The sequence below is a fragment of the Brevibacillus sp. IT-7CA2 genome (assembly GCF_949767855.1).
In the GTDB taxonomy this organism is placed as follows: Bacteria; Bacillota; Bacilli; order Brevibacillales; family Brevibacillaceae; genus Brevibacillus.
In genome coordinates this window covers 57672-114816 of the sequence record NZ_CATKQT010000022.1, presented here as the reverse complement: position 1 = coordinate 114816, position 57145 = coordinate 57672, and the positions used below count along the sequence as shown (strand labels likewise).

Genomic DNA, 57145 nt, shown 5'->3' with positions numbered 1-57145 from the left:
TTTTCAACTGTCATGAATGCTCCCTCCCCAAATGACTCAGTCTGGGATCATAGGGGCTAAAAAGTGCCGGCCATAACGTACCTAATTTCAACGCTTCCATCGGGCTGTATTGTGGTAAGTTCTCCGGCTGAAATGTCATGAACAGCTGAGGGGGCACCTGGTACGTCTTCACCCGAATCGGCGGACAAGGATCATAAGGACCTACATACGGATAGTAATCGCGTGTTTGCGAATGCAATGCCAATATCCTCCTCCAACTTGTATTGTCTATTCCTTCATGACTACACTATGCAGCCCACCCAGTAGGCGTGATTGATCCCCCAAAACGAAGAAACCGCTCTCCTCTGGAAAAGGAAAGCGGCTAACAACTACGATTCTACCTGTCCAGTCCATTTCGCCATGCCACCGTCCAGATTTGCAACATCTTTGTATCCATTTTCAAGCAAGAGGTTTCCGCTCTCCACTCCCATCCTTCCGGTATGACAGACGAAGACGACTTTCTTATCTGTGGGTATACTCCTGTATTTCTCATTGATCTCTGCAAAAGGAATATTAATGGCATGGGGGACTCTCCCCTCTTCAAACAATTCAGGCTCGCGCAAATCCACAATCACCATATCTTTTTCATCCGTCATCCATTGCGCCAACTGTTCTGAATCAATGATTTGCAATGTTTGTTTGGTATTCCAAAATACTAGCGCTACCATAGCGAGTACGACCACCAGAGCGCTCGTTATCCATATCTTTTTCATCCGATCCACCTTTTCGTATTTTATTTTGTCGCAGCCTTACCAAAATGCCATGAGGTCCGAAATACCGAGCAGGACAAACACGATTCCAGCCAACTTTTGCGTTACTGCCCCCCATTTCCTTGTGTTCTTCATGAGAGAAGGGCTATCACTCGCAACGGCAAGTAGCAGTAAAACGATGAGTAGCGGCAGCGCCGTGCCAAGTGCAAATACAGTGGGAATGATCGGGCCGAGCGAGCTCGTGAACATCAAAGGCATCGTCAGTCCAAAATAGAGCCAAAACATCGTCGGACAAAACCCGAGGGAAAAGGCAACGCCAAGCCAAAAGGATTGTGTCTTTCCCTCAAATCGCTCCGAAAAACGCTTTATTTTTTCTTCAAATGATTGCGTATGTAGAAATGGCAGTCGAATCCATCCGATTAAGAACAATCCAATCAGAATAAACATCGGTGCTAGTAATTTTCTTGCCCACTGAAACAAAGGAATCGCTTGTGTAGAGAGTTGTTCGCCGAACGCAAATACGATTGCTCCCAAAGTGGAATACACGACTGCTTTGCCAAGGATGAACATCCATACATGACTACGAAAGCCACCTTTGATGACGACATTCTTTCCGAACACTGTAAAAGCAGCCACATTCCCTGATAACTGGCACGGTGCAAACGCCCCAACGATCCCGAGCAACAACGCTCCAATCAACGGTGCTTGTTCGCCCATTCCGTAATACAAATCAGAAAAGGGCTTACTGATCCATGCTCCAAATTGATACAAGTACGAATACCAATCCATGCTTCTCCTCCGAGCGGGGCTTCCTTTTCTTTTATTTTACAAAAAGGTTGTGAGGAAACTATGAAGAAAAAAAGAAAGGCATGATTCGCCTCTCCTTTGCTTCATCCCGTCACTTGCAAGCGTCCAATCATGCCGCTTTCTTTGTGTCCAGGGATCGTACAATAAAATTCATAGATTCCTTCCTCCAATGCCTTCCATACTGTTTCAATAGACTCTCCCGGTTTGGCGTGCAAATGAACCACGCCCTCAGCCATTGCTCCATGATGATGTTCCGTGCTTGATTCTGAAATCGTTACGATTTTTCCATGCGACACAACCTCGATATCGTGCTCTACATTGCCATCATTTTGAAAGACGACTTTGATCTCTGTATTTTTTTTCACGGTAAATTGGTTCGGTTTATAGGAAAAGTCGACGGCTGTGAGGGTGATTTCTGTCGCGCGATCGCCTGCATAAAGAGCCGGAGATGGAAACGGTAATGATTGAAACCAGAAGAAGACGGCAAGCAGCAACACAGCTGGAGCGGCAGGATGATGAAAAATGGAGGACCACTTCGTTTCTTTTTTATTAAAATCAATCAGCTTGGCTACGAGCAGCATACATACGGTATAGAGCATGACGAAAACAAACAGGAGAGGCTCTACTTTTTCACTGGGAACCATCTCTCCCAGCATGGCGCCCATCATCCCGCCCATGACGCCCGATAAGATTCCTTCTACAATACTCAGGATCGACAATGGAGCTCCTAGCAGAAAACCAGACAGTCCACCTGCCAGCATCCCCCACATGGTGGATACATAAAGGTCTCCCCTGTAAACATCGCCGAGGATCAACCCTCCGATCAAGCCAATCATCATACTGACGGACATCGTGCTCATCATGCCTTGCATATGATCGATTCCCTGCTTTCGTCGCCAAATAAACCAAGTGAAGCAAACGTAAGCGAAACCGACGTAGATCAGGACCTGATACACCGCGCTCAAGATACCACCCCCGAGTATATTCTCCTCAATGTAAAGTATGTCCTACGCCAACAAAATAGGACAAAACGAACAAGAAAACCCTCTGACTGCTGTCGAGAGGGCTCACACATTTTCTAGTTCGCATGCCTGTTGGCAGCCTTTGCGCTCTCATATTCCCCCGGGTGATGGATACATGAAACATAGTGGTCGGATGAGATTCGCTCTAGCATAGGTACCATATTCCGGCAGTGGTCAACCTGATGGGGGCAGCGGACAAGAAAAGGACACCCTCTTTGGATTCCTTCATTCTGCACTTCCCCATCTACTATCAGCTCTTGCCTGTGTTTGAGAAAATGATTAAGATCGGATACCACGGCTACGAGTGCGCGTGTGTAAGGGTGAGAGGGATGATACAGAATCTCATGGGTCGGTCCGATCTCGACGATATTCCCTTGATACATAACAGCTATCCGATCACACATGTAGGCAGCCGTCGACAGGTCATGGGTAATAAACAGCATCGTCAGACCCATTTCGTTCTTCAATGATTTTAATAGCTGCAAAACGCCCATTCTGACCGACACATCCAACATGGAGGTCGGCTCATCAGCCGCAACGAACTTTGGTTTTAAAATGAGCGCTCGAGCGATTGCAATTCTTTGCCGCTGTCCCCCGCTTAGCTGATGCGGATATCGTTGCAAATAGCTTTCGGCAGGTCTCAGCTCAATATGATTGAGAATTTGAAGTACTTGCTCCCTCTTCTCTTCATAGGTACTCGCTTTTTGATGGGCATGAAGCGGCTCCATTAAGATTTCAAGAATAGTCATTCCCGGATTCAATGAATCGTACGGGTCTTGAAATATCATTTGCATCTCTTGCCGAATTCCCCTCACTGCCCGTTCGCCTAATCGACACAAATCTTGCCCATCAAAAAGAATTTGACCGGATGATTCTTTTGTAAGCCGCATAATCATTCGAGCAGTCGTTGTTTTCCCGCACCCGCTCTCCCCGATGATCCCGAGAATTTCCCCCTTTTTAATAGAGAAATTCACATTGTTTACTGCATAGACCGTCGTCTTTTTGCTGCGAAAAAACGCTCCCTGCTTCTTTTCAAAGCGTTTGACCAAATTTTGCACCGTCACCAAATCATCGTTGGATTGCGACTTTTGTGTGATTGCCATGTCTTACCCTCCTACAAAACAGGATACAAAATGCCCTTCATGCACTTCTCTTATTGGAGGTGACTCTACCTTGCATTTGTCTTGCACATGCTGGCATCTCGTATGAAATCTGCACCCTTTTGGCGGGTTTATGAGCAGCGGCACTGTCCCCGGAATCGAACGGCATTCTTTCTCGGGGTCATTAATATCGGGAGTGGCAGCGAGCAAACCTTGTGAGTACGGGTGTCTTGGGTTCGTAATCAATTGTTCCGTTGTCCCACATTCCACAATCTTGCCCGCATACATAATGGCAATCCTTTCACAGATGGCTGTCACCATCGGCAGGTCGTGAGAAATAAGAATAATAGACAAGTCCATAGAACGTTGCAGATCTTTCAAAATCGCGATGACTTGCGCTTGAGTCAAAACATCCAGTCCTGTCGTCGATTCATCTGAGATGACGACCTGCGGATTACAGGCTAGCGCCATTGCTATGGCTACACGCTGTTTCATTCCTCCGCTGAATTCATGTGGGTACGACTTGCGCCTTTGCTTGGGAATCCCGACCATTTCCAATAGCTGCTCTGTTCGTCGAATCGCTTCGTCCATCGTTATTTTTTCGTGTAACAAAATCGCTTCCATAATTTGTTCCCCGACCGTAAATACAGGATTTAAGGCATTCATCGCGCTTTGGGGAATAACAGAAATCGATTTCCAGCGAAGCTTCTCGATCTGCTCTGCTGGCGCCTGCAACAAGTCGACTCCACCCAGCATGGCCTTCCCGCTCATGACCTTCCCCGGGTATTCGAGCAATCGCAGAATGGACTGAATCACGGTGGACTTCCCGCAGCCAGACTCCCCGATCAGCCCGAGCATTTCCCCCTTTTCCAGGTGAAAACTGACATCCTCAACCGCTTCTACTACACCATTTGCCGTAAAAAAGTGAGTGTGCAAATTTTCGACGACGAGAACTTTATTCATGGCTAGTCACCCTTTCCGCAGCCGAGGATTAAAGATTTGTTCCAGCGAGTAGCCAGCAAAAGCAAACCCGATAACCAGCGCCGTAATTAACACACCTGGTGGCAAGATCCACCATAGCCATGCATCCGTCAGGAAAGCACTTCTGGCCTGTGCATAATACAGGGTCGTTCCCCAGCTTTTATTCAAAGGGTCGCCCAGCCCTAGAAAACTGAGGGAAGCCTCCAACAGGATGGCATTGCTTGCCGCCATAATGAATTGCGATAAAGCGATCGGTACGACACCCGGCAAAATATGACGGAACATCACGGTAGGAACGCTGCTGCCAATTGAGCGCGCGGCCTCCACGAACCCTTTCGTTTTTATCGTAAGGACCTGTGAGCGAACCACCCTAGCAGGAGATGCCCAGGTCAATACGGTAATGACGAAAATGAGATTCCAAAAGCTCGGACCGATAAACGCGGCGAGCAAAATCATCAAAGGCAAAAAAGGCACAACGAGTACCAAATCTACCAGTCTCATTAAAGCAGAATCGATTTTTCCCCCGAAGTATCCGGCAACGATCCCCACAAGAGAACCAAGCAAGATAGAAAATAACGCAGCTAAAATACCGATCGTCAACGAAATGCGCGAACCGTATAGGAGCTCGCTAAAGATGTCTTGTCCAACGTCATTGGTCCCGAGTACATAATCTCCGCCTGGCGGAAGAAATGGCGCTGCTACACGTTCGTCCGGGTCAAAAGGTGCTAGGAGTGGTGCCGCTAGCGCAACAATTACAAACAAAAGAAGGATGATGGTACCAATCGCCCCGAGTCGGCTAGATTGAAAAATGGTCCAGTACTGCAGCCATTTGCCTTTATCCATTGTTCCTTCCCACCTTTGGATCGAGAATCGGGTATAAGATGTCTGCTAGGAAGTTGGCAATGACTACGCTCAACGTAATGATAAGAAAAGCAGCCTGTATCACCGGATAGTCCCTGCTTAAGACGGCCTCAAACATCAGCCTGCCGATTCCTGGGTAGGCAAACACGGTTTCAATCACCGTTGCCCCTCCAAAAATATTACCGAGACTGAGCATAAAAACCGTAGCTACCGGGAGTAACGCATTCCGCATCGCATGACGGTATTTGATCATTTTTTCTTTTACGCCTTTGGCTCTGGCCATCATAATGTAGTCCTCGCCTAGCACGTTCAGCATCGAATAGCGCATCGTCATATAGGTTGTCGTAACGGTGATTAATACGAGTGTCACCAGAGGTAACACGAGATGATGGGCAATGTCGGTAACGCGACCTAAGCCAGTCAGATTGCTCCATGCCGTCTGCGCCCCAAAGATGGGAAACAGCCCCCATTGCGCTGCAAAAATCGCTACCAGAATCATGCCCAGCCAGAAGGACGGCATCGCGCTTAAAAACATAAAAATTGTCAAGAGACTAACATCGCTTCTTTTCCCCCACTTCCAGGCAGATATCGTCCCAAAAATGACGCCTAACAAGGTAGAAATCACTAAGTTCAATCCAGTTAACAGCAGCGTCCACGGCAACCGCTCCGAAATCAACTCCGTTATCGGCATCTTTTGTTGGTAGGAATAGCCAAAATCCATCGTCGCCATATTCCCCAAATAGATGACGTATTGCTCCAAGAGTGATTTATTCAATCCGTGTGCCTCTAATATGGCCTCCTTCTCTTCCGTCGTCATGAGCATGATGTCTTCTCCCGCTATATACGCGAGGGGACTGCCTGGCATCAAACGAGGGAGGAGGAAGTTCAATGTCAGCATAATAAAAATAACGAAAATATATTGAGTGACCTTGCCTGTTAGAAATCGGGTCATGAGTACACCTCTTCTTTCGATAATCAACAGGAACAAATGGTTCCCCCGCAATAACCTTGAGGAGCATTACTGCAGGAGAAGCTGTCAACATGCTTACCGTTCGCTCTTCGTTTTTCTTCTGCTGAGCAAATACCATCCACCCGCTACGACGACGATAAGGATGAGAATGGTCACGATCGAGGTCGTGCCTTTTCCCGTATTCGCATTCGCCTGTTCTTGTGTGGATGCAGATGTAGCACTTTCTGTAGCAGCGGCAGGCGTTGTGCTTGCAGGTGTTGCTGCTGGCTGTTCCGTTGTCACAGCGGCTTTTTCGCCATTGGAAACAAAGGAGAGCTTGTTGATGATGCCTTTCCCATCCTGGAATACCCACCCGTCGTATTTAGCGGGATTGTACGCACTAATTTCCTCTGCATAGTACAAGGGGACGATTGGATAATCTTTGGCTACCTGCTCTTGCATCTGATTGATAATCTGTTGGCGTTTTTCCGGTTCCAATGTGGCCTCGAGCTGCTCAGCCAGCTTGTCAAACTCTGCACTTTTGAATCCGCCAATATTGGTTCCCCCTTTGCCAGCTAGATCGGAGTGGAACAAATCAATTAGTCTGGCAGGGAACAGCTGCATCGTAGTCGACCAGCCAAACATCGTCATGTCATAATTCCGGCCCTTGGTGACATCATATTCGGGCCAGACAAGACTAATCACGGTATCGGGGTCCATCGGTCGAACTTTCATATCAATCCCGATCGTTTTCATCCATCCGGCAATGATTTCGGCAGAGCGTATGCTAGAAGGGTTGTTTGATTGGACCAGATTGACGAGTTCGAGCTTTTTGCCATCTGGCGCCTCTCGCAAGCCATCATTGTTCGTGTCTTTATAGCCTGCTTGTTCAAGAATGGATTTGGCTTGTTCAACATCGGTCTTATGTACGACTGCCTTGTTGTAAGAAGAAGTAGCTGGATGAATAAAGCCGGGACTTCCTTTTGTGCCAAAACCGAGCAAAACCGTATCTACCAAGTATTGCGGGTCGATAGCATGACTAATCGCTTGGCGAAATTTTTGATCGGACATCGGGAACTTTTCGGCATTGAATTGAAGAAACGTTGTAGCAAAACCGGGGCCTCTTTCCACTTTAATAGATGGATTGCTTTCAAACTCTTTGACGAGTTCCGGCTGGACCCTACGACTGATAACATCCAGTTGCCCTGCCGTGAGCGCTGTAAACATGGCATTAGCTTCTGCGATGATGGGGATGACTAACGTATCGATTTCCGGTTTTCCTTTAAAGTACTGCGGGTTCGCTTTCAGCTTATAAAATTGATCCTTTTTGTAATCCTCTAAAATGAAAGGACCGCTCCCCAAAGAATTGTTGAAGTTATCAGGATCCGTCACAGAGCTCCAAATATGTTTCGGAAGAATCGGCAAATCAGCGAGAGGCTGAATGAAGAAATCTGGCTCAGGCTTATCAAGCTCCATGATTACGGTGGTTGGGTCGGGTGTTTGAATGCTTTTCACGAGTGCAGCTGGGGTTGTAAAGCGGGATTTTTTATATTTCAACAAGTATTCGTAGGTGAACTTCACATCCTCTGAGGTCAAAGGCTTTCCGTCCTGCCACAAGATTTGGTCATGCAAGATCATTTTGTATTGCTTGCCGTCGTCGGATACCGTGAATTCTTTGACCAGCCAAGGAATGGGGTTGTTGCTTTTATCAAGGATAAATAGCGGGTCGTAAAGAAGGTTGACCAGCTCGAGTCCAGGAAAGCCGGTATTGTATGTGTACAGATTCAAGGAACGTTCATCCTGTGTGATCCCAAGCTTCACCTCCCTGTGATTATCGGCACCTGCCGGAATAGCGAACAACGTGGAAAACAGAGCGATGAGCAGCCATATGATCCCGATTCGATTATGCTTCATCCGACATCTCTCTCCTATTAGTTGATCAGTTCTTTCAAATGGAAGTTCCCATCGCGTTTATATGCTTCTGCTAATGCAAAATGACCATGTGTTGCCAAACCGTGATAGACGTGAATGGCTTGATCGAGTACCTTGTGCATTGCTCTTCCCTTTTCGTAGTCAGAGGGCAACGCGGAAAACCCAGGGACGATAGCCTCCATTGCCTTCGCATCTACCGCTTCTTCAAAATGTCGGCCACTGAACTCCATTTGACTGTGCAAGACATCCATCGCTCGATTTTTTTGTTCCCACACCGACGAAATATCAACGACACAGTTGGGATGATGCGGAGTCATGTAATAGATCGCCGGGATCGGGTGTGCTTCCAAGCCAGGCATTTCATCTAAAGCAAACTCCCGGCTTGCCAATGCGATACTTTCTAAGATTAAAATCATGGCCTGTCTACGGTCTGGGTCTAAGTCGTGAAAAGAATGTTCCGGGTCCTGCGTAATGATAATATCTGGCTTCACTTCCCGGATAATCTGTACGAGCTTTTTCTTGGACTCCGGACTGACATCTACATAACCGGATTGAAAGCCGGGAAAATACATCTGAACCCCCAATACCGCTGCCGCCTCTGTAACTTGCGGGCGTGATTTTTCGCTAGACAGCATGATCGAGGCGTACGATTCCCCTCCATTGTTCACGTTAATGGCAAGAGCACCGCCACACTCCACCACTTCCATGCCATACACACCTAACAGCAACATTTTCTTGCCCATTTTTTCATCTCCCTTGTCATCCTGTTTGATTGATATTTTCTGTATTGTGAAAATATTCTGACTTGAAAATACTATACCCCACTAACCTATATTTCGCAATAATAAAAAAAGCTTCATTTCTGAAGCTTTTTATTTCATCAGCTTATTCATCGTGGTTAACAGCTCGTCAATAACTGCGCTGTCCCCTTCTTGGATGCGTTCAATCACACAGGATTTCATATGTCCTTCCAAAAGGATACGTCCCACTGAATTTAAGGCAGATTGTACCGCAGCAATTTGATTCAAGACATCATCACAATAAGCATCCTTCTCCACCATGCCTTTAATCCCGCGAATTTGTCCCTCAATCCGATTGAGACGGGCCTGCAAGTTTTGCTTGGTTTTTTCTGAATGATGACTGTTTCGATCAGATGTATGACAAGACTGTACAACGTTCAATTCTGCACTTGACAATGAGATTCCTCCTCTATTCATCCTAGCAAACATACGATTCGATTATAATCCAAATTTTCAAAATGCAGCAAGTTCCATATTCACATTTCGATCAGGAAGACAGCCCCAATTCTTTTCGGACATTTTCCAATCCATATCGCTCGACAAACTTGAAAAACTTCTCTCTCTTTTTCCCTTGCGTCTGATACAACGTAATGATGCTTTGGACGATGGAGGATAATTGTTCTTCCTTCACCTGCTCGACCAGAAGCTCGGCTGTTTTGGCCTCCATTGTTTTCGATTGGCCTCCGACGTAGATTTCAAAGGTTTCTTTTCGCTTGACGATCCCGATATCTTTTACCAACGGCTCTCCACAAGCATTTGGGCAGCCCGTATAACCGACTCTCATCGTAAAAGGAATGGCCATCCCTGCTATCGTATCATTCAAATTTCTCGCTGCCTCTAGCCCTTCAATCTCTGCTCCTTTGCAAAAAGAACAGACAGACAAATTCTTCACAACAGAGCCGGTTTCGTACACACACAAGCCTTTTTCACGCAGCGCTTTTTTCGCATCCTCAGCCTTCTCTTCATTCATCTCGACAATAAGCTGCTGAAAGGTCGAAAGTTCAATTTGTGCATCCTCGCCAACGATTTGACCGATCGCCACCATATCTGTTGGAGTAAACACGGAACCGCCGACACGAATTTCTGGACTTACGGCAAACTGTACACGCTTCAAAAGGCATTCCTCCTGCACTATTTGGATTTGTAATTTTCGGTCAACTACAAGCTATAAGAAAGACTGCAATTCTACAATCACAGCCTTTCCCGCAACCTTTACTTAAACGACATCGTATCCTTGATCTTCAATGGTCTCTTTCACATTGTCCAGCGAAACAACGGATTCATCAAAAGTCACGCTTACCTGATTGTCAGCAAGGCTTACCGTTGCTTTGCTAACCCCGTCTAGTTTTTGAAGAGCACCTTCTATGGAGATAACGCAGTGATTGCAGGACATTCCTTGTACGTTCAAAGTGACATTCATTTTACATCCTCCTTTGTTTTTGGGAAGCTTTACTTGATTACATTTTACGATACCCCTGTAGGGTATGCAATACCCAATTTTACATTTTCCTGCTGTGTACATACAAAAAAGCTCCCCATCTATAAAAGAAAGGGAGTTTTCCTTACGCTTCTTGGCTGAGATGATTTCTGATGGGAGCAAAAAACACGTGCTCCACCTCATTTGCGGATAACGGGCGACTATAATAGTACCCTTGAATTTCCTTGCAATGATTTTCTGTCAAAATATCTAACTGATCCTTCGTTTCAATACCTTCTGCAATCACATCCAATTTCAGATGCTTCGCCATCGAAATAATGGTGGCCACAATGGCTTTATCGTTATCATTTCGAGACAGGTCTGTTATGAAGGAGCGGTCAATCTTTAATTTGTGGATCGGGAATTTTTTCAAATAGCTCAATGAGCTGTAACCGGTTCCAAAATCATCCAGACTGATTCTCGTTCCGATTTTGTTTAACTCATGTAGGATACTGATCGATACGGCCGGGTCCATCATCATGCTCTCCGTGATTTCCAGTTCCAAAAAGTGTGGGGCAAGCTTGGTTTCCTCAAGGATATTTTTGATGTACTGGACGAGGTTCCGTTGGTGAAATTGATGGGAGGACAAGTTGACGGAGACGGGGATCAACGGTCCCCCTTCATCATGCCAATGCTTCATTTGCCTGCACGCTTCGCGAAGCACCCATGTACCAATCTCATAGATCAACCCTGTCTCTTCAGCAATAGGGATAAACACTCCTGGTGAAAGCATCCCTTTGGTCGGATGATTCCACCTAACGAGCGCTTCCACTCCGATCATGCGATTACTTTCCGCATGAAATTGAGGTTGGTAATACACTACCAGCTCGTTACGTTCAATTGCTTTTCTGAGATCACTTTCTATTTCAATATTTTCTAGCAATTGGACATCAAAATCGGGTGTATAGAACAGGTGACCATTTTTCCCCTGTTTTTTCACCTCGTACATGGCCGTATCCGCTTTTTTGAGCAGCGCGACAGCATCCGTTCCGTGGTCTGGGAATATCGCCGTTCCAATACTTGCTGATATGTAAAATTCACTGTCTTTTAGCGAGAATGGCTGTTTCAATGCTTCAATGATCTTATCCGCTAAACTCGCCGCTTCCCTGCGGTCCGCTCCTGTTTCGCAGAGGATGGTAAATTCATCTCCACCCATCCGGGCAATTGTTGCGTGGTACCCTTCCGCACTCTTTACGATTCTGTCGCTGACCCCCTGCAAAAAGATATCGCCGTAGGAGTGTCCCAAGGAATCATTGATCATTTTGAACCGATCGATGTCGATAACCATGACGGCAAAGCTCGATGAATCTTGGCTACTTTTTTCAATAGATTGATGAAGGACTTGATTAAACTTTCTTCGGTTCGGTAAGTCGGTCAGCTCATCGTGATAAGCCAAATACCTGATTTTTTCTTTCGCGCGATTCTCTTCGGTAATATCCTTCACAATGATGTGATTCCCCACCACTTCTCCCTCAATCTCAACCGGGACATTGAGTACACTCAGCTCTACGCGATTTCCGTTCGGATGAAGGATGGTCGTCTCAAAATTATTACGAATGGGCTGAAACGACTGGGCAAAAGAATCTTTGGTGATGTCCCTTTTTTCCTCAACAATATGCATGCCAATTTTGGATACATGTTGATTGATGAATTCTTCCTCACTCAGACCACCAATCTTCGTGACAGCTGGGTTCATTTTGATAATACATCCACCTGTATCTAAGGAGATAATGCCGTATTCATTATTTTTATAAAGGGAACGATACCAGCTTTCATTTTCCTGAATAACCGTATCTTTTTGCGAGAGTCGTTTGTTAATAAACAAGCCAAACAATGTAATGCCGATCAGTAAAAAGGTGGCCAAGACTATGATATAGGCCAAAGTCTCCGGTTCGATCTGCGTTTCCACCTCGGTTTTCGGCAGTTCCGTTACGTAGAAATGCGCTGCAACCATCCCGGTGTAGTGCATACCCGCTATTGCAGCTCCCATAATGAGTGAACTTCCCAATTTGTATAAATACGCGTATTTCGACTGATCACGGCGAAAGTAAAACAAGAGCCAAAGTGCCGCTGCCGAAGCAGTCGCTGCGATGATAATAGATAAAATGACGATCCACATATTGTATGTAATTTCGATAATCATCGCGGCCATTCCAACGTAGTGCATCCCAGATATTCCAGCGGCCATAAGAATTCCCGCGATACCTAACTGTCTTGCATTGAGATTGCTTTTCGTGACGGTAAACAAGGCTATGCTTGAGACAAAAATGGCAAGAATGACAGATAGGATGACATACTCCATGTCATACAGAACCTTAATAGGGAGGGTAAGTGCCAGCATTCCGACAAAATGCATGGACCATATTCCAAGCCCCATCGTTGTGGCACCAAAAATCAACCAAAGTAGCTGATGCTTCCCCTTACTTTTACTCACTCTGGCTGCCAGGTTGAGAGCAGAAAAAGAAGCTGCAACCGCGATTAAATAAGATAGTATCACAAGGAAATTGTCGTACGTCCCATGTATCTGGTGATCCAAGCTCCTTCACCGCTTTCCTTTTGTTAATCTGGATGGTCTCACTTAAACCATGCTGCCTGATTCACCATAACGATTTACCTGCAAGTAGGAATCGATTTCTTTCGTGGGCAGCGGTTTACTGTAGAAGTACCCTTGGACTTCATTACACATTTGTTCCTTTAGAAAATCAACATGTTCTTGTGTTTCTACACCCTCTGCAATAACAGCAATTTTCATGTTGTGTGCCATATCGATGATCGTTTTAATAATCGCTTGATTCCGTGGATTCAAATTCCGGACAAAGGATTGGTCGATTTTGAGCCGATCGATCGGAAATTGACTTAGATAGCTCAAAGAACTGTAGCCCGTCCCGAAATCATCGATACTGATGCTAATCCCAAGACCTTTCAAGCGATTCAAAATCCGAATCGTATAGTCTACATTTAGTGCCATGCTTTCCGTGATTTCCAGCTCCAAGTATTGCGAAGATAAGCCTGTTTCTTCAAGGATCGAGGTAATCATCTCAATGAGATTGTTTTGCATAAATTGGCGTAAGGATATATTCACCGCAACCGCTAGCTGTGTAAAGCCTGCTTCCTGCCACACTTTTGTCTGTTGGCAAGCCGTTCTCATTACCCATTCCCCAAGCGGTACGATTAAGCCTGTTTCTTCTGCGATCGGGATAAATTGAATAGGTGGGATGAGGCCAAGGTCTGGATGTTCCCAACGAATCAACGCCTCCATGCCAATAATCTGGCCTGTCTGCAATTGAATCTTCGGTTGGTAGTGCAGCGTAAATTGTTTCTCATCCAAAGCTTTTCGCAGCTCTCTTTCAAGCTGTAGCTTTTTGGCTAAAACCTGATGTAGCTCCTCCGAGAAAAATTGATAATTATTTTTCCCTTGCTCTTTTGCCAAATACATGGCTGCGTCTGCATGCTTCAACAGCGCTTCAATATCGTCTCCATCATCCGGAAACATGCTGATGCCAATACTTGGCGTGATAAAGATTTCGATATGGTCCAACGTAATCGATTCGGACATGCTCGTGATGATTCGCTGCGCAATTTCACCAACTTTTTTGTGTGTGACACCTTTGAGAAAGATGGCGAACTCATCTCCGCCTAGTCGAGAAACAGAATCTTCTTTTCGCAAACAGCCGATGAGACGATTTGCTACTGCTTGTAAAAGGACATCCCCTATGGAGTGACCCAGCGTATCATTTATGTTTTTGAATCGATCCAAATCAATGAACATGACGCCAATTTTCTCATCTTTTTGCTTTGCTTTGAGTATTGCCTCTGCCAGTTTTTCATGAAAAAGCGTTCGATTAGGCAGGTTGGTTAAGGCATCGTAATGGGCCATGTAGCGAATCGTTTCTTCGGCCTTTTTTCTCTCGGTGATGTCAATCATGGAGCCTACCATTTCCACGATTTCTCCGTTTTCCTCAATAGGTGACAACGTAATGTAATAATCATTTCCGGATAGTTTCAGTTCGAAGGTAACGGGCTCGCCAGCAAAAGCTCTGCGAAAATAGATTTCCATTTGCTCCGCTACCTCATAAGGAAAGATTTCATACGACGTTTTTCTCAACATCCTCTCAGACGTTAGCCCGAGCTCTTCCGCAATTTTCCCTTCACACAAGGTATAGGTGATGTTCCCTTTCGGATCTGTCACGATCTTGAACACACAGTTTTGCAAGTTTTGAACCGTCCTGCGAAAATCGTTCTGCAATGCTTCTGCCAAAGCTGCCTCTGCTTCTATGCGGTCGGTAATATCCGTACGGATCGAAACATATTGATACGGAACTCCCCGGTCGTCTAGAAATGGAACGATGGTCGTATTCATCCAATATTCATTGCCGTTTTTGGCGCGATTCTTCACCTCGCCCTTCCAAACACGTCCTTGCTTGATCGTTTCCCACATCAATTTAAAAAACGACTTGGAATGATAGCGAGAGTTAATGACACGATGTGTATTTCCAACCAATTCATCCACTTCGTATCTGGAGATTTCACAAAACTTGTCATTTACATAAGTAATGACGCCTTTATCGTCTGTAATCGCTACAATCGAAGATTCATCCAGTGCATTTTTGATATCGTGCAAGTCCTTCATTGTCTTTGAAAGAGACTCCTCCATCTGCTTTCGTTTCGTGATGTCGGTCCCGATTGCCACGTACTGATAAAGGAATCCACTGTCGTTCATGAACGGTACTAACGTCATGCTAAGCCAATATTCCGTACCGTCCTTTGCCCGATTTTTCATCTCGCCTTTCCATACTTTTCCTCGGCTGATGGTATCCCATAGCGATTTAAAATAGTCTCGCGGATGGAAACCGGAATCGACGATGTTATGGTTCTCTCCGATTAATTCCTCTCTACTAAACTTGGATACTTGACAGAAGTTGTGATTGACGTAGGTGATGATTCCTTTTTCATCTGTTATCGAGATAACTGATGACTCTTCCAATGCAGATAATGCATACTTTACATCTCTGATTTTATTAAACACATGGCACCCCCGCCTGTTTTCGCATTACAATTGAAACTTACGAATGGAATGCTGCAGCTCTTCTGCCATTTCGGCGAGTGTACTGGAAGCGGTTGTAATCTGTTCCATAGAAGCTGTTTGTTCTTGTACAGAAGCAGCTACGCTTTGCGTGTTTTCCGCTGCCATTCTTGAAACATGCGCAATTCCCTCTATAAATTCCACAACGGAAACAGTTCCGTTATTGGCTTCATTAATTTGTCCTGACATTTCTTGTGTTCTTTTCGAGACTTCGTCTACTACTCCCAAAATTTTATAGAAGGCAACCCTAGCTTGTTCGATCATGATGACTCCTTCTTTAACTGCTACGTCCCCTTGACTCATGACGTGAATCGCCTTTTCCGTATCTCTTTGAATATCCCCGATGATGGAAGCGATCTGCGAAGCTGCTTGCGCGGACTGTTCTGCTAATTTGCGAACTTCATCTGCTACAACTGCGAATCCTCTTCCCTGTTCTCCCGCTCTCGCCGCTTCAATCGCTGCATTTAACGCCAATAAATTCGTTTGACTCGCGATTTCCGTAATAATCGAAACGATTGAACCGACTTCTTTGGATTTTTCTCCGAGCATATTGACCACCTCGGCAGAAGAGCTCACTCTTTGATTAATCTCATTCATTTGTTCGATTGATTTGGCAACCACTTCATTGCCTTCGGTTGCTGTTTTGTTCGCTTCAATGGATGAGCTGATCGCATGATCCATACTCATTGATACTTGTTGCATAACTTGCGAGATGCTAACGGCAATCTGTGTGGCATTCTCTGCATCATTTACTTGCTGCTCAGCACCTGCTGCAATACCTTGGATCGATTGGGATACGTTCTCTGCTGTCTGACGTGTTAATTCGGAGCTGGCTGTCAATTCCTCGGAGGAGGCGGCTACTTGTTGTGAATGGAAGGAGACTCGTTCTAATAAATCTTGCAGATTATGCTTCATTTGGGAAAAATGGCGGGCCAGTTCACCAATTTCGTCGCGATTCTTGATTTGAATATCTGCTGAGGCCAAGTTCCCTGCGGCAATTTGTTCGGCTGCATTCGTAATCAGCAAAACGGGGTGAGAAATGGCACGTCCAATCATGAAGGCGATACCTGCTCCTGTGAAAAGAGCAAGCAAGCTAAGCAAGACAACCAGGAGCTTCGTAGATTGAATACCGCTATCCAGCTCGGCAATATCTTGTTTCAATAGCTTCTGTTCGAGAGCAACAAATTCTTGGGCTTTTTGAATAAACAATTCGCCGACTGGCGTACATTCATCTCTAACCAAGCGCGTGTACTCTTCTACTTTATTTTGTTGTTTTAAGGTTACAACCCGATCAATAATTTCCTCGTGTTGGGCATGCAGCTCGTTCATCTCTGTGACGAGTTTTTGCCCTTCAGAAGTCATGCCCAAATTGAACAGTTCTGCTGTAAGCTCTTTATAATGGTCATTTGCTTTTGTATACCCCGTCAGGTAGCTGTCATCGCCTACAATGACATATCCGCGCGCATACTTTTGTCGTTCACTGACACTTGCAATAATGTCCTTGGACAACATCTCCTTGTTAACTCGGTCTTCAATCATCCTCCCATAACGGGAATCGATGGAAGAAATCTGAGAAAAACCAATCCCTGCTACTGCCACTAAAAGTAATAACACTGCCAAAAATCCTAAAAATAGCTTTTTCCTTACCGTCAACTTCATAATAGTTGTTTCCTCCATCGTTATTCTACGAATTATCCCTTTTTATAATCCCTTCCTCTTATGTAACGGCATTTTCTATAGGTCTTTTGACCTTTTTTATCATACAACATCGTTCTGTAACATTTTTGGAATTCTTTTCGACAATGAAAAAGCCCCGACTGCCATGGCGGACGAGGCTTACTTATCCATTTATGAAGCTACTTTTTCTTACATATCTTATCGTTTTGGCGCCCGAAAGCCTGCTTGCAGCGCTTCTTCCTCCGTCGCAAACCACATCTCCGCTTTTGTTTGCTCGTAGCTAGCGGAGCCTGGAACGTGATAGATTTTCTCGCCTTTGCTGTTGATATTGCCCTTGATAGTCTTACCTTCTGGTGGCGCGGTGTCTGCGGCGGTATTGTTATTGGACTGTTTTTTTGACTTGGCTTTTTCCTTAGGAGCCTCTGTCTGCTGCCCTTCTAAAGCCCACAGTCCGCGATTCTGCTCCCGCGCCTCCCGCTCTGCTGCCAGGAACAGCTCTGCTTGGGCTACATTCGGTGGGATTGTCATGATCCGCGCGTAGCCGTCACGAACGAGCTTTTCATTGACAAAGGTTCCGTCTTCCAAATATACGTAAGCAAGCAAACGCTTGTATTTGTCATAGGGCTCGACATCGAACTTCAGCTTGACCTTTTTGCCAGTTAAAAGCTCTTTAGAGTAATTGCTCGCTTCTTTCCCATACGGTTCGACTGGATGGTTGGGTTTTACTGTCTCTGGGGTATCTACGCCAATCATACGGACTTTTTCCCCGCTGTCCAGCTCGAATGTATCGCCATCAACCACTCGTTTGATCACAGCATCTATCTCCCCGTTAGCTTCTGGCTGGCCGGACGATCCACATGCCGATAGCAAAAGAACCAGTGCGAACAGATATATGGTTAATCGTTTCATAGACTTCCTTCTCCTCTTCTTACGTTGCATTGTTTTCCAGCGTAGTGGATTTGCCAGCGCAGGTCAATAGGAGAGAAAAAAGTACAAACGTTCAAGATAGAACGTTTTTCCTAACGAAAAAAACGACCTTCACGCAAGGTCGTTTTGTCTATACGTCCAGATTTAGTCACGATCGGCGCTAAACAAGAACAACAGGACGACCACGACAATAATAATCCATATAAATTCCTCGTTTTCGCGATCAAAAAAACCGTCGAACAGACCCATGGTGGAGTCCTCCTTTCCGTCTCGCTACAGCCTATGCAAAAGGCTAGACGCGTGCCAGTAGTTGGAAGAGCCCAAAAGTGAAATGCGTGTTCAAAAGACGACTTTTTGAAAAACCGCTCCAGGAAATGTACTACTTACAAGTAGACAAGATCAAATGCGTATAGGTACCTAGCTGTCTTACTTCATTCGTAAAACCAAGATTGGCAAGCTCCTGTAGCAATCGAGAGCGATCGGCATAACAGCGGTCCTGAATATCTGCTATCATTCTCGTATGACCTGCCTCCTCTAGAGCATCAAGATGAGCTTGTCTATGCGTCTGATCCACAAACATCAAATCGGCAATGACCAACCGTCCCCCTGGTTTTAACACACGACGACATTCCGCCAAGGCGAGCTGCTTCTGATCATCCGTCAAATGGTGCAAGGCGTAACTCGTAGCCACAAAGTCAAATCGGTTTTCTAAAAACGGAAATGCGAAAAAGGTTCCCAGCTTCGTCTCGACCCCTGGGTGTTTCGCTCTGCATTGCTTTAGCATTTGCGGAGATTGGTCGAACCCGCTCATCCTGGCTCCTTTTTTCACGAGACGCCCTGCGAGGTTTCCTGTACCCGTTCCGGCATCCAGACCACACTCTCCCTGTTTGACCGCAACTGTCGCAACGACCTCATCCAGAACGTTTTCGTATGATTCATGACCATTCCCGCCATGTGCCCATTCGTCGTAGCGGTCCGCCCATTCATTAAAATTCCATCGATCCACCCAGTTATCTCGTGTCTGCTTCAATCGTTTGTTCGCTTCTGCCAGTGTAAACAGTTCTCCTGGATCAATCGATTCTCTACCCTTTATCCGCTCAATCATCGCTTCTGTCGTTTGAATGACCTTGCTCATTTCTACCCACCTTGTATACATAAACGAACGCTGCAGCTCTAAATAATGGAGAAGACTTCCTTCCTGATCTTTCATTTGAATCAGGAGCTCCCGAATGTCTTCTACCGCCATCCCGACCTCGCGGAGTGTAATGATGGTTTGCAGCCTCCAGACATCTTCCTCTGTGAACTGGCGATACCCGGACGCATCTGCTTTCGATGGCTTGATTAACCCTTTTTCTTCATAATATCGAATCGCACGCGGGGTTATTTGCAAGCGATGGGCCATGTCTTTGATTTGCATGGAACTCTCTCCCTGTATCATTCTTTCCTTATCATAAACCTTGACGCTGCGTGAATGTACAGAACGAAAGAAAAAAAGCTGCCGGATTCTTTCCGACAGCTCGTTTCTATCTTATTAATGTCTCGCCGGCTCAGAAATTTGCTGGAGAGCGTCACTCGCCTCATCTTGGTGAAACTGACGAACAGCCATATCTGCCAACGCCACAATTCCGACCAGCTTGCCATGTTCGACAACAGGCAGACGACGAATTTGATGCTGGGCCATGATCCTAGCCGCTTCATCGACAGTTGTTCCAGGTTGCCCAAGAATAATGTCTCGTGTCATGACGACCTCTGTGGCGGCCGAGCCTTCATGCTTTTCAGCCAAGCCACGAATGACGATATCGCGGTCCGTAATGATCCCGATCACATCATCTTTTTCATCCACAACCGGAATGACTCCTACATTCCAATCGCGCATTTTGCAAGCCACTTCATACACATTATCCTTAAGCGTCACAGTAGCGACATCTTTTGTCATAATTTCGCGCAATGTGCGATTTTCCAGCTTCGCCATTTTCATTCTCCTCCTTTTGCTAATCAACGATTGTAGTTTGTCCTCTCACCTATCGTTTCATGCGCAAGAAAGAGTATGATATATTGCGCTTCTTCCAAAAACAGACTATGATTAATAAGTGAATATCTCACCCATTTTTAGGAGGAAAAAGAATGGTCATTAAGGACACGGGGATTGGCACGAAAGAAGTCTTTTTCGCCGATCTGGAGCACTACATGAGCGAACTCGGCTTTGATCGCGGCGCCTGGGATTACAAGCATGCTACATACGATTATAAAATCCACGATAAAGGCACTGTCTTCTACCTGCGCATCGAAGCGAACGTGACAGAAGGCAAACTTGAGGATACGCACGCCGTCCTGAAGCTCGAAGATCCTTATATGGGCAAACATCTTTTCCCACACGGTCTGGATTACGATTACCCAATGCCAGACTCCGTTGTAAAAACAGCGAAATTGAAGCTGCAAATGCTGGGCGAAAAGCTGTCCTCACACTAAAAAATGAAATGGCACGGTGTACAGAGAGGAATCCCCTCTCTGTTTCACGTAGAGGGGGTATTTTTATGAAGACGAGGGGCGTACCTGACTTCTTGCTCCTGTTTTTGACCGCCCTACTTGTTGGGTTTGGGATAACCATGGTGCTCAGCTCCAGCTCCATTTTCGCGTTGACCAGTTTTACAAGCGGCGGCTGTGATTATTGTGGCGGAGATGAGCTTTATTTCGTGAAGCGTCAATCGGTTTTTTTGCTGGTTGGTGTTGTTGGGATGCTGGTGGCCATGAACATTCCCTTCTCCTTTTATAAGAGAAATTTCTTATTGATTGCGCTCGTCAGCTTCTTTTCTTTGCTCCTGGTTCTTGTTCCAGGGATTGGTAAGCAAGTTAACGGAGCACGATCGTGGTTTGAAATCGGTTCTGCAACCATACAGCCTGCGGAGTTTGCCAAGCTTGGCCTTATTCTGTACTTGGCAGCGATCATCTCCAAAAAAGGGAACGGGATACAAAAGTTGAAATCTGGTTTGATGCCGCCACTGATGGTAACAGGGATGTTTTTTATGCTGATTGTAGTCCAACCCGACCTAGGTTCTGCCGCCATCTTGCTCGGATGCGCTTTGATTGTCATGATCTGTGGTGGGGCCAAAATCCGTCATCTAGTCGGTCTCGGTGCACCAACTGTGACTGTTGCACTATTGGTATACATCACAGCAAAGCCCCATGCCTTGAATCGGATCTACTCCTATCTCAATCCGTGGAGTGATATGGATGGCACTGGCTACAACATCATTCAATCCTGGATTGCAATTGCACATGGCGGTCTGACTGGGACAGGATTTGGAAAAAGCATTCAAAAATATTTGTATCTACCGGAGAGGCATACCGACTTTATTTTCTCGATCATGACTGAAGAGCTTGGTTTTATCGGTGCCTCTGTGTTCCTCTTGATCTTATTGCTTTTCCTGCTGCGCGGCATCCATATTTGTCTGCGCGTAAAAGACACCTTTGCCAGTCTGGCAGGAATCGGTGTTGTCAGCATGTTCGCCATTCAGGCGATCCTAAACATTGGCGGAGTAACGGGTTTGATTCCATTGACAGGTGTACCTTTGCCGTTTATCAGTTATGGTGGTTCCTCTTTACTCGTATGTCTGCTCGCCACTGGCTTTTTGCTCAGTATTTCGCGGGAAGTCAGTCGCCAAAAGGTAGAAGAGCAATTACAAAAACAACCCTATGCCATGTAAGAAACAAACAAAAGGGATACCGGATGCGTCCAGTACCCCTTTTTGCTTACTCATTTCGAAGGAGCTCGATTGTTTCCACCCGTACATTCACGGCTTCCACATAAAGACCAGTCAATGCTTCCACTGCTTCTTTTACTTTTTCCTGTAGGGCGTGACAGACGTGATGGATCTGCGCCCCATAACGGACGGACACACGCATGTCAATGGTGACTCTGTCGTCTATTACGGATACGGTAATGCCTTTCGAGCCGCCATTCAGCTTTTTCGCCAAATCTTGATAGATTCCGCCTGAACGAACTGTGACTTCCAACACTTCTTCTACAGCAACGCCAGCAATGATCGCGATCACCTGATCTGCTACTCTGATTTCGCCAAGCCTGTCAGCCATCAGGACGCCCTCCTCGCCCGTTTCGTACTTCCCCCACTGGTTTCTTTTGCCTTTTTTTTATTATAAACAAATCATGCTTGGGCTTGGAAGGAAATTTGTTTTTTTCTCTCCGTTAGGGTCGGAGATGTGCAATGAATGTCAACGAGTGTCAACTGATCTGCAGCAAGTGCCTCCCGCAATACCGGCTCCAGAGCCTGTACCTCTTTGACGACCTTGCCACTGATTCCGCAAGCATTCGCCAATTGTTGAAAATCTGGATTACGCAATTTCACTCCAAAAGGGATCAAGCCCGCCTGACTCATTTTGACCTCTTCCAATCCTAATGTCCCATTGTTCGCCACGAGAATCACAATCGGAAGTTGGAGCTCAGCCACTGTCATAAGTTCTGCCAGATTCATTTGCAATCCCCCATCCCCAGCGACGCAGACGACCTGCTTCTCCGGATAAGTTAGCTTTGCAGCCACAGCCGCAGGCAACCCAAATCCCATCGTTCGCCACTTCCCGGAGAAGAGTGGGGTCTGTTTTTTCCCACGGAACGCCCGATTAAACCAGATCGTGTGCTCACCCGTATCTAGGACGATGATCGCATCTTCATTGACCACGCCCCCGAGCGTATGCATTAAGGTTTGTGGTTTTACTTGCTCACTCGCATGTTGAATGATCGCATGCTCTGTCTCCTCGCCAAATTCTCCATGCCACCGCTTGATCTGTTCCTGCCACGCATCGCCCAGCCTGCGCGATTGCAAGCGTCTCATCCAGATAGGCAGGACATCGTCCAATTCAGCTGTGACAGATTGGAGGTAAGGATGTGCATGTATCGATCCAGGCTGATGATCTACTTGAATGACGGACAGTTTCTTTGGCAAAAAAGCGCGCGGGAACCAGCTCGCTCCCAAAATCAGCAACAAATCGGCTTCCGCTAAGGCATGCAAAGCTGTTTCGCTGCCTCCCTCTCCCCATCCGCCGATCACAAGTGGATGAGATTCATCTACCGCCCCTTTTGCTCCGAGCGACAGCAACACGCCTGCCCCTAGCTGTTCCGCTAGCTTTACACACGAATCTGCCGACTTCCGGGCACCGATACCAAGCAGTATGAGAGGCTTTTGCGCCTTCACAACCTGCTCGCAAGCGAGCTCGATCTCCATCCGATCAGGATAAATGGCATGTGGAATGCGTGGAAGTGCTGGAAGAACAGCATCTGAAGTCGTTTGCGTAAAGACGTCCTTGCAAATGGAGAGATGGCTCACTCCTTTTTGCTGCATAGCCGTGACAAATGCTTTGTGCAGAACACTCTGGATTGCATCTGGATGCGTAATCGTCGTCGAATAAAAACTGATGGGACGTATCATGTCTTCTTGTGAGATAAACTGCTTGTACGCACCACCCAGCTTGTATGTCTCCACTTGACCCGTAATCGCAATGACAGGTACGCGATCTGTATGCGCATCTGCTAGTCCATTCAGCAGATTGACGAAACCCGGCCCCATAGTCGCGGTACAAACAGCCGGATTTCCCGTCAGTTTTGCTTCCGCACTTGCCATCATGGCCGCAGCAGATTCATGCTTGCAAGCAATGTATTGAATGTGGGATTGCTTCGCGATCTGATCCAGCCACGCAAAGATTCCGTCACCTGCCACCCCGTATATTCGTTTTACTCCCCATCTGATCAATTGTTCCGTCAAATATTGCGCGACCTGCATCAAAATCTTCCCCTTCCAGAACTAAAGTGCAAATACATTACTCGTAGTCTACGCATTCTCCAATATTTTACTAAGGCCAAAATGACGGAAGTTGGAGAACCTAACAATAATCAACTGATATTCAAATCCATACCCGAAGGAGGGTAAGAAATGAAACAGCCTGTCAAATGGCTGCTAGCTGTAGTAGTATTCGCACTTCTGGTTACGACTGCGGTTATGGTATCTCCGTTGCGCTCAGATGCATTCAGTAAGCAGATCGTCAAAGTAGGAGAAGAAGGCTCAGACGTGCGTGAGATGCAGTATCGCTTGAAGCACCTTGGTTTTTATACGGGCAAAGTAGACGGCGTATTCGGGTGGCGTTCTTATTGGGCGTTGCGTAACTTTCAGTATGAGTTTGGCTTAACCATAGACGGTGTCCTCGGAGCGCAGACGAAAGTAAAGCTGTACAACGCAACGAAAAATTATAAGCCCACTGCTTCTGATCTCGGGGTGCCACAAACCGCAACCCCTGCACCATCGAAACCTTCTACGCCTCCTAAGCCTTCTAAGCCTACGTATCACGCAGCCGGAATATCGGAGAATGACCTGCGTTTGATGGCGAATGCCGTTTACGGAGAATCGCGTGGAGAGCCTTACATTGGCCAAGTGGCAGTGGCGGCTGTCATTCTAAACCGGACGAAGAACGCAGCCTTTCCCAATACACCCGCGGGCGTTATCTTCGAACCTCGTGCCTTTACAGCTGTGGCGGATGGTCAGATTTGGCTAACACCGAACGAGCAGGCAAAAAAAGCAGTGAATGACGCGCTCAAAGGTTGGGACCCATCAGACGGAGCCATTTATTATTTCAACCCGGATACAGCTACATCCGGTTGGATTTGGAGCCGCCCTCAAATCAAAAAGATCGGCAGACACATTTTTTGCCGCTAGCATTCCATAAAAAACAGGCACGACAGTCGTAAGCTGCGTGCCTGTTTTCCTTTTCTAGTTTCATTTCGAACGTTGCGATTGCATATGCTGGGCCATTTTGACGAATCGCTCTTCCGGTTCTGTGGTCCCACAAACTCCACATTGTATCATGTAGTTCTCACCTTTATACGGCTGGTGAAACATATCGAGCTGTTCTTGATGGAGTTCTGCTACGACTTCGCCTGACTGTGGGTCGAGTCTTATATAGCGAGGGGTCTGCTCGATGACAGTGAACCTCATCCGATTCGATTTACATGTCGGGCATAACAAAGGCTGGGTCATAAAAAACACCTCACTTTTCTTGTTCATGGTTAGTTTTGTCCAGAACAGGAACTCTATACCTATGAGGTTTTAGGGATGAGTAAAAACTGCTGAGGTGATGATATGAACTTGAAACTCTTTTTCTCATTAGTAGGCGGGAGCATGCTGTTAGCTCTTTACGCCCACTATTTTTCTGGAAATGAAATGCTCCAATTCGTCACGGCTTCACTTGCCATCATTTTTTTGGCGGCTTGGCTCGGAAAATCGACAGAGAGCGTCGCCCATTATGCTGGGGACCGAATCGGCGGCTTTCTTAACGCTACCTTCGGAAATGCCGCAGAGCTCATTATTGCTTTTTTTCTTGTGAAAGAAGGCTTATTCGATATGGTCAAAGCCTCTATTACGGGTGCGATCATCGGAAATATGTTGTTGGTTCTTGGCTTGAGCACGTTACTAGGCGGTCTCAAGTACAAGGAACAAACCTTCAATAGCAGGCTGGCAAGTCACAATGCTTCGCTGATGACACTCGCGATCGTCGCTTTGTTCATACCGGCAGTCTTCATGTTCGATCTGCCTATGATCAAGGTGGAGATCATCAGCATCGTCATCGCCAGCCTGCTCATCATTGCTTACATTTTGTGGCTCATCTTTTCGATGATTACACACAGCGATTTTTTATCGGATATCGAGCCACAAGAAAGTGATGCGGTATGGTCGAAGGGTATCTCTCTCCTGATGCTTGCTGTCTCCACCTTTTTCGTGGCCGTTGTCTCAGAATGGCTGGTAGAGGGTGTACAGCATGTCTCCGAATCGTTAGGGTGGTCGGAGTTATTCGTCGGTGCTTTTGTCATAGCGATCATTGGGAATGCCGCAGAGCACAGCGCTGCCTTGCTTTTGGCACTAAAAGGACGCATCGGTGCAGCAGTCGAAATCGCGATCGGCTCCAGCCTGCAAATTGCCTTGTTCGTAGCCCCCACTCTCGTCATCATCAGTCTCTTGCTAGGCAATCCTATGGACATCGTGTTCACTACCTTTGAATTGGCTGCGATCGGAGTTGCTACCTTTATTACCATTTCCATCACACGGGATGGCGCTACGAACTGGTTTGAAGGCGTACTTCTGTTGACGGTGTATGTTATTTTGGGTACAGTCTTTTTCTTCGCGTAGGGCGCAAGAACAAAACAAAGGCTCCGCCATCCTTTGTGGCGAAGCCTTTCGTTTTTTTACCAGATACCCAGCATTTGTAGGAAAACCGCAAGAATCGCGATAGGTGCTACATATTTAATCAGGAGAAGCCAAATGATAAACATGCGTTTGCCCAGAGAAGTATGGGCCCCCAGCTCGTTGATCAAGGTCTCACGCTTCATTTTCAGCGGTACGAAGATCGCAATGAGCAGCGCTCCCAACGGCATCAAGATATTGCTGACCAAAAAGTCCATCGCATCAAAGATAGATTTGCCGAACAGCGTAACTTCGCTCCATACTCCGAATGACAAAGCCGACGGAACACCAACGATAAAAATCAACAGACCAATCACCCAAGCGAGACGCTTACGCTTCGTTTCGTCCCCCTTTGCAAGAGAAGCTACGATAATTTCCATCATCGAAAAAGCCGAAGTCAATGTAGCGAAAAGGAAAAGAGCCAAAAAGATTAACAGAAAAATGCTACCGAAGGCAATTTGTTCAAACACAGAAGGCAGTACAATAAACAGTAATCCCGGCCCTGCTGTTGGCTCTACTCCAAGGGAGAAGACTGCAGGGAAAATCGCCAAACCGGCAAACAGCGATACGAGCAGATTCAAACTGACAATCGATCCAGCAGAACGAACCAGACTTTCGTTTTTGGCAAGGTACGAGCTGTACGTGACCATGACGGACACCCCGACGCTCAGTGCGAAAAAGGATTGACCCAATGCGTACAGGATCGATTCAGCAGTCAGCTTGGAAAAATCAGGACTCAGAAAGAAGGAAACGCCCTCCATCGCCCCATCCAACGTCAAGGAACGAACCATCAATACCATGAATAAAAGGAACAAACCAGGCATCATGTACTTGTTAGCAGACTCAATACCACTCTGTACGCCTCTCGCTACTACCCATGCGGTAATGAGCATGAAAACCAACTGGGCAACTACTGCACCAACAGGATCACCGATAATGTCACCAAACACTTTATCATAAGCTGGCCCTTGCAATTGACCAGTAAACCCGCGAAGAAGATAACTAAGAATCCAGCCTCCCACCACACTGTAAAACGACAAGAGCAAGAAGCAAGTGATCACTCCAAGGCGACCGATCCAATGCCAGAGTGACCCTGGCGCAATTGTTTTATACGCACTGATCGCCTCTTTTTGTGTACTGCGTCCGATTGTGAATTCTCCTAGCAACAGCGGAAGACCAATTGCTAGCGTAAAGATGATGAATAGCAGAAAGAACGCTCCACCACCGCTCGTTCCAACCATATAAGGAAATTTCCAAATGGCCCCCAGTCCAATTGCCGAGCCTGCTGCTGCCAAGATGAAGCCGAGCCTGCTCGTCCATTGTTCGGCTTGTTTCATAGTTTTCAACCTCCAAAGATATTCTTTTATGCTCAAAAATGGATACAAAAAAACCCGCCCCAAAAAGGGACGAGTTATTCATTTCTCGCGGTACCACCCTACTTAGACATCCCCAATTGGCGATGCCTCGCTTCGTCATTGATAACGGGAATGACCCGGACTCTCCTACTGGCGGCGCCTGCGTTCAGAGATCAGCTCAAGAGTGAATTCAACGGGGCTTACATCAGGCTGCTCTCAATCTATGGCAGCCTTCCCTGTCATGCAGCAGGTCCGTTTACTAGTCTCTTTCCTTGCTTGTTTCTATGATTCGATTGTTGGGCGTCTTGCGAAAATAAAAAAAACCCGTCCAAAAAAGGGACGAGTTATTCGCGGTACCACCCTGATTAAGTGCACGGGATACAGATTCCCTACGCACTTCTCTCCATCATTGATAACGGGAATGACCCGATTCCTCCTACTAGGCAAAAAGCCATTAAGAGGGCTGCTCAGGAGGGAATTCTACGGGGCGCGCTTCAAAGCTGCTTCCAGTCTAAGGCAGCTTCTCCCTGACAAGCGGTGATTCCGCATACTAGTCTCCATCATTGCATTTCAAAATTAATAAAAAATTATAGACTTTAATTTAATATAAATATACGAAATAGGCAAGTACTTTTTCTTTCAACAAAATGAAAAGCGAGGATAATCGCCGCTCTCCTCGCCTTACTTTTGATTAAACAGTTCATGAAGATGGGCCAATTTACGTTCCAATGAACCCATAATTTCTCGACCAATGTCTTCGCTAATCAGTCCTAAGCGGACCGCGTACTCTACTTCACGAGAAAGCCCGAACATTTGGGTATCCAGCACTTCTTCATACAGTGGGCACTGCGGCATGGTCAGGTTTTCCATCTGTACGTCGATCAGCTTGTAAATTTTGTCGGCGTCTGCTTGAAGCAACGCTAGCGCTTTTTGTTCCAGATCGGGAACCTTAATTTCTGTCAAAACCTATCCCTCCGTTTGCCTCCATCCTTATCATACATAGTACGCGATTCTGGGCCATTTGAAAAGGGGAGAAGGCAGATCAACTGCAAGAAGCTAAAAGATACCAAGCTTCCACTCTTTTGAAAGCAGTTCCAACAGCTTGACACCGGCCACTGAATTTCCTTTATCATCCAAAGCTGGACCAAACACACCAATCCCCATACGATGTGGTACTGTTGCCATAATACCGCCGGCAACCCCACTTTTCGCTGGGATTCCTACGTCAATCGCAAACTCACCAGAGGCATTGTACATCCCACAAGTCACCATGAAGGTCTTGCAGATTCGCGCTACTTCTTCTGGAATCACTCGCTCACCCGTATTCACGAGAATTCCGTCTGCTGCAAGCACCATCCCTAGTGTAGCTACTTCCTTCGCTGTCACTTCTATCGAGCAATGGCGAAAATACAGATCAAGCGTCTCTTCTACATCCGTTTCCAGAATGCCGCTGTCCTTTAGAAACCAAGCGAGGGCACGATTGCGATCAGCCGTTTTCTTTTCAGAACAATAAACAGCTTGATTGATAGAAAGATGAGGATTCCCCGTCATTTTCCGCATTAAAGCCATCACAGCATCTAGCCGTTCGTCTACGTTGGCACCGTGAATCATGCCCGCAACCGCAATGGCTCCTGCATTGATCATCGGGTTCAGTGGTTTATGGGATTCGGTCGTCTCCAGCTTAATAATCGAATTAAACGGGTCTCCAGTTGGTTCTTTTCCCACATGCCGAAACACGTGTTCCTTCCCGTTCTGGCATAAGGCGACGATCAGAGAGAATATCTTGGAGATACTTTGCATCGAGAAAGGCACATCTGCATCACCAGCAGAAAGAATCGTCCCATCGGGCAAGCATACAGCCACTCCCAATTGATGTGGATCGACTTTTGCCAATTCAGGAATGTAAGAAGCTACACTCCCCTTGTTTGTATACGCAAGTGATTGGTTGCGTACTTGCTCCAACAGTTCGGACGCTTGTTTCAAATCCATCGAAAAACCCCTCAGTCTATTACGTCGATGTATACAGATTCGATTGTAGATTTCTACATGGGACATGTCAAATTATCCCTACTTCTGCACGGCGTGCTCCAATCGTTCCATCGCTTCGACTAGAATCGATCTCGGGCAAGCAAAATTGATTCGCATAAACCCTGCACCATCCGGCCCAAACGTTGTGCCATCATGTAAGCCAAGCTTGGCATCCTCGCGAATGAGCTTGTTCAACTCCGCCTGACTAAGTCCTAGCTGTTTAAAATCCATCCACCCCAAGTATGTCGCTTCCGGAATGGCCATGGATACCCCAGGAATACGAGTCGATAAAAACTCATGCACATAGGCAGCATTCTTACGTAAATAGATCAACAGTTCTTCCAGCCATGCTTCTCCATGTTGGTAGGCAGCAATCGTTGCTTCCATCCCGAACAGATTCAGATTCTCATAGCCCATTTTGGACGCTGTGATGGAGAAGTTCCGCAATAACTGCTGATTTTCTGTCATCAAATAGGAAGTATACAGACCAGCCAAATTAAACGTTTTGGCGGCTGATAGAAAGGTAACGCTCTGGTTGGCTAATTCCGGTGCCAGCGAATAGTAAGGCGTATGAACATTTGGCTCATAGACCAAATCCGAATGAATCTCATCGGCAACCACAAGCACGCCATTTTCTACACACAATCTTCCCAAGCGCTCCAACTCTTCTCTGGTCCATACTCGCCCGATCGGATTGTGCGGTGTGCAGAGCAGCATGAGCTTCACCCGCGGGTCGCTCAGCTTTTGTGCGAGATCATCCCAATTCATTTCATAACGGCCATCACGCTCCAACAGTGGGCTGGTAACGACATGACGTCCGCGATTTTCGACTGCATGATAAAAAGGATGGTACACAGGCGTCTGGATCAAGACACCGTCTCCTGGGGCTGTATACGCCTCTACCGCTACGTGTATGCCGGGAACGACTCCAGGTATCCCTGTCATCCAACTCACTTCTACCTCTATACCAAATCGCTTGTGTATCCACTCTTTCAAACTCTGATAAAGGGCATTTGACTTCAAAGTGTATCCGTATATCGGGTGACTCGCCCGTTTGATCAATGCCTCCGTAATTTCAGGAGCGCAAGCAAAATCCATATCCGCTACCCACAGCGGAAGCATTCCTTCTCCGTTCACTTTTGGATTCTGAATCTCCCATTTGACACTATCTGTCCCTTTGCGTTCGATGCGCTGATCAAAATCGTACACGGTCGTTCCCTCCCTTATTCCCTTCACATACATACAGACAGCATAAACCGTCTTTTTCCAATTGTCCAAGCTTCTGGTGTACGAAAAAAAGAGCCGCCCTGATGAGCAACTCTCTTCTTACTAAAGAATAGATTAGCGAGCGTATACGCCAGGACCAAATGGGAGATCCAGGAAGTACCATGCTGTCAATTGCAAGATCCATACAACCAAGAAAACGATTGCAAATGGAGTCATGGTAGAGAAAATCGTTCCCATTCCTGCATTCTTATTATACTTCTGATAGAAAGCCAGGAAGAGCGGGATGTACGGATTCACAGGTGAGATCGTATTGGTTGCAGAGTCTGCAATCCGATATGCGACTTGGATAAACGCCGGATTGTAATCTAACAGCATCAGCATTGGCATGAATACAGGTGCCAGGATCGCCCACAGCGCTGAACCACTCGTGATAAACAAGCTACAGATACCTGTAAAAAGTGTGAAGGCAATAATGATCGGCAAACCCGTCAAGCCCATGTTTGTCATGAATTCTGCGCCATTGACAGCCATCAAAATACCAATGTTGCTCCAGTTAAAGAACGCGATGAACTGCGCTGCTGTAAACGCTAACACAATAAAGCCGGACATATCCTTGATTGCTTCGGACATGTAATGCGGAATGTCCTTCGACGTTTTAATCAGTCCCATTGCTCTACCGTATACAAACGATACGGTCACGAAGAACAACAGGATGATGGGAATGATCCCTTTCAAAAACGGTGATGTCAAGAAGTCACCTGTCTTTGGATCACGTAACAGTGAACCTTCTGGAACGACCAGCAATCCTACAATGACTACGAAAATCAACGCTGCGATACCCGCTTTGCGCAGTGCTTTGTTTTCTTGAGGAGTTACTTCTTCAAATTGTACATTTCGATCGCCGTGATACGTGCCAAGGCGTGGTTCGATAATTTTATCGGTAATCCATCCACCAATGAAAGCGAGGATGACAACGGAAGCTGACATGAAGAACCAGTTATCTACTGGTGTAACCATTGCATTCGGATCAATCGTTTTCGCTACTTCGGTACTGATCCCTGCCAAGAGAGCATCTGTACCGGCAATGAAAAAGTTCGCTGTAAAACCGGAGGATACACCAGCCATACCAGCTGCAAAACCTGCAATCGGGTGACGCCCCATTGCCAAGAACACAAGACCGCCAAGCGGAGGAATAATAACCATGGCTGCATCCGAAGCAAGATTTCCTAATATACCGACAAAGACAATTGCATAACTGACAACCGATGCCGGAATGCCTGCCATCATTTTGCGTAGAACAGTCGTCAAAAGACCGATTTTTTCTGCCAGTCCAATTCCAAGCGTCATCGCCAGAACGAGACCAAGTGCTGGAAAATCAATAAAGTTTTTCAGCATACTCGTTAAAATCCAGTGAACACCTTCGACGCTAAGCAAACTCTTAACGGCAACCTCTTCGCCTTTAGCAGGATGCATAACCGAAAAGTCCATGGCTGCAAGGATTGCTGAGACTACCATCAATACACCACACAAAATAATGAACAATACAAATGGATGCGGGAGCTTATTCCCTACCGTTTCAATCCATTTTAGGATACCTTTTTGCTTCATCAGTTCTGCTTGCACATTCGTGCCTTTCGCCATAGTTTCGCCCCCTAAGTCGTTTGAATTCCCTGAATGTTTCTGCGGCTTTGCTACCATCCTCGGGATGAATGATGTGGTCTTCCTTCTCTAGCGCTCATCGCCGTTGATGGTTCAGCGGGAGAAAGACGAAGTGAGCTTCCCTTTTCTCGTGAAAGCCTTTACAAGAATCGAAAGGCTTGTACACAATGCCTTTTATCTGACCCCAACTTTTTAGTAGGAACTCAAATATCACAGGCAAAGTTCACTCTCACATAATAACTTTCTAATATGATTATATAATCTATAAAATACATGTCAATAATTTTTAGACTATTTTATGAAATTTTCGCTTTTTGGATAATTGCTGTCATTTGCGAGTCTATAGTAATATAGAGATTGACTACGAATGATCACGGAGGAATGACGTATGTCTGATGTTATCGTGTTCAAAGGGGCTATTGCTTTCCCCATTACATTGGATCCAACCGTTTGGGTTTTTGATGAACGCAAATTCGATCTGAAAACATACTCGGGCGAAGATGATAGCTCGCTGGCAACACAAGCAAAGTATTTGGCTGGCACGGGGACGCAGTGGGATAAGGAATTGCGCGAGGGGGCTACGCTTCCTTCCGAACGAAAAAGCTTAGCCGAAGAACGTAAAGTACTCGAAGGCGAGTACGGAATCCGTCTTGATCCCTTCATTACAAATGCTGAGCCTCTACCAGAGGTGACTCATGTCCGTCTTCACCGCGAGGATCAGGAAGCGATCATTCTTCCACTTGCTGAGGCAAGAAGAGCCATCCTACAATTCTCCAAAGACGGCAGGCCTATTAAAGAGGATGGTCCTGTGTACTTATATTTGCCGGAAGTGTTGCTGGCAAATGAAGCACCGATCAAAGGAATTACCGCTTTGGAGTTTATTACCAAGTAAGCGTAAGATAACAAAAGCCATCCTCCTTCGAAAAAGAGGATGGCTTTTGCCATATGTTACGTATGTGTGATGATTTTGCTCTTAGGCGCTGAACTGCGTGATACGGATATTCCGATGCTGTAGTTCTTCGCGAAGCAATTCGATAAACGCTGCATCTAGTTGAAGGTCGACAGCTCGATGATATACTTCTATCAACATTTGGTCACTTAAGTATTTCACCTTTGCTCACCTCCATCTTTAATATGAGCCCATTGTAACAGAAGCATTTGTATCGAACAATCGTTCGGATATCCACAATCAGTGTGGACATCCTGTTGGTAACATGTGGGCAAATTGTGTGTAACTTATAAGTATCCAAGCATTTCCTTTGTGGATGTTTTCTTCCATTTATCCACAGTCAGTCGAAAAATGTCGAACGAATGATGTGACTATTCTGTCATAATGACCCCTCAAGAAAAAAAGCCACCCTGTACAGGATGGCTTTTGTCGTTGCTATTATGCGTTTGCAGCTTCTGTCACGTGCAGAACTTGCTTGATGCGATCAATTGCCCAATCCAGATCTTCTTTGCTGATGACGAGTGGCGGTGCAAAGCGAATGGTTGTCTCATGTGTTTCTTTGCACAGAAGTCCCAGTTCTTTTAGTTTTTCGCAATATGGACGAGCCGCTGTTGTCAGCTCCAAACCAATGAACAGACCGCGACCGCGAATTTCCTTGATGATCGGGTTGTTGATTTCTTTCAATTTCTCCATGAAATATGCGCCCATTTCCAGGGAGCGCTGTACAAGACCTTCGTCAGCCAATACATCCATAGCTGCAACAGCAACCGCACATCCGAGTGGATTTCCGCCAAAGGTAGAACCGTGGGAGCCTGGCTCAAATACGCTCAAAATTTCTTTATCTGCTGCTACTGCGGAAATCGGGAACACGCCACCACCAAGAGCTTTCCCCATTACGTACATGTCTGGTACTACATCTTCCCAATCGCTGGCAAACATTTTACCTGTGCGACCGAAGCCCGTTTGAATCTCATCGCTGACCAAGAGTACATTATTTGCTTTACATACCTCTTGTGCTTGCTTCAAGTAGCCCTCTTGCGGAATGATGATGCCTGCTTCCCCTTGGATCGGCTCCAGCATGAATGCTGCTGTATTCGGTGTAATCGCTCGCTTAAGCGCTTCAATATCGCCATAAGGAATGATTTTGAAACCAGGCGTGAATGGTCCGAAGCCACGTCTGTACTCTTCTGCAGAAGAGAAGGAAGTTACTGTGACAGTACGACCATGGAAGTTGCCTTCACATACGATGATTTCTGCTTGGTTCTCTGGTACTTTTTTCACATCATAAGCCCAGCGACGAACCGCTTTGAGTGCTGTCTCTACTGCTTCTGCACCAGTGTTCATTGGCAGGATCATTTCTTTTCCTGTCACTGCAGAGAGCTTTTCGTAAAATTCACCCAGTTGGTCATTGTAAAAAGCTCGGGAAGTGAGCGTTACTTTATCTGCTTGATCTTTCAGAGCTTGGATGATACGTGGATGACGATGCCCTTGGTTCAGCGCAGAATATGCACTCAGCATATCCAGATATTTATTGCCTTCCGGATCGTGTACCCATACACCTTCTGCTTTGGAAATAACGATCGGTAGCGGATGATAGTTGTGCGCACCAAATTTTTCTGTTTGTTCAATAACCACGTTTGTTTTACTCATGTCGTTAGCCTCCTTCAAGATCACTTGCTAAAATTATCTAGCAAGAACGATGCCAAACAGGAAAACCCCACAAAGTCGATCCAATCCGATCAGATGAGCAAAAAAATTTTGCATCTCGCATTCATATTCTTTTGCAGTGCATAATGTTTTTGCACTCATTCCCTTTATGCTATGATAGCCTCATAAGGAAAGGCTGGTGACCACAGTGTCGTCTTCTACGCATAATTCTTCAACTGACACTCTCTTGCGCATTTATGAACATATTTTGGACAGAATGAATGAAGGTGTACATGTCATCGATTCGGACGGGACAACGATTGTCTACAATTCCAAAATGACCGAGCTGGAATCGATGACCAGACAAAACGTTTTGCACAAACCTTTGGCAGAGGTTTTTCAGTTCCCGTCTGGACAGGAAAGTACCTTGCTCACATGCTTGCGTACCGGAAATAGCATTCGCAATACACGCCAAACGTATTTCAATGACAAGCAAAAAGAAATTTCAACCATTAACAATACGTTCCCCATCATTGAAAATGGCAAGGTCATCGGCGCAATGGAAATCGCAAATGATGTTACCAAAATGGAACGATTGATCAGAGAAAACCTGCTTCAAAAAAACGGGTCACGCTACACATTCGAGCACATTATCGGGAGAAGCGGTCCTATTCTCGATGTCATAGAGAATGCCAAACGCGCAGCACGCACCTCCTCATCCGTATTGGTAGTCGGTGAAACTGGTGCCGGGAAAGAGCTGTTCGTGCAAAGCATTCATAATGCCAGTCTGCGTGCTTCTGGTCCCCTTATTTCACAAAACTGCGCTGCGCTTCCGGATAGCCTGATCGAAGGGCTTTTGTTTGGAACTGCTCGCGGAGCATTTACTGGCGCAGTGGAGCGACCTGGATTGTTTGAGCAAGCGGAAGGCGGAACACTTTTTCTCGACGAAATCAACTCGCTTAGTATGCCACTCCAGGCAAAATTGTTGCGTGCTCTGCAAGAGAAGTCGATTAGACGTATTGGTGACACAAAGGATCGGACGATTGATGTACGAATCATTGCCGCTATCAATGAAGATCCTGTTGAGGCAATTGCCAATTCGCATTTGCGAAAAGACCTGTACTATCGTCTCGGCGTCGTCACGTTATTTCTCCCGCCGCTTCGGGAACGCAAGGAAGATATTCCGATGCTGGTCAGCCATTTTATCGAGAAATACAATGAGCTGTTCCAAATGGAAGTAAGAGGCATCAGTGACGAGGTTCTGCAATTTTTTATCCAGCATGACTGGCCTGGCAATGTGCGTGAACTTCAACACTTGATTGAAGGGGCCATGAATCTGATGATTGACGAATCAAGCATCCGCTATGAACACTTGCCCTTGCACTTTTTGCGTCGTACGCCAGCCGCTTCCGTAGCAATCGAGCAACCCTCCCCTCACACATTACCTTTTGTGGACGAAGGAAAACCGTTGAAGGAAACCATGCAAGAATTTGAAACAGCATATATTCACCATGTTGTGGAACGCTATAACGGAAATATTTCACGAGCAGCCAAGGAATTGCAAATCAGTCGTCAGAGCTTGCAATATCGTTTGCGTAAGCTGGGGATTAAGGGATAAAGAGTACCTTTTAAGAGCATTCTGGTTTGAGTCAACATAGTGGAGGAGAAGAAAAAGCACAGTTTTCTTCGACTCCGACACGCCCGCAAGGGTGATTTACTGCTCGTCTCCACTTCAAAAAGGGGCCCGTCGATCCAAAGCCACCCTACGGGCGGAAGTTTCTCGAGGAAGAAGTGTTCGACAAGCGTGGTCCCCTTTTTAAGGTTCCGACTATCGTTGCCTTCTAAAGCTTGCGTGATAATCTTATTAGATGCTATTTAATCAGTCAGTTTTAACCTTATCATTTTTAATAAACGCCAAGAGATTTGGCGTTTTTTTAATTATTTTGCATCAACTGCCGAATCATTTTGCGCTTTTTGCCAGTATATACCTCAAAAATAATATTTTCATAAAGTATTTCGTTTGGTATCATTCTTGCAGAGCATATATCGCTATCGCGCCTGAAAACGCATACATCCATTTAACATACTCGCGTGAAGGAGAGGGTTATATGTCCACAAGCAACATGGAACAGCACAATCAATTGAAACGCACGATGAACAGCAGACACCTCTTTATGATTTCTCTTGGCGGCGTAATCGGAACCGGGTTATTCCTCGGATCAGGTTATACAATTAGTCAGGCAGGACCAGTTGGTGCCATTCTCTCCTATTTAGTCGGCGGCTTTATCATGTACCTGACTATGCTATGTCTGGGCGAGCTGACAGTTGCCATGCCAGTGGCCGGTTCGTTCCAAACATATATGACCCGCTTTGTTAGCCCAGCACTTGGGTTTGGTGTAGGCTGGTTGTATTGGCTTGGTTGGGCCGTGACCGTTGCTTTAGAGTTGTTGTCATCAGGATTGCTGATGCAGCGTTGGTTCCCTGACTCACCTGTTTGGATGTGGTGCGCGATCTTTGGTGTTGTGCTCTTCTTATTAAATGCTTTATCTGCTCGAGCGTTCGGTGAATCTGAGTTCTGGTTTTCCAGCATTAAAGTAAGCGCTATCATCTTGTTCATCATCTTGGGTGGAGCAGCGATGTTTGGCTTCATCGACCTGAAAAACGGTCAGCCTGCACCAATGCTCACCAACTTTACAGAAAGCCCGCTTCTCCCCTTTGGAATCACAGGCTTGGTGATGACGATGATCACCGTGAACTTTTCCTTCCAAGGTACCGAGCTCATCGGGATTGCGGCTGGAGAAAGTGAGAATCCAGAGCAGACGATTCCGAAGGCCATTCGTACGACGGTTTGGCGTACACTCGTTTTCTTCATTCTGGCGATTGCCATCGTGGCAGGGATGATTCCACACCAACAGGCGGGTGTGATTGAAAGTCCGTTTGTCGTCGTATTTGACAGTATTGGGATTCCTTATGCGGCTGACATTATGAACTTCGTTGTCTTGACAGCACTTCTGTCTGTGGCCAACTCTGGTTTGTACGCAGCAACTCGTATGCTTTACTCCCTGTCCAAAGAAGGAATGGCTTCGAAAAAGCTTGGGGCCGTAAATGGAAAAGGGATTCCGATGAACGCTTTGTTGATTACGTTTGCAATCGCTCTCTTGTCTCTTCTGTCCGGTATTTTTGCAGAAGATACGGTGTTCATGGTACTGTTGTCAATCGCTGGTCTCGGCGCACAGGTGGGTTGGATCTCCATCTCCGCTTCGCAGCTCGCTTTCCGTCGCCATTACCTGAAAAATGGAGGCAAGTTGGAGGATCTGAAGTTCCGGACACCTTTGTACCCTATACTGCCTTTGATTTCCTTGATCTTGAACTTGCTCGTTCTCGTGAGTTTGGCATTCGATCCAGAACAGCGCATCGCCTTGTACTGCGGAGTTCCGTTCATGATCATTGCGATATGCGTGTATCAATTCCATTTTAAAAAGAAACTCGAAGCGTAAATCAAAAAGAAAAGCTTGCAGCCCCCTCTTCAAGAAGGAACTGCAAGCTTTTCATGTTATATATGCGATGCGATAGGCTTGGCAATACTACAATGAGATTCGGACAATTTCCGTAACGACTACCATGGCAAAAACTGCAAATCCAAGGGAACTCGTTACCAGCAACATGCGCTTCAGCTTTTTCATATCTTCCATAAAATTCCCTCACTTTCTTGCGCCAATCATCTCTATCGTTATATACGTATGAACGATGGAAAATGTTTCATTTCGCCCAAAAATATTTATGATCGAGCTATTTTCTTCAGATCATTCCCAATTTGTCCGGTTTGTTGTTCCATGCGATGCAGCATCCAGGCCACCAAAAACCCGATGACCAAACAAATGGTCCATGGCAGCCACGGTGTTTGCAAACGCAGCCCTACATCGTACACCCATCCTCCCGCTACCTGTCCAAATGAACCCCCGATGGCAATCGAATACCCGTTGAAGCCATAATAGGCGCCCACCAAGTCCTTGGGAGCAAAACGAGGAACGACATCCACCAGATTCGGAACAGCAATCATGGTACCCAGTGCAAAAAGAAACACATCCAAGAGAATGAGCCACAATGAATCGGCAAACGTGAACAAAAATAGTCCCACACTCATAAACAACGTCCCGATGCCAATCAAGGTAAGCCTTTGCTGATAACTCTCCAGCAATTGTGTCACTTTCATTTGAAATAAGATTACAAACAGCGAGAGCGCAGAAAGCACGATCCCTACATTCACCTTGCTATGCGTAACATTTTCCACAAACAGCGGAATCGTTAAAAACACCTGCATATTCAAATAATAATACCCCATCAAAATAAAGGTATATCGTACAAACAGCTTGTCCTTCACTACCGTGGACATACTTTCCCATATACTATGCCGTGTATTCGTGGCGCGAATCGGTGGGAATAAAAAGAAGATCACGATTGTATTCACTCCGAAGACGGCCCCTGCAAACAACGAAATGTACGTAAAATCAATAGCCGAGAGTGCTGTCCCCACGATTTGGGAACCGACAACCGCAATATTGCCAAGCACATTGCGAAGGGAGAATACTTCTTTTCGGATGGCCTCAGGTGTAATAATCGCATAGGCAGCAGAGCAAGCAGGCTCAAACAACGCCCCACCCAATCCGGAAAGAATCGCGGCAACAAAAAAGTGCCACGTCTCGGTACAAAAAGCGAACATCGCAAAACCAACAGCACGTACGCCCAATCCGAGGAACATCGCCCCTTTGTATCCGAAGGCATCCGCGATCACACCGCCTAAAAAAGCAAGACCTTGCTGGGAGAACTGTCTAACACTCAGGACTATCCCTGCCATCGCCAGTGTCCAGCCGATGCTACCCGTCAAATACAAAGTGAGATACGGGATTAATGCATAAAAACCCATACTCATCATAAAAGATGTGCTTAACAAGAGCTTCACTGAAAAGGGCGTTTCTCGCCACCATTCCCACTTCATCCCAATACCCCTCGCTCTCCCGATAGCCCGCATGAAATAAGGATATCCCCAGCTTAGCGAACAGGGTATAATTTGGGAAACGAACATTTTTGTATATGGTAATCAAATATTTAGATAAGAGGGATTCCAACTGTATGGACTTCGAACAATTACGCGCTTTCTACACATTGGCCCAAACGAAAAATTTCACCAAGGCTGCGGAAATGCTCCACCTAGTCCAGTCTACGGTGACAATGCGAATCAAGCAACTGGAAGAAAAAGTTGGCAAACCTCTTTTCATTCGTGATAAAAGAAGTGTGGAGATTACCCAAGCGGGCTTAACCCTTTTACCGTATGCAGAGAGAATCCTCAAACTGTCCCATGAAGCCCTAAATGAAGTCGCTTCACTCCAGCCCTATGAAGACTATTTATCGATCGGCAGCTTAAACGCGATCTGGACTTCCACCCTCGAGCCGATCTTGAAAGAGTACCACTATCGGTATCCACAAATTGCGATCAGCACAAAGACAGGGCACTCGTCCGATGTCATCCAGTATTTGCTGGACAACGTGATTCAAATCGGAATCGTGTACGTCCCCCCATCCTTGCCCAACTTTGACGTTATTCCAACGTGGGATGATGAAATTGTCTTGGTTTGCTGTCCTGAGAGTCCCATTGCCGCATCTACACACGTCGATTCGCGCGAGCTGCGCAATCTGCCGCTGCTGTACATGAATTGGGGCCCTCCTTTTAACGAGTGGATTAGACAGACCCTGCCGCGTAATTACGTACCCAAGCTGACAGTAGACAAAGCGGAGCTCGCCATCGATCTGATCAAAGAAGGTCTCGGAGTGAGCTTGTTGACACGCTCTACCGTCAAAGCGGAGCTTGCGGCGGGTACCTTGAAGGAACTGATCATAACAGGCAATAAGCCTCCCAAACGCTCGGCATACATCGTCTTGCCTAAGGACAAAAAAAATAAACCCAGCGTAGAAAAATGGCTGAGTTTAATGAGTGAATTAGGATATTCCACCTAGCTTGCTGATTACCTGGAATGCGGTATGGGGTCGACGACTGTGCTTCGTCTCCCCATCCATTCTTCATAGCCAAGACGAAGAAGAAAATACCAGCACATCGACAGGAAAAAGCCGGTAAGCACATCACTTAAATAATGAACGCCCAAGTACACACGGCTGAACGCGAGCAATACTACGAAAATAAAAACCGCAGGCTGTACGAGCGACGACCATCTTTTCTCCGCAAACCATTGGGCAATCCAAAACGCAACCATGCAATAAAAGGCTGGTCCAATCATCGCATGACCACTCGGAAACGAAAAGGACTCCGGCAACTCAATCAGATTGACGCCACTCGGTCTAGGTCTCTCAAAGAACCGCTTTAAAAGCTCATTCGCTACTTCACTGGCACCGAGGGAAATGAGAACAAACATTGCCTCCACACGATATTTCTTTATGTATAGGACAACGAACATGATCACCGCTACAGGTACAAGGAACAGGCCTCCGCCAAGATTGGTTACCAATCGGAAAAAAGCAGTCCCTGCATCCGATCGAATCGACTCCGCAAATGCGATAGCTGCTTGATCCATACCTGCCACTTTCCCTGCTACGTAGAGGGCAAACATGATTGTGGCAAGTACCGCACACGAAAGTGCTCCGCGTACATATCCATTTTTTCTTGTTGTCTGATTCATTGTTGATCTCCTCTTTCCATCAAAAAGCGCAAGGACTCAGCAAATCGCTGATCGTCTTCACGCGTGCGAGCAGCAGGCCCCTTCGTACGACCTCCCCCGCGCCGATATCTCGCTTTTTCATTTCGTTCTTCCAAATGAAACGTAATCCGTTCTGGGTCAAAAACCATCCCGTGTGGTGTCAGGGCATAGGCTCTCTTCCCAAGAATGAGCGCTGCCAGACCAATATCCTGTGTCACCACGACATCCCCTGAACTCGTTTCGTTCGCCAGCTTCATATCTACTGCTTGTGGGCCGGCATCTACCGTTACATGATTTGCGTTGCCGATTTGATGATTATAGCTGGCAAAGGTCAAACAGATCCAGTCAAGCTCCTTGCACAATGCTTGGGCAGTTAAGAGAGCCTGGCGCGGACAGGCATCCGCATCGATAAGAACACGTCCTTTTGACATGATTGCTCCTTTGGTGTGTATTTCTCTCCCCGTACCGATTCATTTTTGGTATGATGGAGGTGGAGAGGAGTGAGTTCACCTTTGCGCTATCAATTTATCCATGATGAACGGCTAGGTATACGACTTCCCGTGCTGCATTTGGAATGGGAAGATTATTCGAATGTAGAAAGAGCGGACATGTTGCTGGAATGGGAAGAAATCCGCGCAGCCATTCCGGATCAAATACACCGGGTAGAGAAGGTCATCATTGAGAAAACCAAACAAATGTCCGAAGAAGAAAATTTCGTAAGATCGTGCGAATTGAACAGCGAGATCCACGAATTGGCCAGTGTTATTAATGATCTTAATATATGGTTCCGTGTCCAGCAAGACCATGACACCAAAATCCATCAATAATTCGTTTATAAAAAGCAACAGCTCCTTGGCTTCATTTTTAGCCTCGGAGCTGTTTTTTTGTAGGAACGTTATGCTTTTTTTCGCTTGCGACCAATTTCTAACGCCTTCAGCCCTGCTACATGCGGGGCAGCCATCGAAGTGCCATTCAGCTTTTTAAACTGATTCCCCGGCCACGTAGATAAAATATCAACCCCGGGTGCCTTCATATTTACGCCCTTGCCTCTCGCACTGAACGATGCCAATTTTCCCGTTTGATCAATCGCACTAACCCCTAAGACACCATCGTACCGCGCTGGATACTCCGCTTCTCCCCCTCCATTGCCTGCAGAAGCTACCAATACGATTCCTTGCTGATGGGCCCGACCAACTGCTCTCGCCATTGCTTCGCTATATTGGGGCATGCCAAAGCTCATGTTGACAACATCCATCTTATTGGCAATTGACCATTGCAGGGCCTGCAAAATGGTCGACAAAGATGATTGACCCTCATGATCAAAAGCACGGACGTCATACAAATGGGCCTCTGGAGAAACTCCGACAATTCCTCTTTGGTTCATCTCAGCTACGATAATCCCTGCGACATGCGTCCCGTGTCCATTTTGTTTGCCGCGCACTAGCTGGACGCCACCCTTTATTTGATCCTTCAAATCAAAATGATCGCGGGAGATTCCCGTATCGATGACAGCGACCTTGACGCCTGCTCCACGCCCCTTTCGCCACAATCTCTGTGCCCCCACATATTGCACGCCCCACGGGATTTCATCCTCCCCTTGCGCATGGACGCTTACGGTAATGTTCTCTTCCACCATCGCTTTATACCTTCGAAAAAGCTCCTCATGCTGCTCAAAAATCTTTTGTTTGACACACAAGCAAGAAAGGTCATCATAGCATCGCCATGGAAGTCTCTCGGTTTTGGTCAGAACCTTGGTTTTCAAATCTGACAGTATCTCGGTAAACGGCGTATCCCGATGAAAGCTGACAATTTTCAACCTACTAGCCTCCTGTCATGCGTCGTTCTGACTCATCCTATGTCACGGCTCCCCCTATGGGTTTGGGCCATTGCACAACGTTGAGCAAAATAGGCGAATAGCGGCGTGAATCTGTCCAAGCGAACTCCCTTGCTTTTCCATATAACTGCATATGGCAGGCGTATTCCTTTGAAAGGAGCGAAGCATCATGGCGAAAGCGAAAGCAAAAGGAAAAGCAAAGGCAAAAGTCAAGCTCAAAGCGAAGGGCAGTCCACGTGACATACTGAAATCCATCAACAAAAAAAGCAAGAAAAAATGGACGATGGGCGATGTGCGATCGTTGGCAAAAAACTTCTCCATGAAAGACTTGAAAGATGACAAGAAATTAAGCGAGCTGATTAAAAAAGTCAGCAAGGCGGTCGGTGTCAACTTATCCGACCAGCAAATGTCCAGTGTAAAAAAGCAAGTGCATGATCGCCTCGGATAAGATATGTCTCCCCTTGGCTTCGCCCCTCTTTGGTTGGCGAGGCCTTTTTTTGCAAAACAAAAGAGAGAGCGAAAAATCGCTCTCCCTCCTGGTGAAGCTAATACCCAGTGTTTTCGTTAGTCGCAAGAGCAAGCAACGATAACGAGCAATACGAACAACACCAGTATTAAAGCAAAGTCGTCAAATCCTCCGTTGAACAGACTCATTCGCTTTCCCTCCTTTGCCAGCAACTAGTCATACTGTATGTGCGAATGCTCAAAGATGATTGGACCATCGCCTATACAAGACTGTTTTTCCTGGTTTTTTACACAGTTACTGGCAAATGGAAAGGAGATTAGCTCGCTTGTCTTTCAACTGGCTCTGGCAATCCATACTGCTTTTTCATGACTTGACGCCAAAATGGAATCGTACGTTGAATCATCGGTCCCGTTAACAGCGCTATCAGTATCGTGCCGATTGACACAGGTCCACCCAAAGCAGCACCTGCAAGCAGTACGGTTACTTCTATGATGAGTCGGACTCGCTGGATACTCCAGCCAAGACGCTCGTTCATCGCCAGCATGAAGCTGTCGCGCGGTCCTGCCCCAAGAGAAGGAGATAAATACATCCCGATCCCGACAGCCAAAACAACGACACCTGCGAGAAACATCAAGAGCCTCGCCCAGATAGATTGCAGCTCAGAAATAAAATCTAACCATAAGATAAGATCGAGAAAAACGCCAAAGCAAATCATATTTAAGAACATTCCAAAATTAGGCTTTATTTTTGCCACCAAATAAGTGGCGAAAATGACAACGACTCCTACGATCTGAGACCATAGGCCAATCGTTAATCCAAATGTTTTTTGCAGGCCGATGTGAAAGGTTTCCCAAGGTGCTACGCCGAGGTTTGCTTTAATGGCCAGTACTGTACCGAATGCACCAACGAACAAGCCCAGTACAAACATCATGTAGCGAATTGCGATCGACCTGTTGAACCCTCTGCCAGACACGTCTCTTTCATCTCCTGACGATGTGGTTTACTTCCAGCCTGCAATGACTTCGTAAAAAAGCCCGTCCTTCCGGTAATACGCTTCGGATTTGGAGAAGTTCAGGTAGTCCTGTGCCTCTACAAGCTGCTCTCCCGTCAAAGTGACCTGGCGGTGCTTGTTCACATCATCACGGTATTCGACGACGAGGCTGACTTCTTCCGACTGGCAATGTTGAATAAGTTCTTCTGGTGTAGAAAAAGTAATCCGCTTCATGCTCCCCCACCTCCTCCATCGTGATCATTCATTATAGCAGGGATTATGGCTTTCTCCCATCGTTTCTCTCTCGCTTTACAGAAATGCTACCAAGATCATCAGCCAATTGGGTAGCCGGAAAAATTTCCTGCGCTTCTGCCAACAGATCCTCCATCGAAAAATCTCCGTCTTCATCTTCATAACGTGGACTAAAGTGAGTCAGACACAGTTCTTTCACGCCCGCTTCTTTGGCAATTTGAGCCGCCTCGCGTGCTGTGGAATGCCCGCTTCTGGTCGCCAGCTCCTTGTCATGATGGGCGTAGGTCGCTTCGTGGACGAGCAAATCTGCCCCTTTTGCTAGTTCCATAACTGCTTGGCTCGGCTCCGTATCTCCACTGAAGACGATTTTGCGTCCTGGTTGCGGCTCTCCAACGAAGTCCTTCCCGTCCAGCACTCGACCATCCTCGAGTGTGACCTGTTCTCCTCTCTTCAAGGCTCCAAATAACGGCCCTGACGGCACGCCTGCCTGCTTTGCCAGTTCTACTTGAAATGCTCCTGTCTTTTCCTTTTCCATCACGGCATAAGCAAACGAAGGCACACGATGTTTCGCCAATCGACAGCTCACCACGATCTCTTCGTCCTCGTAGATTACGCCCTCACTGACGATTTTTATTTCCAAAGGATATTGCAAATGAACTGGACTTGCCTCCATGATAGCTCGAAAATATTGGTCGAGCCCCGGTGGTCCATACAATTCTAACGGAGTCGGTTCGGTATTGCGCAAAGACCGGCTCGCAAGCAGTCCGATCAGACCGTACAGATGATCCCCATGCAAATGGGTAATAAAGATTTTATCCAATTGACTAATTTTCATCGGTGCTCGAAGTAGCTGATGCTGAGTCCCCTCTCCGCAGTCAAACAACCACCACTTGCCTGCCTGTAAAAATCGCAAGCCGATCCCACTCACGTTTCTTCGCGTAGTGGGTGCACCTGATCCGGTGCCTAAAAATGTAACGATCACGCTATGTCCATCTCCTTTGTGGCCTTCCCTCATCATGTGCCTGTCTCTATCTCTAGGCATTCACCCTTTTTTGTCTGGGCGCATAGCCTACAACATACAAAGCCTAGCAAGGAGGGACTCCTAATCATGAAACGATTTTTGGCGCTGGGGCTGGCCGCATTTCTCATTATGACGGCCGTCTTGACTGGCTGCTCCAGCACTCCCGAAAAAATAAGAATTGGTGAAGTGACACGTTCTTTGTTTTACGCCCCGCAATATGTCGCACTTGAAAAAGGATTTTTCAAGGAAGAAGGTCTGGAAGTGGAGCTCTCAACCATACCCGGCGGAGATAAAGTGATGTCGGCTCTGTTATCTGGCGGCATCGAGGTCGCGCTCGTCGGCTCTGAGACCAGCATCTACGTCTCTCAGCAAGGTGCTGCCGATCCAGTTGTCAACTTTGCGCAGCTCACGCAGACGGACGGTACCTTCCTCGTCTCCCGCAACAAAATGGATGACTTTACTTTCGACAAGCTAAAGGGCAGTGTCTTCTTGGGTCAACGTAAAGGCGGCATGCCGCAAATGGTCGGAGAGTATGTACTCAAAAAGCACAATATCAATCCGCAAGGCGACCTGGAACTCATTCAGAATATCGAATTCAAAAATATTGCGTCTTCCTTCGCATCTGGTACCGGAGCGTATGTACAGCTGTTTGAACCGGAAGCCTCCCGCTTTGAACAGGAAGGAATCGGTCATGTCGTCGCTTCTTTTGGCAAAGAGAGCGGAACCGTTCCTTACACCGTCTTCATGACAAAACAAAGCTATATCGACAGCAACGCAGCAGCTATTCAAAAGTTTACCAATGCGGTCTACAAAGGGCAACAGTGGGTTGCCAGCCACAGTGCAAAAGAAACGGCTGATGTGATAGGCAAATACTTCGAGCAAATCGATCCAAAGATTCTGGAAACCGCTGTACAGCGTTACCTGGAACAGGGCTCCTATGCGACAGATCCCATTCTGGACGAAAAGGAATGGAACCAGTTACAAGATATTATGGATTCCGCTGGTGAATTAAAGCAACGCGCTGATTACACCAAGCTGGTAAACACCACTTTTGCTACCCAATCCAAGGAAGGGAAATAGGCCGTCATGAAGCAGATTTCTTCTACGCCGGCAAAAATAGAACTCGGCCACGTGACCCATCTTTATTTATCCACGACCAGGGCGTTCATGGCGGTCCAAGACATTAACCTGCGCGTGGAGGAAGGCGAATTCATTTGTCTGGTTGGTCCCAGCGGTTGTGGTAAGACGACGCTGCTCTCACTCATTGCAGGGCTTGAGAAGCCGACAGCAGGCAAGGTGTGGATCGACGGAAGAGAGGTCAACGGAACGTCTAGGCAAGTTGGTTACATGCTTCAGCAAGATTATTTGTTCAACTGGCGCTCCATCGAAGAGAACGTGTTTCTAGGACTCGATATCCAAGGCATCCGTTCCAAGGAAACAGAGGAGTACGCCCTGCATCTGCTGGATGAGATGGAACTGTCTGATGTGCGCAAATCCTCTCCCCTGCAGCTGTCAGGCGGCATGCGACAACGGGTTGCACTCGTCCGTACACTCGCCTGTCAACCTGATGTGCTGTTGCTTGACGAACCATTTTCGGCATTGGACTACCAGACCAAACTAAAGCTCGAAGACTTGATCTTTTCAACACTTCGTCGGCATAAGAAAACGGCAGTCCTTGTGACACATGATCTCTCCGAATCGATCGCGATGGGCGATCGCGTTTATATCTTTTCACGCAACCCGGGACGCATCAACAGCGAGATTGTCGTACCCAGCCCGATCCGGGATGCTCTGCCATTCGACGCGAGAAATCATGATGGATTCCAAGACTTGTTCCATCGCGTGTGGAAAGAGATGGAGGTAGTGTCTGATGCAGCCAAAGGAAATTGAATCCGTCCATCGTCGCTACTTACAGTTAGAAAAGCGTATGAGCTTTTCCGTCTTTTCCACACAACTGTTCCTCTTTCTCGTTTTTCTCGGCTTATGGGAGCTCTTGGCTCGAACAAACACCATTAATGCACTCATCTTCAGCTATCCCTCCAAGATTTGGGCTCAATTTTGGTTGCAGCTGCAAGATGGCAGTCTTCTCCCGCATGTCGGCTTGACCGTATGGGAAACGATCATCGGCTTTCTCTTAGGAACGATTCTGGGAACAGTCATGGCAACGATCATTTGGTGGTCCCCTTTTCTCTCCCGCGTACTAGAGCCTTATCTGGTGATTGCCAACAGTATGCCAAAGGTAGCTCTCGGTCCGGTTTTCATCGTCGGCTTTGGTCCAGGTTTGCTCTCCGTCATAGCCATGGGGTGCGCAATCTCGGTCATCATCACCACAATCAACGTCTACACCAGCTTCAAGGAAGTCAATCAAAACTACGTCAAAGTCGTGCAAACACTCGGAGGGAGCAAACGGCAAATCTTCACGCTCGTCATCTTGCCAGCTACCATCCCAACCCTTCTCGCTACGCTGAAGGTGAATGTCGGACTTTCGTGGGTGGGCGTCATCGTCGGAGAGTTTCTCGTATCCCAGCAAGGCTTGGGGTATTTGATCATATACGGCTTCCAGGTATTTAATTTCACCCTGGTCATGATGAGCTTAGCCATTATCGCGGTCATCGCAACCCTGATGTATCAAGGCGTAGCCTATATAGAGCGGCGGCTCACCAGCCAGTTCAAATAGATGGCTTCTAAAAAACGGTGCCAACCATCTACCGGGGATGTTTGCACCGTTTTTTCATGGACCAATATGTTCTGGAGAGGTTAGGGGGCGACGATCTCGACCTTAATTCTATCTGGGTCCTCGAAAAACAAAGCATAATGTCCCTCGCCTCCAGCATGCGGATGCCGATCCTGATAGAGCAAAGAGATACCGCGACGAGCAGTTTCCTCCCGCAGCTTTTCCACATGCTCTCGATCCCGTGCGTAAAACGCCAGATGATTTAAACCGACACGACAACGGTGATACGAAATGTCGAGGAACCGCTCTTCTGCCTGGACAAAAACCAGATAGGTACCGTTCTGTTTCCAGCTTACCCCACTGGCCCATTCTTGATATCGCGTATAGCCCAGCTCCCCCTCCAACAACCAGCCCCAAAAATCTTTGGAGCGTGCCAGATTGGAGACATACACTTCCACATGATGTAGCATCGCACAGTCCCCCTTCTTACAGAAAAACGCCCGACAGCGAATTGCCGGGCGCTACAACTATCGATTTACTTCCAAAACTTCCACTTGCTCTTCTTCGTCGTCGGATCGTCCATTTGGCTCTCGACGACTTTCTGTTGGGCGGTTGCTTCCACTTCGTGCGCTCCAGGTACTCGATTCAGGAAGTGATCGACCATAGGCTTGTAGTTATCTGGCAAATGTTCTTGCATGTTTCGCAGGATGACAATTGCCTTTTCCATTTGATCGGTCGCCAACAGAGCGTTGGCATAGTTGAAGCCTGCATACGGATACGGGAAATGTGGCGTCCAGAACTTTTCACAAATCTGAATCAACTGATAGACATAACCCGCTTGTCCCAATTCACCTGTCACAGTCATGACGACCTCAAAGCGATCTTTCGCTCCTTCAATCGCTACCGTGTACCATTTCATTGCATTCAGGAGATCCTCCTCATTCAACGCAACACGCGCCAGCTGCAATTGTGGTCTCCATGCGCCTTCTTTACTTGCCAGCGACTCTAGCTGCCCTTTCAGCTCATCCTTTTTCCCTCTTTGCAAGAAGCTCTCGACAAACATGTTCAAGCCATTTTCTTGATTCGGGTCTTTGTGCAGGCCTGTATGTAGTGTCTCGAACGCTTTTGGCTCATCTCCCTCAAACGCGAAGATTTTTGCCAAATTGGTGCAAGCCGTACCCGAGGACGGGAATCGTTCCAGACAATCTGTCAAGATTTTTTTAGCGCTTTCAAATTCTCTCGCCTGCATATGAACGACTGCACGGAAAATGAGAGCAGACTCGATTGGACCGTATAATTCGAGAAGCCTGTCGGCAGCGACAGCGGCTTGCTCATGAAATTGACCTTTCACCAACTCCATCGCAAAATCGCGAAGCTTATCTTTTTCATCCCAGTACTTATCCAGACTTTGCGGAATTATTTTTTTCTGGTAGTCCTCTCGGGACATATCGATGGTTTGACCAAACTCATTGGTAAACGTCACAAATTCAGACATGAAACAGCCTCGCTTTCATTTCCTCACAAAAGTTTCAAATTCTCCACACAAGGAAAACCGCCAATTAGATCCATGCTTTGATATTTACTTTACGGATAAATTCCTCCATTGATTCCTTCGCGGGTTCGTCATTTGCCTCTTCTGCATCTTCCATGCCCATCAGTTGTCGAAACAGTGCTTCGTTCCTTGTCGCCAATGCAAAATCAAGTAAAGCCTCATGCGAGATGCGATTTGCTTCTTCCGCAAGCAACTGCTCCTCCAAGGCGATATCCTCTTCTACAACGGCGATATGCTTATCAATTTTTGGAATGCGTAAAACCCAGGAAAATGCGCTGTCCAGATTGCGGTCACGAGCAATCAGGTAACCGTATTCACCCAAAGGCAAACCTTGCTCGAAGGAGTCGGCAACAATGACGACGCGTTGTCCAAGCTTGAACATGAGCGTCAACTCCCAATTAAGATTAATTCTAATCATACTAAATTGTATGTGTTCTTGGGAAGAGCAAACCCCAAGGATAGGAAAATGCACAAAAAGTTTGTTGCTCGAACCAAAATAAGGTACAATTTTTACTAGTGAATGGATATTGGTAATGAGGTGTACAAGGTATGGGTGAAATGTCTACAGGGTTTTCCCTGTTTATCGTTGGCTGGACCATTGTTCTCGTAAGTCTTATGGCGATTGGCGGGTATTTCATGTTCCGCAAATTTCTCAAGTCCATGCCCAAGCAAGACGGAAAATCTGACTTGGATTGGCAAGATCATTACATTGATCAGACACGTGCGCTTTGGACAGATGAGGGTCTGACCTTGCTCAATGAATTGGTTGATCCTGTGCCACAGTTGTTTCGCGATGTTGCGAGACGTTCCATCGCAGCGAGAATCGGCCAGATCGCGCTGGAAGAGAAAGCAACCACGATTACAACAGATTTGATTGTAAAGGGGTACATCGTAGCAACCCCCAAGCGTGACCACAAATGGCTCATTGCCCACCTGCAATCCAAAGAAATCGACTACACTCCCTATGAAAAATATTTGAATGCCGAGGGATAATTGAAACTTCCTGTGGAGTCATCCGTAAAAAAGGGTAAGACCTTTTTGGTAAGGAGACGATGTGGATGTCAGTCCTACTCACGATTTTGGGGATCGGTTTCGTTATATTGATCGTTGCGATTGTCATTGTGGCGGTCCTCTTTAAGAAAGGCGCCCGGTTCTTGTGGAAAATGACCGGACGTGGCTATCACAAGTACAGCAGCAGTGATTACCGATATCGGCCTTTTTGGAAGATGGGGCATCGAACATACGGCCATCGTCACTATCGTCGCAAATATTCCAGCCATAGTGGATTTTTTAGCAGCTAACGTAATTAAAATGTGAAGGCACTCAAACTCGTTTGAGTGTCTTTTTGTGTATGCCAAGGTATAGCTTCGCAAGCTGATATTTGGGATCAATCCAGGAACGAAGGTGTGGTTCAAAGTCTATGGGAATACCAGCAACAAACAAACCTCCAAAACCACAAGACTCGTGGCGCTGGAGGTTTGTATTATTTACGCATCGCTGCTTTTTTTGTTTACGTTTTGCGGCCCTCCGGATACTCCACCCGATACCAGGAATGCCATGACTTCTGAGCTTTCCGTATCAAGCAGCTGTACCTGATCGCTCGGGAACAACAGGAGATTTCCTGCAAAATTGTACGACTGGGGCAGATAGACCGCTACATGGTCTGTGAGACCGAAAGAATCGAGGCTTTCCTTTGTAATAAACCCCATTGCCTTCGCATTCCCATCCTTGGATAGCGTCACGAGTACCGGCTTGTCGAAGCTCTTCTTCTCCCCTACAAACGCTCCGATCAAATCCTTGATGGACGTATAAATGAGTTTGATAAACGGCACTTTCTCGAAGACGGTGGACACGAGCGAAAGCACTCCGCGTGTCAGCACATTGGATGCAAGGAAACCTACAATCGTGATGCCGAGTATGGTCAAGAGGAAGCCAAGTCCTGGAATTTGGAGATTAAACCACTTGTGAACCAACAGGTAGAACCAATTATCCACAGTCGTGAAAATCCAGTATAAAATATAAATCGTCACTGCCAACGGAATGACAAACAATAGCCCCTCTAAAAAATAGCGAATGAAACGCTTCATCTCTCTTCTCTTCTCCTCTCCCCTAACCAACTTACTGTAATTATTGTACCTGATTGGATTTCCATCTGCTATGATGAAGAAAAAAAGAGAAAGTAGGGAGATTCATGCAAGCACTTGTCACACCTCAATGGCTCAAGGATCATCTGAATGATGAAAATTTGGTGATCGTCGATTGTCGTTTTGCTTTAAGTGCTTCTGAAGCAGGTGCAGAGGAATACACGAAGGACCATATCCCGGGAGCCCTCTACTTTCATCTGAACCGTGACCTTTCTGGCTCCAAAAGCGAGCATGGTGGACGTCATCCTCTACCAGACACGGATCTGCTGGCTGCCCATTTTTCAAATGCGGGAATCGATGCCAACACGACTGTCATCGCCTACGATGATCAGGAAATGGCGATGGCAGGACGTCTATGGTGGCTGCTGCGATACCTCGGTCACGATCAGGTAGCTGTACTCGACGGCGGATACGCTGCTTGGAAAAAGGCTGGCTATGACATAACAGCAGAAGTACCTACCGTACAAGCTCGAGAGTTCGTCGCCCATGTCCGCCACGACATGCTGGTTGACATAGAAGGTGTCAAAAAACGCAGTGAGAATACTGTATTGCTCGATTCTCGTGCGCCAGAACGCTACCGTGGCGAGAACGAACCGATCGACGCAAAAGCAGGACACATACCCGGGGCGCACAATTTCTTTTATAAGGACAACCTCGCTGATGATCAGACGATGCTTCCGGCAGACGAGCTGCAAAAGCGTCTCGCCCCTTACGCTGATAAAGAATTGATCGTCTATTGCGGCTCAGGCGTGACTGCTTGCTCCAATTTGCTCGCTTTCCATGCTGCTGGTCGATCAGATGTGAAATTGTATCTGGGCAGCTGGAGTGACTGGAGCTCGTATCCAGATAATCCGGTAGCTACCGGGGAAGAGTAATTCCAAAAATGGCTTGGCGGGCGATCACTTCCCTACGATACTGGGGAGCGGTCGCCTTATTTTTTCTTCCTCTATCATTTTTGCCATTATTCATAGATAATAATTATCATTATCACAAACTTTTGCACTTGCCTGAAAAGGTGGATGGATTCATGAAGCATAACGAAGAATACGAGCCTAGACGTCACATGTCACTCCACGAGGTTCGTACATATATGATCTGTAACTTCGATCGTCCGTTAAACGTAACTACGTTGGCAGCGATGGCGAACTTGAGTCCGAGCTATTTTGGTGATTCGTTCAAGAAGGCTTACGGACAAAGTGTCATGGACTATGTAACGAGTCTGCGTATCAATCATGCCAAGCGATTGCTACGCGAGACAGATATGAAGCTACGGGATATTGCGAAAACAATCGGGTATAGCGATGAGTTTTACTTTAGCCGGAAGTTCAAGAAGGAAGTGGGAGTGTCCCCCTCCTCTTATGAAAGAGCTTCCGAGCGCAAAGTTGCCGTCTTCTCCCCTTCCCTGCTGGGACATCTAATGGTACTGGGGATTATACCAGTCGCTGCTCCTTTGGATGCGAAGTGGACCCCCTATTACTTTCAGCAGTATCAGCAACGAATTGTTCATCTAAAAGCGGTCGAAACTCCATGGAACGACGACGATCAGGAAATGATGCTTCTGGCTGCCAAGCCGGATGTTGTCATTAGCCACTTAGAGCTTCCCGAGACTACCAAGCAACGTTTGTCCGCACATGGCATAGACGTCTTGACCCTCCAATCTTCTGGCTGGAGAGAGCAATTACGTAAAGTTGCCAGCTACACAGGCAAAACAGCAGCTTGTGACTCCTGGATCGCTTTTTATGAAGGGAAGGCTGCTGACGCTCGTGCAGACCTGCAGTCCGTGCTCAAGCAAGATAAAATTGCGATCATTCGACTTTATCGGGATGGCATCCATCTCTACAACAACAAGGGAATGAAGGAGCTTCTGTGCGATGATTTGCAGCTTTCTCTTGTGGAAGAGGAAAAGGAACCTTGCAATCAGCCAATCACGCTCGAACAGCTTGCGAGCTTAGACCCGGAGCGAATCCTGTTGTTCGTTTGTCTGGATGAGTCGACACGTCTAAGCTGGCTGACGCTACAGCATCATTCGCTTTGGAGAGGACTTCGCGCTGTACAAAATGGATACCTCTACCCCTTGCCTTCTAATCCGTGGTACGAGTACTCACCGGTTGCCATGAACCGAATGCTGGATGAAATGGTGCTGATGGTAACGGGAAAAAGTCCAAATGCAATTCAAGGTGTTGTCCATGGAGCCCCTTTCACACGTGAATTATAATGTTTTCCAGTGAGAAACATTATCATCGAGAGGGGATTCCACTAGTATGACAAAGAAAACTAGTCTTGCGCTGTTGCTGACCACGACGATGCTCGTTGCTGGACTTGCAGCAGGCTGCGGGAACAATGCAAGCAATGAGGCAGTGACGCAGAAGGTCGATTCGTCCGCGACTGGGAGTGCCGAAGGATCGGCAAAGAGCTCTTCTGACCAGCCTGCCTTCCCGCGGGTACTAAAAGATGAAATGGGTAACGAGGTGACATTGCCTGCCGTACCTGCCAAAATATTTGCTCCCAATCTGGAAGATACTTTGGTCGCACTAGGCGTTGCTCCGGTCGTGCAGTGGTCAACTGGCTCAAGACCAAAAATGTATTTGCAAGATAAGCTAAAAGATGTGCCGTCCATTACCTTCGCAGGTGGATTGCCTCCAGAGCCGGAAGCGGTAATGGCCCATGAGCCAGATCTCATCCTCTTGCAAAATGCCAACCATATCGAAAGCGGCGTGTACGATAAATATAAGATGATTGCTCCGACGTATGTGTTCAAGCAAGCAAATGCTGATCTTGAATCTTCCGTACGCGTGGTTGGCGATCTGTTGGGCAAATCGGCGGAAGCAGAAGAAGCTTTGCAAAAGTATAAAGAACATGTCGAGTCAGCCAAAAAGGAGCTGGCCCCCCATATTCAAGGCAAAAAAGCAGCGATTATTCGCTTCAATGGCAGAGGGATGTTCTTCATCAAGTACGATTTCTTCAGTGGATACGTACTTACCAATGAGCTAGGCTTTTTGCCGAGCCAGGTTGTATCCGGCGGTAGCATTAATTTATCACTAGAGAGCTTACCTGATTTGGATGCGGATTATATTTTCCTCATCAATGACGCTGGTACGGGGGATGCGTTCGAGAAAGATTTGACAGAGAGTCCTGTTTGGAAAAGCATGGAGGCTGTAAAGAACGGTCGTACGTTTAAAGTAGAGGGAGATCACTGGTTAAGTGGCGGCCTGATCGCACATATGAAAGTCATTGACGATGTGAAAGGATTGATTGCAAAATGAGAATCATAAAGAAAAACGGCTACTCCCCTCGTAATTGTGTAGAGTGGACACTGCAATCAAGCCAAGGTCGTGACTATCGGATTATGATTGCGATTCCGGAAGCTGAGGCCCCGCCTGAAGGGTATGCGGTTATTTATGCTGTGGATGGCGATGCGATGTTTGGAACGATTGCCGAGACAGTGAAGGTGCAAACCCGTAAGCCCAAGGGCTTTAACCCAGCCATTGTTGTAGGAATCGGCTATCCATCACGTCTGCCATTTGACATGGACCGCCGTTGTTACGATCTGACCATGCCTGTGGACGCAGCTACGCTTCCCGACCGACCAAATGGGCAGCCTTGGCCAGAGCATGGTGGAGTTGATTGCTTCCTCGATTTCCTTGAACAGCAGCTGATGCCAGCTATTTCTTCCGAATGGCAAGTAAATCCGAACAAACAGGCGATTTTCGGCCACTCCCTGGGCGGTCATTTCACACTGTATACGATATTCTCTCGTCCGAAGCTCTTTTCTCACGTCGTATCAGGCAGCCCTTCCGTCTGGTGGGGCAACGACGAGGTATTGAGGGAGCAAGAGCGCTTCATCGCTCAATGGAAAGGGGAACATGAACTAAAGCTTCTTGTCATTGTTGGCGGTGATGAGCTCTCCTTCATGGTCGAGGGTGCACAACGGGTCGTCGAGCGTATGGAACCACTCGCTACCAAAGGTGTTCAAGTGAGCTACATCAAATTCGATGATGAGGGCCACGTAAGCGTGCTGCCTTCCGCGATTAATA

Annotated in this window: 61 protein-coding genes and 2 other annotated features (2 of these 63 only partly in view); of the genes, 19 read left to right on the top strand and 42 right to left on the bottom strand. The window is 46.8% G+C overall.

Annotated elements, in window-relative coordinates; all coding sequences use genetic code 11:
• The 20 genes from ACM6JA_RS13460 to ACM6JA_RS13365 form a co-directional block, all read right to left on the bottom strand.
• On the bottom strand, positions 1-14 hold the start of the coding sequence (locus tag ACM6JA_RS13460; RefSeq protein WP_414852691.1) for a spore coat protein CotJB. Its footprint begins 259 nt before the window's first position; 14 of the gene's 273 nt are visible here — the first part of the coding sequence; the start codon lies at positions 12-14; the stop codon falls past the left edge of the window.
• Positions 11-238 carry a spore coat associated protein CotJA gene (locus ACM6JA_RS13455; protein WP_007725805.1) on the bottom strand — a complete coding sequence of 76 codons (228 nt, stop codon included), beginning with the start codon at positions 236-238 and terminating at the stop codon, positions 11-13. The genes ACM6JA_RS13460 and ACM6JA_RS13455 overlap by 4 nt, the downstream gene beginning before the upstream one ends.
• A gap of 130 nt (positions 239-368) precedes the next feature.
• The gene (locus tag ACM6JA_RS13450) at positions 369-752 is read right to left on the bottom strand and encodes a rhodanese-like domain-containing protein (protein WP_414852690.1); all 384 of its coding nucleotides are present in this window, start codon (positions 750-752) and stop codon (positions 369-371) included.
• Between the two features lie 36 nt (positions 753-788).
• Positions 789-1538 carry a cytochrome c biogenesis CcdA family protein gene (locus ACM6JA_RS13445; RefSeq protein ID WP_414852689.1) on the bottom strand — a complete coding sequence of 250 codons (750 nt, stop codon included), beginning with the start codon at positions 1536-1538 and terminating at the stop codon, positions 789-791.
• 101 nt (positions 1539-1639) lie between these two features.
• Complete coding sequence (locus tag ACM6JA_RS13440) at positions 1640-2512, bottom strand: cupredoxin domain-containing protein (RefSeq protein WP_414853125.1); 873 nt, start codon at positions 2510-2512, stop codon at positions 1640-1642.
• Positions 2513-2634: 122 nt separating this feature from the next.
• The gene (locus ACM6JA_RS13435) at positions 2635-3681 is read right to left on the bottom strand and encodes an ABC transporter ATP-binding protein (RefSeq protein WP_414852688.1); all 1047 of its coding nucleotides are present in this window, start codon (positions 3679-3681) and stop codon (positions 2635-2637) included.
• 3 nt (positions 3682-3684) lie between these two features.
• Positions 3685-4641 carry an ABC transporter ATP-binding protein gene (locus tag ACM6JA_RS13430; RefSeq protein WP_414852687.1) on the bottom strand — a complete coding sequence of 319 codons (957 nt, stop codon included), beginning with the start codon at positions 4639-4641 and terminating at the stop codon, positions 3685-3687.
• Positions 4642-4647: 6 nt separating this feature from the next.
• Positions 4648-5502, bottom strand: a complete 855-nt coding sequence (locus ACM6JA_RS13425; RefSeq protein ID WP_007725818.1) for an ABC transporter permease — start codon at positions 5500-5502, stop codon at positions 4648-4650.
• Positions 5495-6472 carry an ABC transporter permease gene (locus ACM6JA_RS13420; protein ID WP_414852686.1) on the bottom strand — a complete coding sequence of 326 codons (978 nt, stop codon included), beginning with the start codon at positions 6470-6472 and terminating at the stop codon, positions 5495-5497. Before ACM6JA_RS13420 ends, ACM6JA_RS13425 begins: the two co-directional genes overlap by 8 nt.
• Positions 6473-6565: 93 nt before the next feature.
• Positions 6566-8383, bottom strand: coding sequence for an ABC transporter substrate-binding protein (locus ACM6JA_RS13415; RefSeq protein WP_414852685.1), 1818 nt, complete (start codon positions 8381-8383; stop codon positions 6566-6568).
• 17 nt (positions 8384-8400) lie between these two features.
• Positions 8401-9144 (bottom strand): PIG-L deacetylase family protein, encoded by a 744-nt coding sequence (locus ACM6JA_RS13410; RefSeq protein ID WP_414852684.1) that lies wholly within the window; start codon positions 9142-9144, stop codon positions 8401-8403.
• A gap of 129 nt (positions 9145-9273) precedes the next feature.
• On the bottom strand, positions 9274-9597 hold the full coding sequence (locus ACM6JA_RS13405; protein WP_016739861.1) for a metal-sensitive transcriptional regulator: 324 nt from the start codon (positions 9595-9597) through the stop codon (positions 9274-9276).
• 91 nt (positions 9598-9688) lie between these two features.
• Entirely contained in the window at positions 9689-10315 is a 627-nt protein-coding gene (locus ACM6JA_RS13400) for a nitrite reductase (RefSeq protein ID WP_414852683.1), read from the bottom strand.
• A 102-nt stretch (positions 10316-10417) separates the two neighbouring features.
• Entirely contained in the window at positions 10418-10621 is a 204-nt protein-coding gene (gene copZ, locus ACM6JA_RS13395; protein WP_007725825.1) for a copper chaperone CopZ, read from the bottom strand.
• Between the two features lie 142 nt (positions 10622-10763).
• Positions 10764-13214: an EAL domain-containing protein gene (locus tag ACM6JA_RS13390; RefSeq protein ID WP_414852682.1), complete on the bottom strand. Its 2451-nt coding sequence runs from the start codon at positions 13212-13214 to the stop codon at positions 10764-10766.
• Positions 13215-13256: 42 nt separating this feature from the next.
• Positions 13257-15704, bottom strand: coding sequence for an EAL domain-containing protein (locus ACM6JA_RS13385; protein WP_414852681.1), 2448 nt, complete (start codon positions 15702-15704; stop codon positions 13257-13259).
• 24 nt (positions 15705-15728) lie between these two features.
• Positions 15729-17420 (bottom strand): methyl-accepting chemotaxis protein, encoded by a 1692-nt coding sequence (locus ACM6JA_RS13380; protein ID WP_414852680.1) that lies wholly within the window; start codon positions 17418-17420, stop codon positions 15729-15731.
• 216 nt (positions 17421-17636) lie between these two features.
• The gene (locus ACM6JA_RS13375) at positions 17637-18347 is read right to left on the bottom strand and encodes a thermonuclease family protein (RefSeq protein WP_414852679.1); all 711 of its coding nucleotides are present in this window, start codon (positions 18345-18347) and stop codon (positions 17637-17639) included.
• A 397-nt stretch (positions 18348-18744) separates the two neighbouring features.
• The gene (locus ACM6JA_RS13370) at positions 18745-19782 is read right to left on the bottom strand and encodes a MerR family transcriptional regulator (protein WP_414852678.1); all 1038 of its coding nucleotides are present in this window, start codon (positions 19780-19782) and stop codon (positions 18745-18747) included.
• A 114-nt stretch (positions 19783-19896) separates the two neighbouring features.
• Positions 19897-20337, bottom strand: coding sequence for a CBS domain-containing protein (locus ACM6JA_RS13365; RefSeq protein ID WP_414852677.1), 441 nt, complete (start codon positions 20335-20337; stop codon positions 19897-19899).
• A gap of 152 nt (positions 20338-20489) precedes the next feature.
• Between ACM6JA_RS13365 and ACM6JA_RS13360 the strand changes: the two genes are divergently transcribed.
• On the top strand, positions 20490-20834 hold the full coding sequence (locus ACM6JA_RS13360) for a YugN family protein (RefSeq protein ID WP_007725836.1): 345 nt from the start codon (positions 20490-20492) through the stop codon (positions 20832-20834).
• A 65-nt stretch (positions 20835-20899) separates the two neighbouring features.
• On the top strand, positions 20900-22069 hold the full coding sequence (ftsW, locus tag ACM6JA_RS13355; RefSeq protein ID WP_414852676.1) for a putative lipid II flippase FtsW: 1170 nt from the start codon (positions 20900-20902) through the stop codon (positions 22067-22069).
• A 46-nt stretch (positions 22070-22115) separates the two neighbouring features.
• Here the strand turns inward: ftsW and ACM6JA_RS13350 are convergent, their stop codons facing one another.
• Together ACM6JA_RS13350 and ACM6JA_RS13345 are read right to left on the bottom strand one after the other, a co-directional pair.
• Entirely contained in the window at positions 22116-22457 is a 342-nt protein-coding gene (locus ACM6JA_RS13350) for an Asp23/Gls24 family envelope stress response protein (protein ID WP_414852675.1), read from the bottom strand.
• Positions 22458-22528: 71 nt separating this feature from the next.
• Positions 22529-24157: a thiamine pyrophosphate-binding protein gene (locus tag ACM6JA_RS13345; RefSeq protein ID WP_414852674.1), complete on the bottom strand. Its 1629-nt coding sequence runs from the start codon at positions 24155-24157 to the stop codon at positions 22529-22531.
• 150 nt (positions 24158-24307) lie between these two features.
• On the opposite strand from ACM6JA_RS13345, the gene sleB reads away from it, so the two are divergent.
• Positions 24308-25084, top strand: a complete 777-nt coding sequence (sleB, locus tag ACM6JA_RS13340; protein ID WP_414852673.1) for a spore cortex-lytic enzyme — start codon at positions 24308-24310, stop codon at positions 25082-25084.
• 60 nt (positions 25085-25144) lie between these two features.
• On the opposite strand, the gene ACM6JA_RS13335 is transcribed toward sleB, so the two are convergent.
• Positions 25145-25405 (bottom strand): hypothetical protein, encoded by a 261-nt coding sequence (locus ACM6JA_RS13335; RefSeq protein WP_017247929.1) that lies wholly within the window; start codon positions 25403-25405, stop codon positions 25145-25147.
• 102 nt (positions 25406-25507) lie between these two features.
• Here ACM6JA_RS13335 and cax point away from each other — a divergent pair, with 102 nt between their 5' ends.
• On the top strand, positions 25508-26551 hold the full coding sequence (gene cax, locus ACM6JA_RS13330; RefSeq protein ID WP_414852672.1) for a calcium/proton exchanger: 1044 nt from the start codon (positions 25508-25510) through the stop codon (positions 26549-26551).
• A 56-nt stretch (positions 26552-26607) separates the two neighbouring features.
• Here cax and ACM6JA_RS13325 read toward each other — a convergent pair whose 3' ends face one another.
• The 5 genes from ACM6JA_RS13325 to ACM6JA_RS13305 all read right to left on the bottom strand — a co-directional run bounded on the left by ACM6JA_RS13325 (position 26608) and on the right by ACM6JA_RS13305 (position 32856).
• Complete coding sequence (locus ACM6JA_RS13325) at positions 26608-27942, bottom strand: sodium-dependent transporter (RefSeq protein WP_414852671.1); 1335 nt, start codon at positions 27940-27942, stop codon at positions 26608-26610.
• A 62-nt stretch (positions 27943-28004) separates the two neighbouring features.
• Positions 28005-28242: a binding site (T-box leader), on the bottom strand.
• Positions 28243-28292: 50 nt separating this feature from the next.
• Positions 28293-28533: a binding site (T-box leader), on the bottom strand.
• 108 nt (positions 28534-28641) lie between these two features.
• Positions 28642-28923: a YlaN family protein gene (locus ACM6JA_RS13320; protein ID WP_007725848.1), complete on the bottom strand. Its 282-nt coding sequence runs from the start codon at positions 28921-28923 to the stop codon at positions 28642-28644.
• Between the two features lie 93 nt (positions 28924-29016).
• Complete coding sequence (gene glsA / locus ACM6JA_RS13315) at positions 29017-29949, bottom strand: glutaminase A (RefSeq protein ID WP_414852670.1); 933 nt, start codon at positions 29947-29949, stop codon at positions 29017-29019.
• 78 nt (positions 29950-30027) lie between these two features.
• Positions 30028-31197: a MalY/PatB family protein gene (locus ACM6JA_RS13310; RefSeq protein WP_414852669.1), complete on the bottom strand. Its 1170-nt coding sequence runs from the start codon at positions 31195-31197 to the stop codon at positions 30028-30030.
• A gap of 132 nt (positions 31198-31329) precedes the next feature.
• Positions 31330-32856 (bottom strand): AbgT family transporter, encoded by a 1527-nt coding sequence (locus ACM6JA_RS13305; protein WP_414852668.1) that lies wholly within the window; start codon positions 32854-32856, stop codon positions 31330-31332.
• Positions 32857-33262: 406 nt separating this feature from the next.
• Between ACM6JA_RS13305 and ACM6JA_RS13300 the strand changes: the two genes are divergently transcribed.
• Positions 33263-33766 carry a hypothetical protein gene (locus tag ACM6JA_RS13300; protein ID WP_414852667.1) on the top strand — a complete coding sequence of 168 codons (504 nt, stop codon included), beginning with the start codon at positions 33263-33265 and terminating at the stop codon, positions 33764-33766.
• A gap of 81 nt (positions 33767-33847) precedes the next feature.
• Here the strand turns inward: ACM6JA_RS13300 and ACM6JA_RS13295 are convergent, their stop codons facing one another.
• Both ACM6JA_RS13295 and ACM6JA_RS13290 read right to left on the bottom strand, forming a co-directional pair.
• A complete protein-coding gene (locus tag ACM6JA_RS13295) occupies positions 33848-33985 on the bottom strand; it encodes a sporulation histidine kinase inhibitor Sda (RefSeq protein WP_007725857.1) in 138 nt (45 codons plus the stop codon).
• 276 nt (positions 33986-34261) lie between these two features.
• Complete coding sequence (locus tag ACM6JA_RS13290) at positions 34262-35473, bottom strand: ornithine--oxo-acid transaminase (protein ID WP_414852666.1); 1212 nt, start codon at positions 35471-35473, stop codon at positions 34262-34264.
• A 196-nt stretch (positions 35474-35669) separates the two neighbouring features.
• Between ACM6JA_RS13290 and ACM6JA_RS13285 the strand changes: the two genes are divergently transcribed.
• Together ACM6JA_RS13285 and ACM6JA_RS13280 are read left to right on the top strand one after the other, a co-directional pair.
• Positions 35670-37088, top strand: coding sequence for a sigma-54 interaction domain-containing protein (locus ACM6JA_RS13285; protein ID WP_414852665.1), 1419 nt, complete (start codon positions 35670-35672; stop codon positions 37086-37088).
• Positions 37089-37578: 490 nt separating this feature from the next.
• On the top strand, positions 37579-38967 hold the full coding sequence (locus ACM6JA_RS13280) for an amino acid permease (protein WP_414852664.1): 1389 nt from the start codon (positions 37579-37581) through the stop codon (positions 38965-38967).
• Between the two features lie 281 nt (positions 38968-39248).
• Here the strand turns inward: ACM6JA_RS13280 and ACM6JA_RS13275 are convergent, their stop codons facing one another.
• A complete protein-coding gene (locus tag ACM6JA_RS13275) occupies positions 39249-40466 on the bottom strand; it encodes an MDR family MFS transporter (RefSeq protein WP_414852663.1) in 1218 nt (405 codons plus the stop codon).
• A gap of 134 nt (positions 40467-40600) precedes the next feature.
• On the opposite strand from ACM6JA_RS13275, the gene ACM6JA_RS13270 reads away from it, so the two are divergent.
• Positions 40601-41482 carry a LysR family transcriptional regulator gene (locus ACM6JA_RS13270; protein ID WP_017247917.1) on the top strand — a complete coding sequence of 294 codons (882 nt, stop codon included), beginning with the start codon at positions 40601-40603 and terminating at the stop codon, positions 41480-41482.
• Positions 41483-41490: 8 nt separating this feature from the next.
• Here the strand turns inward: ACM6JA_RS13270 and ACM6JA_RS13265 are convergent, their stop codons facing one another.
• Both ACM6JA_RS13265 and ACM6JA_RS13260 read right to left on the bottom strand, forming a co-directional pair.
• Positions 41491-42159, bottom strand: a complete 669-nt coding sequence (locus ACM6JA_RS13265; RefSeq protein ID WP_414852662.1) for a phosphatase PAP2 family protein — start codon at positions 42157-42159, stop codon at positions 41491-41493.
• Positions 42156-42608, bottom strand: coding sequence for a YaiI/YqxD family protein (locus tag ACM6JA_RS13260; RefSeq protein WP_414852661.1), 453 nt, complete (start codon positions 42606-42608; stop codon positions 42156-42158). Before ACM6JA_RS13260 ends, ACM6JA_RS13265 begins: the two co-directional genes overlap by 4 nt.
• Before the next feature lie 69 nt (positions 42609-42677).
• Here ACM6JA_RS13260 and ACM6JA_RS13255 point away from each other — a divergent pair, with 69 nt between their 5' ends.
• On the top strand, positions 42678-43004 hold the full coding sequence (locus tag ACM6JA_RS13255; protein WP_414852660.1) for a hypothetical protein: 327 nt from the start codon (positions 42678-42680) through the stop codon (positions 43002-43004).
• 68 nt (positions 43005-43072) lie between these two features.
• Here the strand turns inward: ACM6JA_RS13255 and ACM6JA_RS13250 are convergent, their stop codons facing one another.
• A complete protein-coding gene (locus ACM6JA_RS13250; RefSeq protein ID WP_414852659.1) occupies positions 43073-43993 on the bottom strand; it encodes a S8 family peptidase in 921 nt (306 codons plus the stop codon).
• Between the two features lie 187 nt (positions 43994-44180).
• On the opposite strand from ACM6JA_RS13250, the gene ACM6JA_RS13245 reads away from it, so the two are divergent.
• Positions 44181-44459 (top strand): stage VI sporulation protein F, encoded by a 279-nt coding sequence (locus ACM6JA_RS13245; protein ID WP_414852658.1) that lies wholly within the window; start codon positions 44181-44183, stop codon positions 44457-44459.
• Positions 44460-44575: 116 nt separating this feature from the next.
• Here ACM6JA_RS13245 and ACM6JA_RS13240 read toward each other — a convergent pair whose 3' ends face one another.
• The 4 genes from ACM6JA_RS13240 to rnz form a co-directional block, all read right to left on the bottom strand.
• A complete protein-coding gene (locus ACM6JA_RS13240; protein WP_100169674.1) occupies positions 44576-44665 on the bottom strand; it encodes a YjcZ family sporulation protein in 90 nt (29 codons plus the stop codon).
• A 128-nt stretch (positions 44666-44793) separates the two neighbouring features.
• Positions 44794-45450, bottom strand: a complete 657-nt coding sequence (locus tag ACM6JA_RS13235) for a YczE/YyaS/YitT family protein (protein ID WP_414852657.1) — start codon at positions 45448-45450, stop codon at positions 44794-44796.
• 27 nt (positions 45451-45477) lie between these two features.
• Positions 45478-45702, bottom strand: a complete 225-nt coding sequence (locus ACM6JA_RS13230) for a hypothetical protein (protein ID WP_414852656.1) — start codon at positions 45700-45702, stop codon at positions 45478-45480.
• A gap of 43 nt (positions 45703-45745) precedes the next feature.
• On the bottom strand, positions 45746-46702 hold the full coding sequence (gene rnz / locus ACM6JA_RS13225; protein WP_414852655.1) for a ribonuclease Z: 957 nt from the start codon (positions 46700-46702) through the stop codon (positions 45746-45748).
• A gap of 126 nt (positions 46703-46828) precedes the next feature.
• Between rnz and ACM6JA_RS13220 the strand changes: the two genes are divergently transcribed.
• From ACM6JA_RS13220 to ACM6JA_RS13210, 3 genes are read left to right on the top strand one after another with little or no spacing between them, the layout of a single operon-like run.
• Positions 46829-47821, top strand: a complete 993-nt coding sequence (locus tag ACM6JA_RS13220) for an ABC transporter substrate-binding protein (protein ID WP_414852654.1) — start codon at positions 46829-46831, stop codon at positions 47819-47821.
• 6 nt (positions 47822-47827) lie between these two features.
• A complete protein-coding gene (locus ACM6JA_RS13215) occupies positions 47828-48631 on the top strand; it encodes an ABC transporter ATP-binding protein (RefSeq protein ID WP_414852653.1) in 804 nt (267 codons plus the stop codon).
• Positions 48612-49418 (top strand): ABC transporter permease, encoded by an 807-nt coding sequence (locus tag ACM6JA_RS13210; protein ID WP_106652840.1) that lies wholly within the window; start codon positions 48612-48614, stop codon positions 49416-49418. Before ACM6JA_RS13215 ends, ACM6JA_RS13210 begins: the two co-directional genes overlap by 20 nt.
• Before the next feature lie 80 nt (positions 49419-49498).
• Here the strand turns inward: ACM6JA_RS13210 and ACM6JA_RS13205 are convergent, their stop codons facing one another.
• The 3 genes from ACM6JA_RS13205 to ACM6JA_RS13195 all read right to left on the bottom strand — a co-directional run bounded on the left by ACM6JA_RS13205 (position 49499) and on the right by ACM6JA_RS13195 (position 51349).
• Complete coding sequence (locus ACM6JA_RS13205; RefSeq protein WP_414852652.1) at positions 49499-49885, bottom strand: VOC family protein; 387 nt, start codon at positions 49883-49885, stop codon at positions 49499-49501.
• 65 nt (positions 49886-49950) lie between these two features.
• Positions 49951-50910 (bottom strand): tetratricopeptide repeat protein, encoded by a 960-nt coding sequence (locus ACM6JA_RS13200; RefSeq protein WP_414852651.1) that lies wholly within the window; start codon positions 50908-50910, stop codon positions 49951-49953.
• A gap of 64 nt (positions 50911-50974) precedes the next feature.
• Entirely contained in the window at positions 50975-51349 is a 375-nt protein-coding gene (locus ACM6JA_RS13195; protein ID WP_414852650.1) for an ATPase, read from the bottom strand.
• Positions 51350-51516: 167 nt separating this feature from the next.
• Between ACM6JA_RS13195 and ACM6JA_RS13190 the strand changes: the two genes are divergently transcribed.
• Complete coding sequence (locus ACM6JA_RS13190) at positions 51517-51960, top strand: DUF2621 domain-containing protein (protein WP_414852649.1); 444 nt, start codon at positions 51517-51519, stop codon at positions 51958-51960.
• Between the two features lie 65 nt (positions 51961-52025).
• Positions 52026-52268: a hypothetical protein gene (locus ACM6JA_RS13185; protein ID WP_007724492.1), complete on the top strand. Its 243-nt coding sequence runs from the start codon at positions 52026-52028 to the stop codon at positions 52266-52268.
• Between the two features lie 186 nt (positions 52269-52454).
• Here ACM6JA_RS13185 and ACM6JA_RS13180 read toward each other — a convergent pair whose 3' ends face one another.
• Positions 52455-53054, bottom strand: coding sequence for a DUF502 domain-containing protein (locus ACM6JA_RS13180; RefSeq protein ID WP_414852648.1), 600 nt, complete (start codon positions 53052-53054; stop codon positions 52455-52457).
• A gap of 104 nt (positions 53055-53158) precedes the next feature.
• Here ACM6JA_RS13180 and ACM6JA_RS13175 point away from each other — a divergent pair, with 104 nt between their 5' ends.
• From ACM6JA_RS13175 to ACM6JA_RS13160, 4 genes are all read left to right on the top strand, one after another.
• Positions 53159-53986 carry a sulfurtransferase gene (locus ACM6JA_RS13175; protein WP_414852647.1) on the top strand — a complete coding sequence of 276 codons (828 nt, stop codon included), beginning with the start codon at positions 53159-53161 and terminating at the stop codon, positions 53984-53986.
• 152 nt (positions 53987-54138) lie between these two features.
• Positions 54139-55326: a helix-turn-helix domain-containing protein gene (locus ACM6JA_RS13170; protein WP_414852646.1), complete on the top strand. Its 1188-nt coding sequence runs from the start codon at positions 54139-54141 to the stop codon at positions 55324-55326.
• A gap of 46 nt (positions 55327-55372) precedes the next feature.
• Positions 55373-56374 carry an ABC transporter substrate-binding protein gene (locus ACM6JA_RS13165; RefSeq protein WP_414852645.1) on the top strand — a complete coding sequence of 334 codons (1002 nt, stop codon included), beginning with the start codon at positions 55373-55375 and terminating at the stop codon, positions 56372-56374.
• Positions 56371-57145 carry the 5' portion of an alpha/beta hydrolase gene (locus ACM6JA_RS13160; RefSeq protein ID WP_414852644.1) on the top strand. Its footprint extends 29 nt past the window's final position, so only the first 775 of its 804 coding nucleotides appear in the window; its start codon is at positions 56371-56373; its stop codon lies off the right edge, out of view. Before ACM6JA_RS13165 ends, ACM6JA_RS13160 begins: the two co-directional genes overlap by 4 nt.

Excerpts from the sequence above, each read along its gene's own strand:
- ACM6JA_RS13210 (WP_106652840.1), top strand. The coding sequence starts at position 48,612 with ATGCAGCCAAAGGAAATTGAATCCGTCCATCGTCGCTACTTACAGTTA.
- ACM6JA_RS13375 (WP_414852679.1), bottom strand. The coding sequence starts at position 18,347 with ATGAAACGATTAACCATATATCTGTTCGCACTGGTTCTTTTGCTATCG.
- ACM6JA_RS13270 (WP_017247917.1), top strand. The coding sequence starts at position 40,601 with ATGGACTTCGAACAATTACGCGCTTTCTACACATTGGCCCAAACGAAA.
- ACM6JA_RS13360 (WP_007725836.1), top strand. The coding sequence starts at position 20,490 with ATGGTCATTAAGGACACGGGGATTGGCACGAAAGAAGTCTTTTTCGCC.
- ACM6JA_RS13190 (WP_414852649.1), top strand. The coding sequence starts at position 51,517 with ATGGGTGAAATGTCTACAGGGTTTTCCCTGTTTATCGTTGGCTGGACC.
- ACM6JA_RS13175 (WP_414852647.1), top strand. The coding sequence starts at position 53,159 with ATGCAAGCACTTGTCACACCTCAATGGCTCAAGGATCATCTGAATGAT.
- ACM6JA_RS13420 (WP_414852686.1), bottom strand. The coding sequence starts at position 6,472 with ATGACCCGATTTCTAACAGGCAAGGTCACTCAATATATTTTCGTTATT.
- ACM6JA_RS13220 (WP_414852654.1), top strand. The coding sequence starts at position 46,829 with ATGAAACGATTTTTGGCGCTGGGGCTGGCCGCATTTCTCATTATGACG.
- ACM6JA_RS13165 (WP_414852645.1), top strand. The coding sequence starts at position 55,373 with ATGACAAAGAAAACTAGTCTTGCGCTGTTGCTGACCACGACGATGCTC.
- ACM6JA_RS13345 (WP_414852674.1), bottom strand. The coding sequence starts at position 24,157 with ATGCAGGTCGCGCAATATTTGACGGAACAATTGATCAGATGGGGAGTA.
- ACM6JA_RS13280 (WP_414852664.1), top strand. The coding sequence starts at position 37,579 with ATGTCCACAAGCAACATGGAACAGCACAATCAATTGAAACGCACGATG.
- ACM6JA_RS13425 (WP_007725818.1), bottom strand. The coding sequence starts at position 5,502 with ATGGATAAAGGCAAATGGCTGCAGTACTGGACCATTTTTCAATCTAGC.
- glsA (WP_414852670.1), bottom strand. The coding sequence starts at position 29,949 with ATGGATTTGAAACAAGCGTCCGAACTGTTGGAGCAAGTACGCAACCAA.
- ACM6JA_RS13240 (WP_100169674.1), bottom strand. The coding sequence starts at position 44,665 with ATGAGTCTGTTCAACGGAGGATTTGACGACTTTGCTTTAATACTGGTG.
- ACM6JA_RS13275 (WP_414852663.1), bottom strand. The coding sequence starts at position 40,466 with ATGAAGTGGGAATGGTGGCGAGAAACGCCCTTTTCAGTGAAGCTCTTG.
- ftsW (WP_414852676.1), top strand. The coding sequence starts at position 20,900 with ATGAAGACGAGGGGCGTACCTGACTTCTTGCTCCTGTTTTTGACCGCC.
- ACM6JA_RS13200 (WP_414852651.1), bottom strand. The coding sequence starts at position 50,910 with ATGTCTGAATTTGTGACGTTTACCAATGAGTTTGGTCAAACCATCGAT.
- ACM6JA_RS13435 (WP_414852688.1), bottom strand. The coding sequence starts at position 3,681 with ATGGCAATCACACAAAAGTCGCAATCCAACGATGATTTGGTGACGGTG.
- ACM6JA_RS13380 (WP_414852680.1), bottom strand. The coding sequence starts at position 17,420 with ATGAAGTTGACGGTAAGGAAAAAGCTATTTTTAGGATTTTTGGCAGTG.
- ACM6JA_RS13245 (WP_414852658.1), top strand. The coding sequence starts at position 44,181 with ATGGCGAAAGCGAAAGCAAAAGGAAAAGCAAAGGCAAAAGTCAAGCTC.
- ACM6JA_RS13180 (WP_414852648.1), bottom strand. The coding sequence starts at position 53,054 with ATGAAGCGTTTCATTCGCTATTTTTTAGAGGGGCTATTGTTTGTCATT.
- ACM6JA_RS13410 (WP_414852684.1), bottom strand. The coding sequence starts at position 9,144 with ATGGGCAAGAAAATGTTGCTGTTAGGTGTGTATGGCATGGAAGTGGTG.
- ACM6JA_RS13430 (WP_414852687.1), bottom strand. The coding sequence starts at position 4,641 with ATGAATAAAGTTCTCGTCGTCGAAAATTTGCACACTCACTTTTTTACG.
- ACM6JA_RS13290 (WP_414852666.1), bottom strand. The coding sequence starts at position 35,473 with ATGAGTAAAACAAACGTGGTTATTGAACAAACAGAAAAATTTGGTGCG.
- ACM6JA_RS13365 (WP_414852677.1), bottom strand. The coding sequence starts at position 20,337 with ATGGCGAAGCTGGAAAATCGCACATTGCGCGAAATTATGACAAAAGAT.
- ACM6JA_RS13300 (WP_414852667.1), top strand. The coding sequence starts at position 33,263 with ATGTCTGATGTTATCGTGTTCAAAGGGGCTATTGCTTTCCCCATTACA.
- cax (WP_414852672.1), top strand. The coding sequence starts at position 25,508 with ATGAACTTGAAACTCTTTTTCTCATTAGTAGGCGGGAGCATGCTGTTA.
- copZ (WP_007725825.1), bottom strand. The coding sequence starts at position 10,621 with ATGAATGTCACTTTGAACGTACAAGGAATGTCCTGCAATCACTGCGTT.
- ACM6JA_RS13260 (WP_414852661.1), bottom strand. The coding sequence starts at position 42,608 with ATGTCAAAAGGACGTGTTCTTATCGATGCGGATGCCTGTCCGCGCCAG.
- ACM6JA_RS13215 (WP_414852653.1), top strand. The coding sequence starts at position 47,828 with ATGAAGCAGATTTCTTCTACGCCGGCAAAAATAGAACTCGGCCACGTG.
- ACM6JA_RS13265 (WP_414852662.1), bottom strand. The coding sequence starts at position 42,159 with ATGAATCAGACAACAAGAAAAAATGGATATGTACGCGGAGCACTTTCG.
- sleB (WP_414852673.1), top strand. The coding sequence starts at position 24,308 with ATGAAACAGCCTGTCAAATGGCTGCTAGCTGTAGTAGTATTCGCACTT.
- ACM6JA_RS13305 (WP_414852668.1), bottom strand. The coding sequence starts at position 32,856 with ATGGCGAAAGGCACGAATGTGCAAGCAGAACTGATGAAGCAAAAAGGT.
- ACM6JA_RS13170 (WP_414852646.1), top strand. The coding sequence starts at position 54,139 with ATGAAGCATAACGAAGAATACGAGCCTAGACGTCACATGTCACTCCAC.
- ACM6JA_RS13325 (WP_414852671.1), bottom strand. The coding sequence starts at position 27,942 with ATGAAACAAGCCGAACAATGGACGAGCAGGCTCGGCTTCATCTTGGCA.
- ACM6JA_RS13415 (WP_414852685.1), bottom strand. The coding sequence starts at position 8,383 with ATGAAGCATAATCGAATCGGGATCATATGGCTGCTCATCGCTCTGTTT.
- ACM6JA_RS13445 (WP_414852689.1), bottom strand. The coding sequence starts at position 1,538 with ATGGATTGGTATTCGTACTTGTATCAATTTGGAGCATGGATCAGTAAG.
- ACM6JA_RS13195 (WP_414852650.1), bottom strand. The coding sequence starts at position 51,349 with ATGTTCAAGCTTGGACAACGCGTCGTCATTGTTGCCGACTCCTTCGAG.
- ACM6JA_RS13450 (WP_414852690.1), bottom strand. The coding sequence starts at position 752 with ATGAAAAAGATATGGATAACGAGCGCTCTGGTGGTCGTACTCGCTATG.
- ACM6JA_RS13205 (WP_414852652.1), bottom strand. The coding sequence starts at position 49,885 with ATGCTACATCATGTGGAAGTGTATGTCTCCAATCTGGCACGCTCCAAA.
- ACM6JA_RS13185 (WP_007724492.1), top strand. The coding sequence starts at position 52,026 with ATGTCAGTCCTACTCACGATTTTGGGGATCGGTTTCGTTATATTGATC.
- ACM6JA_RS13335 (WP_017247929.1), bottom strand. The coding sequence starts at position 25,405 with ATGACCCAGCCTTTGTTATGCCCGACATGTAAATCGAATCGGATGAGG.
- ACM6JA_RS13230 (WP_414852656.1), bottom strand. The coding sequence starts at position 45,702 with ATGAAGCGGATTACTTTTTCTACACCAGAAGAACTTATTCAACATTGC.
- ACM6JA_RS13370 (WP_414852678.1), bottom strand. The coding sequence starts at position 19,782 with ATGCAAATCAAAGACATGGCCCATCGCTTGCAAATAACCCCGCGTGCG.
- ACM6JA_RS13350 (WP_414852675.1), bottom strand. The coding sequence starts at position 22,457 with ATGGCTGACAGGCTTGGCGAAATCAGAGTAGCAGATCAGGTGATCGCG.